At 49.0% G+C, this 57,671-nt stretch carries 51 protein-coding genes and 1 tRNA gene (1 of these 52 running past the window's edge); 25 read left to right on the top strand and 27 right to left on the bottom strand.

Annotated elements, in window-relative coordinates:
• From lsrF to L0156_30820, 3 genes are all read left to right on the top strand, one after another.
• Positions 1–675 carry the 3' portion of a 3-hydroxy-5-phosphonooxypentane-2,4-dione thiolase gene (lsrF, locus tag L0156_30830; GenBank protein ID MCI0607396.1) on the top strand. 207 nt of this gene lie to the left of the window's left edge, so the window shows 675 of its 882 coding nt (coding positions 208–882); its start codon lies off the left edge, out of view; its stop codon occupies positions 673–675.
• 88 nt (positions 676–763) lie between these two features.
• The gene (locus tag L0156_30825; protein ID MCI0607395.1) at positions 764–1,465 is read left to right on the top strand and encodes a ribulose-phosphate 3-epimerase; all 702 of its coding nucleotides are present in this window, start codon (positions 764–766) and stop codon (positions 1,463–1,465) included.
• Positions 1,458–3,563 (top strand): bifunctional aldolase/short-chain dehydrogenase, encoded by a 2,106-nt coding sequence (locus L0156_30820; GenBank protein ID MCI0607394.1) that lies wholly within the window; start codon positions 1,458–1,460, stop codon positions 3,561–3,563. Before L0156_30825 ends, L0156_30820 begins: the two co-directional genes overlap by 8 nt.
• On the opposite strand, the gene L0156_30815 is transcribed toward L0156_30820, so the two are convergent.
• Together L0156_30815 and L0156_30810 are read right to left on the bottom strand one after the other, a co-directional pair.
• Positions 3,517–4,194: a hypothetical protein gene (locus tag L0156_30815; protein MCI0607393.1), complete on the bottom strand. Its 678-nt coding sequence runs from the start codon at positions 4,192–4,194 to the stop codon at positions 3,517–3,519. The two genes, L0156_30820 and L0156_30815, sit on opposite strands and share 47 nt — an antisense overlap.
• Positions 4,195–4,257: 63 nt before the next feature.
• Positions 4,258–5,532, bottom strand: coding sequence for an NAD(P)/FAD-dependent oxidoreductase (locus L0156_30810; protein ID MCI0607392.1), 1,275 nt, complete (start codon positions 5,530–5,532; stop codon positions 4,258–4,260).
• Between the two features lie 611 nt (positions 5,533–6,143).
• Between L0156_30810 and L0156_30805 the strand changes: the two genes are divergently transcribed.
• From L0156_30805 to L0156_30790, 4 genes are all read left to right on the top strand, one after another.
• The gene (locus L0156_30805; protein MCI0607391.1) at positions 6,144–6,635 is read left to right on the top strand and encodes a hypothetical protein; all 492 of its coding nucleotides are present in this window, start codon (positions 6,144–6,146) and stop codon (positions 6,633–6,635) included.
• 45 nt (positions 6,636–6,680) lie between these two features.
• Positions 6,681–8,102, top strand: coding sequence for an NAD(P)/FAD-dependent oxidoreductase (locus tag L0156_30800; protein MCI0607390.1), 1,422 nt, complete (start codon positions 6,681–6,683; stop codon positions 8,100–8,102).
• Between the two features lie 17 nt (positions 8,103–8,119).
• On the top strand, positions 8,120–8,653 hold the full coding sequence (locus L0156_30795; GenBank protein ID MCI0607389.1) for a serine/threonine protein kinase: 534 nt from the start codon (positions 8,120–8,122) through the stop codon (positions 8,651–8,653).
• Between the two features lie 69 nt (positions 8,654–8,722).
• Positions 8,723–10,249, top strand: coding sequence for a hypothetical protein (locus L0156_30790; GenBank protein ID MCI0607388.1), 1,527 nt, complete (start codon positions 8,723–8,725; stop codon positions 10,247–10,249).
• On the opposite strand, the gene L0156_30785 is transcribed toward L0156_30790, so the two are convergent.
• A complete protein-coding gene (locus L0156_30785) occupies positions 10,142–10,570 on the bottom strand; it encodes a BON domain-containing protein (GenBank protein ID MCI0607387.1) in 429 nt (142 codons plus the stop codon). The genes L0156_30790 and L0156_30785 overlap by 108 nt on opposite strands.
• 152 nt (positions 10,571–10,722) lie before the next feature.
• Here L0156_30785 and L0156_30780 point away from each other — a divergent pair, with 152 nt between their 5' ends.
• The gene (locus L0156_30780) at positions 10,723–10,911 is read left to right on the top strand and encodes a hypothetical protein (GenBank protein MCI0607386.1); all 189 of its coding nucleotides are present in this window, start codon (positions 10,723–10,725) and stop codon (positions 10,909–10,911) included.
• An 11-nt stretch (positions 10,912–10,922) separates the two neighbouring features.
• Here the strand turns inward: L0156_30780 and L0156_30775 are convergent, their stop codons facing one another.
• From L0156_30775 to L0156_30760, 4 genes are all read right to left on the bottom strand, one after another.
• On the bottom strand, positions 10,923–14,042 hold the full coding sequence (locus L0156_30775) for an efflux RND transporter permease subunit (protein ID MCI0607385.1): 3,120 nt from the start codon (positions 14,040–14,042) through the stop codon (positions 10,923–10,925).
• A gap of 79 nt (positions 14,043–14,121) precedes the next feature.
• On the bottom strand, positions 14,122–15,234 hold the full coding sequence (locus L0156_30770) for an efflux RND transporter periplasmic adaptor subunit (GenBank protein ID MCI0607384.1): 1,113 nt from the start codon (positions 15,232–15,234) through the stop codon (positions 14,122–14,124).
• A complete protein-coding gene (locus tag L0156_30765) occupies positions 15,231–16,700 on the bottom strand; it encodes a TolC family protein (protein ID MCI0607383.1) in 1,470 nt (489 codons plus the stop codon). Before L0156_30765 ends, L0156_30770 begins: the two co-directional genes overlap by 4 nt.
• A gap of 340 nt (positions 16,701–17,040) precedes the next feature.
• Complete coding sequence (locus L0156_30760) at positions 17,041–17,511, bottom strand: DinB family protein (protein ID MCI0607382.1); 471 nt, start codon at positions 17,509–17,511, stop codon at positions 17,041–17,043.
• A gap of 72 nt (positions 17,512–17,583) precedes the next feature.
• Here L0156_30760 and L0156_30755 point away from each other — a divergent pair, with 72 nt between their 5' ends.
• Complete coding sequence (locus L0156_30755) at positions 17,584–18,414, top strand: methyltransferase domain-containing protein (GenBank protein MCI0607381.1); 831 nt, start codon at positions 17,584–17,586, stop codon at positions 18,412–18,414.
• Here the strand turns inward: L0156_30755 and L0156_30750 are convergent.
• Together L0156_30750 and L0156_30745 are read right to left on the bottom strand one after the other, a co-directional pair.
• Positions 18,392–19,129 (bottom strand): hypothetical protein, encoded by a 738-nt coding sequence (locus L0156_30750; GenBank protein MCI0607380.1) that lies wholly within the window; start codon positions 19,127–19,129, stop codon positions 18,392–18,394. The two genes, L0156_30755 and L0156_30750, sit on opposite strands and share 23 nt — an antisense overlap.
• Before the next feature lie 48 nt (positions 19,130–19,177).
• The gene (locus L0156_30745; protein MCI0607379.1) at positions 19,178–20,188 is read right to left on the bottom strand and encodes an ATP-binding protein; all 1,011 of its coding nucleotides are present in this window, start codon (positions 20,186–20,188) and stop codon (positions 19,178–19,180) included.
• A gap of 299 nt (positions 20,189–20,487) precedes the next feature.
• On the opposite strand from L0156_30745, the gene L0156_30740 reads away from it, so the two are divergent.
• A complete protein-coding gene (locus L0156_30740) occupies positions 20,488–20,799 on the top strand; it encodes a BlaI/MecI/CopY family transcriptional regulator (protein MCI0607378.1) in 312 nt (103 codons plus the stop codon).
• Here the strand turns inward: L0156_30740 and L0156_30735 are convergent.
• On the bottom strand, positions 20,796–21,611 hold the full coding sequence (locus tag L0156_30735) for an MBL fold metallo-hydrolase (protein ID MCI0607377.1): 816 nt from the start codon (positions 21,609–21,611) through the stop codon (positions 20,796–20,798). The genes L0156_30740 and L0156_30735 overlap by 4 nt on opposite strands.
• A 332-nt stretch (positions 21,612–21,943) precedes the next feature.
• On the opposite strand from L0156_30735, the gene L0156_30730 reads away from it, so the two are divergent.
• The 4 genes from L0156_30730 (at position 21,944) to L0156_30715 (ending at position 26,154) form a co-directional block, all read left to right on the top strand.
• Entirely contained in the window at positions 21,944–23,317 is a 1,374-nt protein-coding gene (locus L0156_30730; GenBank protein MCI0607376.1) for an amino acid permease, read from the top strand.
• A 22-nt stretch (positions 23,318–23,339) separates the two neighbouring features.
• On the top strand, positions 23,340–24,254 hold the full coding sequence (ligD, locus tag L0156_30725; protein MCI0607375.1) for a non-homologous end-joining DNA ligase: 915 nt from the start codon (positions 23,340–23,342) through the stop codon (positions 24,252–24,254).
• A gap of 89 nt (positions 24,255–24,343) precedes the next feature.
• Positions 24,344–25,480: an ATP-binding protein gene (locus tag L0156_30720; GenBank protein ID MCI0607374.1), complete on the top strand. Its 1,137-nt coding sequence runs from the start codon at positions 24,344–24,346 to the stop codon at positions 25,478–25,480.
• Between the two features lie 134 nt (positions 25,481–25,614).
• Positions 25,615–26,154 carry a hypothetical protein gene (locus L0156_30715; protein ID MCI0607373.1) on the top strand — a complete coding sequence of 180 codons (540 nt, stop codon included), beginning with the start codon at positions 25,615–25,617 and terminating at the stop codon, positions 26,152–26,154.
• On the opposite strand, the gene L0156_30710 is transcribed toward L0156_30715, so the two are convergent.
• Entirely contained in the window at positions 26,133–26,507 is a 375-nt protein-coding gene (locus L0156_30710) for a sulfurtransferase (protein ID MCI0607372.1), read from the bottom strand. The genes L0156_30715 and L0156_30710 overlap by 22 nt on opposite strands.
• A 165-nt stretch (positions 26,508–26,672) precedes the next feature.
• Here L0156_30710 and mgtE point away from each other — a divergent pair, with 165 nt between their 5' ends.
• From mgtE to L0156_30695, 3 genes are read left to right on the top strand one after another with little or no spacing between them, the layout of a single operon-like run.
• On the top strand, positions 26,673–28,037 hold the full coding sequence (gene mgtE, locus L0156_30705; GenBank protein MCI0607371.1) for a magnesium transporter: 1,365 nt from the start codon (positions 26,673–26,675) through the stop codon (positions 28,035–28,037).
• A gap of 41 nt (positions 28,038–28,078) precedes the next feature.
• Entirely contained in the window at positions 28,079–29,746 is a 1,668-nt protein-coding gene (locus tag L0156_30700; protein ID MCI0607370.1) for a DUF1549 and DUF1553 domain-containing protein, read from the top strand.
• 42 nt (positions 29,747–29,788) lie between these two features.
• Positions 29,789–31,048, top strand: coding sequence for a DUF1501 domain-containing protein (locus L0156_30695; GenBank protein ID MCI0607369.1), 1,260 nt, complete (start codon positions 29,789–29,791; stop codon positions 31,046–31,048).
• Here L0156_30695 and L0156_30690 read toward each other — a convergent pair.
• Positions 31,011–31,298, bottom strand: a complete 288-nt coding sequence (locus L0156_30690; GenBank protein MCI0607368.1) for a hypothetical protein — start codon at positions 31,296–31,298, stop codon at positions 31,011–31,013. The genes L0156_30695 and L0156_30690 overlap by 38 nt on opposite strands.
• Here L0156_30690 and L0156_30685 point away from each other — a divergent pair.
• Entirely contained in the window at positions 31,297–32,439 is a 1,143-nt protein-coding gene (locus tag L0156_30685) for an MFS transporter (GenBank protein MCI0607367.1), read from the top strand. The two genes, L0156_30690 and L0156_30685, sit on opposite strands and share 2 nt — an antisense overlap.
• A gap of 167 nt (positions 32,440–32,606) precedes the next feature.
• On the opposite strand, the gene L0156_30680 is transcribed toward L0156_30685, so the two are convergent.
• The 5 genes from L0156_30680 to L0156_30660 form a co-directional block, all read right to left on the bottom strand.
• The gene (locus L0156_30680) at positions 32,607–32,945 is read right to left on the bottom strand and encodes a 4Fe-4S binding protein (GenBank protein MCI0607366.1); all 339 of its coding nucleotides are present in this window, start codon (positions 32,943–32,945) and stop codon (positions 32,607–32,609) included.
• Positions 32,946–33,065: 120 nt separating this feature from the next.
• Entirely contained in the window at positions 33,066–34,532 is a 1,467-nt protein-coding gene (locus tag L0156_30675; protein MCI0607365.1) for a GAF domain-containing protein, read from the bottom strand.
• Positions 34,533–34,761: 229 nt separating this feature from the next.
• Positions 34,762–35,997, bottom strand: coding sequence for a diaminopimelate decarboxylase (gene lysA / locus L0156_30670; GenBank protein ID MCI0607364.1), 1,236 nt, complete (start codon positions 35,995–35,997; stop codon positions 34,762–34,764).
• Between the two features lie 15 nt (positions 35,998–36,012).
• Complete coding sequence (locus L0156_30665; protein MCI0607363.1) at positions 36,013–36,726, bottom strand: hypothetical protein; 714 nt, start codon at positions 36,724–36,726, stop codon at positions 36,013–36,015.
• 40 nt (positions 36,727–36,766) lie between these two features.
• Positions 36,767–38,251 carry a PilT/PilU family type 4a pilus ATPase gene (locus L0156_30660; protein MCI0607362.1) on the bottom strand — a complete coding sequence of 495 codons (1,485 nt, stop codon included), beginning with the start codon at positions 38,249–38,251 and terminating at the stop codon, positions 36,767–36,769.
• 188 nt (positions 38,252–38,439) lie between these two features.
• Here L0156_30660 and L0156_30655 point away from each other — a divergent pair, with 188 nt between their 5' ends.
• Positions 38,440–38,949 (top strand): peroxiredoxin, encoded by a 510-nt coding sequence (locus L0156_30655; protein MCI0607361.1) that lies wholly within the window; start codon positions 38,440–38,442, stop codon positions 38,947–38,949.
• Positions 38,903–40,147 (top strand): DUF3808 domain-containing protein, encoded by a 1,245-nt coding sequence (locus L0156_30650; GenBank protein MCI0607360.1) that lies wholly within the window; start codon positions 38,903–38,905, stop codon positions 40,145–40,147. The genes L0156_30655 and L0156_30650 overlap by 47 nt, the downstream gene beginning before the upstream one ends.
• Here L0156_30650 and L0156_30645 read toward each other — a convergent pair.
• Positions 40,144–40,644, bottom strand: a complete 501-nt coding sequence (locus tag L0156_30645; GenBank protein MCI0607359.1) for a right-handed parallel beta-helix repeat-containing protein — start codon at positions 40,642–40,644, stop codon at positions 40,144–40,146. The genes L0156_30650 and L0156_30645 overlap by 4 nt on opposite strands.
• Before the next feature lie 262 nt (positions 40,645–40,906).
• Here L0156_30645 and L0156_30640 point away from each other — a divergent pair, with 262 nt between their 5' ends.
• A complete protein-coding gene (locus L0156_30640; GenBank protein ID MCI0607358.1) occupies positions 40,907–41,341 on the top strand; it encodes a CBS domain-containing protein in 435 nt (144 codons plus the stop codon).
• A gap of 305 nt (positions 41,342–41,646) precedes the next feature.
• On the top strand, positions 41,647–41,961 hold the full coding sequence (locus tag L0156_30635) for a hypothetical protein (GenBank protein MCI0607357.1): 315 nt from the start codon (positions 41,647–41,649) through the stop codon (positions 41,959–41,961).
• 92 nt (positions 41,962–42,053) lie between these two features.
• Here L0156_30635 and L0156_30630 read toward each other — a convergent pair whose 3' ends face one another.
• The 8 genes from L0156_30630 to L0156_30595 form a co-directional block, all read right to left on the bottom strand.
• Positions 42,054–42,914 carry an RNA polymerase sigma factor RpoD/SigA gene (locus L0156_30630; protein MCI0607356.1) on the bottom strand — a complete coding sequence of 287 codons (861 nt, stop codon included), beginning with the start codon at positions 42,912–42,914 and terminating at the stop codon, positions 42,054–42,056.
• Between the two features lie 10 nt (positions 42,915–42,924).
• Positions 42,925–44,442: an efflux transporter outer membrane subunit gene (locus L0156_30625; protein MCI0607355.1), complete on the bottom strand. Its 1,518-nt coding sequence runs from the start codon at positions 44,440–44,442 to the stop codon at positions 42,925–42,927.
• A complete protein-coding gene (locus L0156_30620) occupies positions 44,439–47,609 on the bottom strand; it encodes an efflux RND transporter permease subunit (protein MCI0607354.1) in 3,171 nt (1,056 codons plus the stop codon). The genes L0156_30625 and L0156_30620 overlap by 4 nt, the downstream gene beginning before the upstream one ends.
• Positions 47,606–48,757 (bottom strand): efflux RND transporter periplasmic adaptor subunit, encoded by a 1,152-nt coding sequence (locus L0156_30615; protein MCI0607353.1) that lies wholly within the window; start codon positions 48,755–48,757, stop codon positions 47,606–47,608. Before L0156_30615 ends, L0156_30620 begins: the two co-directional genes overlap by 4 nt.
• A 285-nt stretch (positions 48,758–49,042) precedes the next feature.
• Positions 49,043–50,122 (bottom strand): MBL fold metallo-hydrolase, encoded by a 1,080-nt coding sequence (locus L0156_30610; protein MCI0607352.1) that lies wholly within the window; start codon positions 50,120–50,122, stop codon positions 49,043–49,045.
• A 114-nt stretch (positions 50,123–50,236) separates the two neighbouring features.
• Positions 50,237–50,680 carry a MarR family transcriptional regulator gene (locus L0156_30605; GenBank protein MCI0607351.1) on the bottom strand — a complete coding sequence of 148 codons (444 nt, stop codon included), beginning with the start codon at positions 50,678–50,680 and terminating at the stop codon, positions 50,237–50,239.
• Positions 50,681–50,791: 111 nt separating this feature from the next.
• On the bottom strand, positions 50,792–50,989 hold the full coding sequence (locus L0156_30600; protein MCI0607350.1) for a hypothetical protein: 198 nt from the start codon (positions 50,987–50,989) through the stop codon (positions 50,792–50,794).
• A 342-nt stretch (positions 50,990–51,331) separates the two neighbouring features.
• On the bottom strand, positions 51,332–54,388 hold the full coding sequence (locus L0156_30595; GenBank protein MCI0607349.1) for a histidine kinase: 3,057 nt from the start codon (positions 54,386–54,388) through the stop codon (positions 51,332–51,334).
• A gap of 137 nt (positions 54,389–54,525) precedes the next feature.
• Between L0156_30595 and L0156_30590 the strand changes: the two genes are divergently transcribed.
• Positions 54,526–54,816: a hypothetical protein gene (locus L0156_30590; GenBank protein MCI0607348.1), complete on the top strand. Its 291-nt coding sequence runs from the start codon at positions 54,526–54,528 to the stop codon at positions 54,814–54,816.
• 6 nt (positions 54,817–54,822) lie between these two features.
• Here L0156_30590 and L0156_30585 read toward each other — a convergent pair whose 3' ends face one another.
• The gene (locus L0156_30585; GenBank protein MCI0607347.1) at positions 54,823–55,455 is read right to left on the bottom strand and encodes a response regulator transcription factor; all 633 of its coding nucleotides are present in this window, start codon (positions 55,453–55,455) and stop codon (positions 54,823–54,825) included.
• A gap of 133 nt (positions 55,456–55,588) precedes the next feature.
• Here L0156_30585 and L0156_30580 point away from each other — a divergent pair, with 133 nt between their 5' ends.
• Together L0156_30580 and L0156_30575 are read left to right on the top strand one after the other, a co-directional pair.
• The gene (locus L0156_30580; protein MCI0607346.1) at positions 55,589–57,349 is read left to right on the top strand and encodes a hypothetical protein; all 1,761 of its coding nucleotides are present in this window, start codon (positions 55,589–55,591) and stop codon (positions 57,347–57,349) included.
• A 135-nt stretch (positions 57,350–57,484) separates the two neighbouring features.
• Positions 57,485–57,566: transfer RNA gene (locus L0156_30575), tRNA-Leu, on the top strand.
• The last annotated feature ends 105 nt before the right edge of the window (positions 57,567–57,671 follow it).

The following is a 57,671-nucleotide window of genomic DNA, read 5'->3' as shown; positions in this document are numbered from 1 at the left end:
CGGTGCGATGTCACAATTCTTCCACTGGCCGAACATTCTGACGCACTCATGCTCACAAGAGGTATATTGCGGACCACAATACCAGCTGCCACCGGGAGGGCGATTGTGATGAGGGCCAGCGGCGGTCCAAGCATCCTGAAGGAGCTTTCCAACGAACAAATTGCCATCGATATTGAAGATGCCGTTCGGATGAATGTTTCCGCGATGGCGGTGCAGGTATTCATTGGTGGAGAATTTGAAACCCAATCGGTCCACAACATGACCCGTCTTGTCGATCAAGGACTTCGTTATGGCATTCCAGTTCTTGGTGTTACCGCAGTGGGCAAGGAGATCACAAGAGATGCGCGCTACATTGGCCTTGCAACGAGGATCTGCGCCGAGCTGGGAGCAACATTTGTAAAAACTTATTTTGTCCCCGGATTTGAAACTGTAACCTCCGGATGTCCTGTTCCCATTGTTATTGCAGGTGGCAAAAAACTACCGGAACGGGACGCATTGAAAATGGCGTATGATGCGCTCCAGCAGGGCGCCTCAGGAGTCGATATGGGACGAAATATTTTTCAATCCGCGTCCCCTGTCGCGATGATTCAGGCAGTAAGAAAAGTGGTTCATGAAGGATTCAACCCGGATCACGCTTACGAATACTTTCAAGATCTGAAACAAACAACAAAGTAGCGCGGGCGTCTCGCCTGCGATGATTATGAAATTACACCGCAATGATTGAAGCTGTAAATTCCACCCTTGTTCCTTTCAAGGAGGGGAGTTGACGCGACTGCTCGAGTCCATCAAGGAATCAGCGCCTACAATCAGCGCGGGAATCATTTCCGCAGATCTGCTGCAACTGGGTTCACAAATTTCGGCTCTGGAAAAAGCTGGAATCCGGATGCTTCACATCGATGTCATGGATGGATGCTTCGTGCCTCAAATGACTGTGGGGCCACCATTCATCAAGGCGCTGAAGACGCCATTATGGAAAGATGCGCACCTGATGATCCAGGATCCGCTGACAAAGGTGGCCGATTATGTCGCAGCCGGAGCGGATTTGATTACAGTGCATCTCGAATCGGACACACACATTCATCGGGTCCTGCAGCAAATTCGGCTTGCTGCCGCTTCCGCATCGCGTGAAGTGATTCGTGGAATCGCGTTGAATCCCGGAACTCCGCTGGAAACGCTCGAACCGCTTTTCGATGAGCTGGAGATAGTGCTCCTGCTCGCGATCAATCCTGGTTGGGGCGGTCAAAAACTTCAACCTACTAGCCAAAGACGCCTGGTCCGGTTAAAGGAAATGATCGCGGCTCACGGAAGTTTAATTCTGACAGCGATCGATGGTGGAATCACACGCGAAAACATCCAGGAAGTAGGCCGCTGGCGCGCAGACCTGGTGATCAGCGGCAGCGCGATTTTTGAACGCGGCGCGATTGCCGAAAACGCGTCCTCCATGTTGAACACTCTTCATGCATAACAAGTGGCAAGCCTCCGAAGAGAAACGCGTTATCGCGGAGTTTGCTCCTGCTACAGGATCTGATCTTGCGAGCTGCATCTACGTGTCCCGCCTTTTAGGGAATGAACCGGATCTCGTTCTGCATGGAGGCGGCAACACGTCCGTTAAAACAACAACGCTCGATGTTATGGGAGCGCCGCAAACAACACTCTTTGTAAAAGGCTCGGGATTCGATCTATCCGGTATCACATCGGAAGGTTTTTCGGGAATTCTGCTGGATCCATTAAAAAGGATGCGTTCGCTGGAGAAGCTTCCCGATAACGAAATGATCCGTGAGCTGCGGAGACATTTATTCAATCCCGATTCGCCTGTACCATCCGTCGAAGCTTTCCTTCACGCATTTATTCCTTCTAAATTCATAGTACACACGCACCCTGCTTCGATTCTTGGCCTGACGAACCAGGAAAATGCGGCCGCAAAGGTTCAAGAAGCCCTTGGGAGCAATGTTTCCACGGTTCCCTACGTTCGCGCGGGTTTCGGATTGGCAAAGCTGGCTGCGGAAGCATTTGACCGGCAATCGAAGGCGGCCGGTATGGTGCTGCTTCAACATGGTCTGGTTACATGGGGAGATTCGGCCGAAGAAGCATATGCGGCAACGATTGAGCTTGTTAGTAAAGCAGAGAACTGGTGGAACGGGCGGATGCCCGCAGCAAAAGATGTGAAGTCGACTTCTCTGGAAAGCGCATGGCAGCGCTATGTTCAGATCGCGCCAATGCTGCGCGGTATTCTGGCGGAACCAACCGGGGAGCAAGATCATCCGTTCCGGCGTTTCGTTTTGATTCCGTGGATCACGGCAGAAGCATTGGAGATGGTGGATGATCCGGGAGTAAAACAACTTGCCCTATCTCCGCCACTTACGCCGGATCATCTCATTCGCACAAAATCAATACCCGTTTTTATCGCTGATCCCAACTATGAAGATCACGCGAAACTGAAAGAACAGTTTCGTTCGGCAATTCAGGCTTACGCGCAAGACTATCAAGCTTATTTTGAACGACACGCGCATCGCATCGAATCAGGGGCGCGTCGCCTGGATCCTCTGCCTCGTGTCATTCTGCTTCCCGGAATCGGTGTCATCTGCGGTGGCGAAACCGAAAAGGCGGCGCTGATTGCGCGAGATATCATGGCTCAGTCCATCCATGTAAAAAGATGGTTTGCTTTGAGTGGAATTAAATACCGTGGCCTGGAAGAAGATCATTTGTTCGACATGGAATATTTCTTGATGCAGCAAGCAAAACTAAAAATTCACGATGTGCCATTACAGCGCCAGGTCGCAATCGTGACCGGCGCTGCCGGTGCGATTGGAATGGGTATAACGGAAGCGCTTCTTCAAAACGGCTGTCATGTGGCACTTACTGATCTACCGGGAGAGCATTTGGACCAGAGCGCGTCAAAATTGAAGAAGCGCTTTCCGAATCAAGTCTTTTCCGCTGGCATGGACGTCACTGATCCGCAATCGGTTCAGCGTGGCTTCAACGAAGTGATTCGGCAGTGGGGCGGTGTAGATCTCGTGATTGTGAATGCAGGTGTCGCGATGGTTTCTTCGTTGGCCGAAATGGATCTTGACGGGTTCCGGCGTTTGGAGAAAGTGAATGTCGAAGGAACACTGCTGGTGCTTCGCGAAGCGGCGCGCCTGTTTCAACTTCAGGGCACCGGTGGTGATGTGATTCTCATTTCCACAAGAAACGTTTTTGCTCCCGGCGCAAAATTCGGAGCCTACAGCGCGACCAAAGCGGCAGCACATCAACTTGCGCGCATAGCGAGTCTGGAGCTTGCCGATCTTGGCGTGCGCGTAAACATGGTTGCTCCCGATGCTGTTTTTTCGCACGGCCAGGTGAACTCAGGATTGTGGGCTGAAGTCGGTCCGGACCGGATGAAATCACGCGGGCTCGATCAGGCAGGACTCGAAGACTACTACAGAAACCGGAATCTGCTGAAAGCAAGAATTACTGCGGAGCATGTCGCGCGTGCTGTACTTTTCTTTGCAACACGCAAGACCCCAACCACGGGAGCTACGCTTCCGGTGGACGGCGGTCTCCCCGATTCAACACCACGTTAGTCCAGCGCCTCGGCTCCAGTTTAGGCGGGCGTTTCCCGTGTCGGATCGCTCCGTCAACCGGACTATATTGCAGCTCGGTATTCGATTCGACGCACCGCAACATGAGTCCCCCTCGGCTCATATCACCTCGCCCCACAAATTCCACAGGAAATTTTAGACGGTCACCGAAAATTTCCAGGAGCAACTCCACATATTTTTTTGAACTGATGCTCCCCAAAAGGACAACTTCCGAATCTGACGGCAATTTCGCGGCTACTTCGATCGCTGATTTTCGAAGTGCTTCAGCGTATCGCGCGCTCGCAGGATCAATCGGTACTTCGCTGAAGGATTGCAAATCTTCTTTGGTAACCAGCGTTTCAACGTTCAAAAGACCGCGATCTGATGTGATGACAAGGACGCCTGGGATCTTTTCGGGACTTTTGCAAAATTGATTTGCGTATGCCAGCTTGCCACGAAAGTAGAGGCCGCTGACAAAGCTGAAAACTTCACCGATTGGCGCTCCCGCGTCTTTGAATCGCACGGCCAGTTCAAAACTTGCGCGCGGGCTGTAAAGCATCTCAGCTCGCCTGCCCGTTGCGTTGGCGGGAGAAAGAATAAAGATCCGATATCCAGTGCCAAAGTCATGAGTCATGAGTAATGAGGCCTGTTAAGCCGGTCTCATTGCTCATCACTCATTGCTCATTACTTTCCAATATTAGCGAACCTTGGTTTCTGTTTCCACCGTGCCTTCATAATAGGTGATCAGGCGGGCACTTGTTCGAAGTCCGATGTAGGACCACGCCCACTGCAGAAGCACGAATAGACGGTTCCGGAAGCCAATCAGGAAGAAAATGTGAATGAGTAGCCAGCCCAGCCAGGCAATGAAACCGGAGAATTCCATTTTCCCGCGACTGCCGATCGCGGCCGCTCTACCAATCGTGGCAAGACTCCCTTTGTCTTTGTAAACGAACGCCGATTGTTTAGGACGATTTTTACTGATCGCGAGAATTTGTTTTGCCGCGTAACGTCCCATTTGAATTGCTGCAGGAGCAACGCCAGGGACCTGTTTGCCTTCACCATCGGTCAATGAAGCCAAATCACCCACCACAAAAATTTCGGGATGGTCCTTCACCGTAAGGTCCGGAGTGACTCTCACCCGCCCTGTCCTGTCAAGCTCAGTTCCCAGAGTACGGCCAAGAGGCGATGCAGCCACCCCTGCTGCCCAAAAAATACGATGCGTTTCGATCCGTTTTTCACCGATGTAAACAGCATCCGGTTCCAGTCGAGTCACGAGTGAATTTGTCCAAACCTCCACTCCCAGTTTTTCAAGTTGTTTCTGCGCGCTCGCAGAAAGTCGTTCTGAATACGCCGGAAGAACACGCGGTCCGCCTTCCAGCAACAAAATTTTTGCGGATGCCGGATTGATGTGGCGAAATTCTCGCGACAAAACTCGTCTGGACATTTCACTCATTGTTCCGGCCAGCTCCACTCCGGTGGGTCCCGCTCCTACGATCACGAAATTCAAGAGAGCAGTTGCTTTCTTGGGATCACGTGCTTTTTCAGCCTCTTCAAACGCCGTGAGAAACATTCGTCGGATCTGCACCGCATCTTCCAGCGTCTTCAAACCAGGAGCAATTTGCGCCCAATCTTCATGCCCAAAATAAGCGTGCGTTGCGCCAGTTGCGACAATTAGAAAATCGTACAAGATTTCGCCGCCACGGTAGTGGACGGTTCGTGCCGGAACATCAACGCGTTCCACTCCTGCCAACAACACCTCGATGTTTCTGCATTTCCGGAAAACGTGGCGGATCGGCTGCGCAATATCACCTGGTGACAAACCGGTGGTTGCTACCTGGTATAGCAACGGCTGAAACAGATGATGGTTGCTCCGATCGAGAATTGTCACGCGAACAGCCTCATTGCACAATTCCCTCGCTGCATACAGTCCCGCAAATCCTGCTCCGATGATCACAACGCGGGGTTTCTCCATTCGAATCTCTCTTTCAATATATCGCAGTGTAACCAAAGAGATAGTAGCAAGGCTGGAAGCCGAGGTTGTTGATGAAGGCTGGAAGCCTGCGCTCCATTGGCATAGACATTGCTCTCGCCACGTTGCATGGAAATGCTTTGCACGCTATTTGGCCATGATCTAAACGGTTGTGACGATCTCGTTCTATCCAACAGGAGGACTCGAATTCGTCACATTCTTGGCTGTTTCTTCGGTGGCCATACCTATACATTTCTGGGCTCGCGCAACAACCACGATGAATACATGTGTACGCGTTGTGGTCATCCTCTCCTGTTTCACAAAGAAGAAAACACTTTTTCAAGCAGGCAAACCTTCAAAAAGAAAGTCCGATACCTTTGCAATCTCTTCGGACACAAAGTTCATCCCGTTACGCAACGCCAATCCTTCTGGGAATATGCCTGCTTTTGCGGACATTCGTTTTTAAAAAAGGAACGCGAAGTGAGGAAGATCACTCATCCTCTAGCCTGCCTTTTTGCGGGACACTTTATCGAAAAAATTGAAGACCGCAGGAATTGTTCGGAGTTTTCGTGCACCGTCTGCGGCCACACCTTTCTTCTTGGGCAAACTCATGTGTGATAACTTCGCGCTGTTTGCTCTCCTTGCAGTTCTTTACGAATACTGCACTCCCTTTTCCATTTGAACCTGTTTTACTATTCCACATTGACAAATATCCTGCCATTGTTCTGGTCCTTACGGGAAGCATTTGCGCTGCCGCCGGTGGAAATATCGATCAGCTCTTAGCGAATAGAATTCGCAAGCGGTTAATGAACAAGTTTACAGAAGCTCGCTCCTATTTTTATGTTGCCACGTTCCTTTTTGCGCTCCTTCCACTTCCCTTTTCAGTCATTCGTGTCAGCTTGCTGAAGATCAAACCGAAAAGCGCCTATTACGGATCGGCCATTTTTGCCGGACGGTTTATCCGCTATTCGTTGATAACCAGAATATTGGAGACGAATTATAACGTTGGGATACTTATTGTCCTTTTACTGATTTCCAGCGGCTGGCTTCTGGGTAGAGTCCTGCGGCGACACATCGAAATTCGAACAAGCCCTAGCAACGTCTGACTAAGACGTAGCGCAACAGTTCCAGAATGCGGTATTTTAAGCTAGATGAGCTACGACGTTGTCGTTATTGGATCGGGCCCTAATGGATTGAGCGCAGCCATTGAAGTGGCTCAGGCAGGATTAACGGTATGCGTGCTCGAAGCGAATGACAGAATTGGGGGAGGCGTAAGAGCGGAAGAGTTAACGCTTCCCGGCTATTTGCATGATGTATGCTCCGCAATTCATCCGATGGCAATCCTTTCTCCCTTTTTTCAAAAACTGCAATTAAAACAATTCGGGCTTCAGTGGATTTTTTCTCCTGCAGCAGTCGCTCATCCGCTGCCGGATGGTTCTGCGGCGATTTTGTACAAAGACATCAACCGGACAATCGAGAATTTGGGAAATGATGCGAACAGGTGGCATGACCTGTTCGCTCCATTCACTCGATCCCCTTTTGCGCTTTTTTCTGAGATTCTGCGGCCGATCAGAATTCCACAAAGACCATTTTTGATGGCGAAGTTCGGACAACTTGCGCTGCGATCCTGTGTGGATCTCGTCCATCACAATTTTTCGAATCAGCATGCGCGCGCGCTTTTTGCCGGATGTGCCGGACATTCATCTTTGCAGCTGGAAGCAAAAGGAAGCGCTTCCTTTGGTCTGGCTCTGGCAATTGCAGGCCATGCTGTCGGTTGGCCTTTACCTGCCGGCGGTTCGCAGAAAATTGCAGACGCGCTTGCGGCCTGTTTGTGGAAATCAGGGAGTGAAATCAAGACCGGGCACAAAGTGAACTCCCTGCGAGATCTACCTCAAGCCCGCTGCTACATATTTGATGTGACACCGAGGCAACTTCTGAGCATTACTGAGAACGCTCTCCCCTCTCGTTATCGCCACAAATTATCGGTATTCAAATACGGCCCTGGAGTTTTCAAAATGGATTGGGCGCTGAGCGCTCCCATTCCCTGGAAAAATCCGGATTGCCTGCAAGCTGCTACTGTTCATGTGGGCGGGACTTTGGAAGAGATTGCGCAGGCAGAAGCGGAAGTATGGCAAAACAAACATCCGGAGCATCCCTTTGTTTTAGTCGCACAACAAAGTTTGTTCGACAGCAGCAGGGCTCCCGCCGGCAAACACACAGCATGGGGATACTGCCATGTTCCGAATGGATCGAATTTCGACATGGCAGAAAAGATAGAGCGGCAGATCGAAAGATTTGCGCCTGGTTTTCGGGATGTGATTCTCAATCGCCATACGATGTCTACAGCGCAGCTCGAAGCGCACAACGCGAATCTTGTCGGTGGAGACATTGCCGGTGGTGCAAACAGTCTCCGGCAATTTCTAGCAAGGCCAACACTACGATGGAATCCCTACGCGACTCCAAATTCCAAAATCTTTATTTGCTCTTCTTCTACACCCCCCGGTGGAGGCGTTCATGGAATGTGCGGCTACCTGGCAGCTCGCACAGCGCTTAGAAGAGTTTTCCGGAAGTAATATAATCAAGAAAATCAATGGGTTTATCTTCAGGTTCGCAGCTCGGTCCATACGTAATTCTGGAAACAATCGGAACAGGTGGAATGGGCGAAGTCTACCGCACTCACGATCCCAGAATTGGCCGTGACGTCGCCGTTAAGTTACTCTCTCCTTCCTTTGTAGAAGACAAAGTGCACCAGCGAAGATTTGAACAGGAAGCGCGAGCAGCAGGAGCGCTCAATCATCCTAATATTGTAGTACTTCACGATGTGGGCACGAATGATGGTTGTCCGTATCTTGTGAATGAACTGCTTGAAGGAGAAACTCTTCGGGACCGTTTGAGAAATTCGCCACTTTCGGTAAAGAAAGCGCTGGAATACTCGGTTCAGATCACGCAGGGATTGGCTGCTGCTCATGAGAAAGGAATCGTTCATCGCGATTTGAAGCCAGAAAATATTTTCATTACAAAAGATGGCAGGCTGAAGATTCTGGATTTCGGGCTTGCCAAGCTGATGCGGCCGCATGGATCCGTATCAAAAACCAGTTTGCTGAGTTCCACACAGTTCCCTTGACCTCCGGCAGAGATCAATTTCCGCGCTTTTCTCCAGATGGCGCTTCCATCCTTTTTGTGCGACAGGAAAATGAGATGCGTTCGCTGTATAAGGGTTTCGTTTCTCGGTGGCGAACCATTAAAAGTTTTGCCCGATGTTTATGATGCGGATTGGGCGCCCGATGGAAAACGAATCGTTTTCGTGCGCCAGATCAGCAAGAACCAGCAATATTTTTCCTCAATTGGCATCGCAGAAATTCAAGGAGGCAAGACTCAGCAAATCGCGCGCATCGAAAATCGCATGTTTCAACCGCGATGGTCTCCCGATGGAGGAAACATAGCTGTCGTTAATGGCGATTCACCCGGCTCCATTTTGATGATCGACGTCGCAACTTCAAAACAGAGGTGGTTGAAGCTTCCCGCGCCGGAAGGAAGTATTTCCACGGCTGCATGGACTGATTCCGATCATCTGGTCTATCTGAAATCAGACAGCGTTACTCCCGGTGTTATCGCATCTCCGGGAATCCTGTTGCGCCACAACATTCACTCAGATCAAGCGGATGCATTATTTTCCGTTCCCAATTGGGGACAGAGTTTGGACCGGATTGGAACGAACGGAATCGTTTTTACTGCCAGCGCTGCGCGTCAGAGTTTATGGGAAGTGCCGCTGGATTCGAAGGAAGAATCGCCCCGTTGGCTCACGCACGGGAATAGCATAGATAGACAGCCCGCTTATTCGCCGGATGGTGAATGGGTGATCTTCTCCTCCAGCAGAAGTGGAAATCTTGATCTCTGGAAAATTCATACATCAACGGGGGCACTCAAAAGAGTGACAGATCATCCTGCGGTCGATTGGGATCCAGCTTTTACGCGCGATGGGAAAAAGATTATCTGGAGTTCTTCACGAAGCGGTCATTTTGAAATCTGGACCGGAGATGCGGATGGGGCCGGAATCCGGCAACTAACATCCGATGGAATTGACGCGCAAAATCCGACTTCCACGCCGGACGGCGAGTGGATTGTGTACGCAAGCAGTAATCCAGCAAAGAGCGGTATCTGGAAGATTCGATCAGACGGCTCAGGGTCCACGAGGTTATGGACAGGAAATAGCGCGCTTCCTGAGGTCTCCTGGGATGCTCAATATGTTGCTTTCGCGGAAGATTTGAACATCACGAAAATCAGCGTTGTTCGAATATCCGACGGGACCAGATTTCCCTTTGTCGGCGCGGCTGGAAGTCAACTTGTGACAAGCGCGATCACGCCTGGAAGACTGAGGTGGATGCCTCAAAAGAATGCGATCGCATTTGTTTCGCAAAATGAAGGAGGACTTCCAGGTATTTTCGAACAGATGTTCATTCCGAATCGTGACACAAAGAACACACGGAAACCAATTACAGGTTTTGATTCACATCTGTTTACCGAATCCTTTGGGATTTCTCCGGATGGTTCCCGGATCACCATTTCCCGGCTGGACCTTCTTCAAAGCTTGATGGTTGCGGAAAACCTGCCACTACTGCTTGATCGTCAGATTCGATTTCACGCTCTTTACACCGCTCACGGTCTTCGCAATTTCAACCGCACGGTCCGCCTCCGCCTGACTGGAAACAGCGCCATTTAACGTCACGTGACCGTGGCTCGTATCTACGTCAATGGCAGATGCAGACACCTGTTCATCGTTTGCGAATTTCATCTTGATAGCGGAGGTAATACTTCCGTCTTCAATTTCCTCGCCAACATCTTCCGCCTTATCACCGACTTCTTCGGCAGCTTCGGTTGTTCCTTCCTTAATGGCTGTGCCGGTATTTTTCGCCGTGGTGCACGCAAAGAACAACCCCAGCGCGAGAATAAAGATCAATATCCACTGCAAGTTTCGCATGATCTGGTTCCTCCATAAGTGATTACCTTTTACATAAAATAGTCTCGACGTGATCTTTACCATTGCTTTTCCTCCGTCCTTTTGTAGTGAAACGAGCGACAGGACTTCATTTTTTACTACAGAGCAAACACCTCTCTTTTCTACAACCCTTTTACAGGAAATGCGGTTATCGCTTCTCGAGAGAAGATCTACTTTCTGTTTATAGGAGAGAAAAAATGAATCAACAAATTGATCTACTCTACGATCTCAAGCAGAAGTTCCAATTTCTCACCTTTATGACGGATAGAGAAATCGAGAATTTTCTATCCATCGTTGCAGCAGTCGCCGTCGGCACTTCGATCAGTCCGGACGAAATTCTCCGGGAAATTGAAAAAGAATCCTGTAAGAATCTGGCATTTTGCTAGGAAAGACTGAACTACTTTGCCTCGGCAGTTTCCATCAAAATCCGCGCTGGATCTTTTTTCCGCTTCAAGAATGTCTGGAAGTGATCCAGGTACACAAAAAACACAGGTGTAACGTAAAGCGTCAGAATTTGTGAAAACAGCAATCCACCCACAACCGCCAAACCAAGTGGTTGGCGAGCTTCTGCTCCCGCTCCGATCCCCATTGCAATGGGAAGAGTGCCAAGCAATGCGGCCATGGTTGTCATCATGATCGGTCGGAAGCGAACCATGCAAGCTTCATGAATCGCGCTCTTCGCATCTTTGTGTTCGTTTCTCTGAGCTTCCAGCGCGAAATCAACCATCATGATCCCGTTCTTCTTTACAATTCCGACCAGCATGATGATGCCTATGAACGCGTAAAGGCTTAACTCACTTCCAAAGATAAATAGCGTGAACAATGCGCCAAATCCAGCAGAAGGCAACGCTGTGAGGATCGTGATGGGGTGGATGAAACTTTCGTACAAGATTCCCAACACCATGTAGATCACAAGAATCGCCATGATCAGCAATAGACCGAGGCCCGCGAAAGAAGATTGGAATGCTTGAGCTTGACCCTGAAAACTGGTGGTAATTGTTTCAGGAAGCATGTTTCGCGCAAGCTTGTTGATTTCAGCAACGGCATCTCCAATCGCAACGCCCGGTTTCAAATTAAAGGAGATGGTGACCGCAGGAAGTTGTCCGGAGTGACTGACAGACAACGGACCCAAACCTGGCTCGAGTTTGGCCAGTGCATCCAACGGGACCAGCTCATTTCGCGAGGAACGGATGTAGAGCATCGACAAAGCTGCTGGATCTCTTTGATATTTCGGATCCAATTCCAGAATGACCTGATAGCTGTTGTTTGGCGCGAATATTGTAGAAATCTGGCGCGAGCCGTATGCGTAATAGAGAGCATCTTCCACCTGCTCTGCGGTTACGCCAAGAGACGAAGCCTTGTCCCGGCCAATGTCAACACTCACTTGAGGATTCTTGATTAACAGGTCGCTGGTGACGTCCTGCAGTCCGGGAATTTGCCGAATCTTGGCTTCCAACTTTGGCCCGTGTTCATACAACTCGCCGAAATCGGGACTTTTGAGCGTGAACTGGTAAAGACTCTTGCTCAGTTGACCTCCGATACGAATCGGCGGTGGATTCTGCAAAAAGACAATCATGCCGGGGATCTTTGCCAATTCCGGCCGCAATTCTTGAATCACTTCATCGACCGATGATTCCCGTTCATCGCGCGGTTTCAAACGCAAGAAAACAATACCCTGATTGCTTCCTGTAAAACCACGCGAACCGATTGTAGAAAAGAAACGGTCTACATTCGGATTTTGCTGAATCGTTTGCATGACTTTTGTCTGGTGTTCTTTCATCGATTGAAAGGAAATCCCCTGGGCTCCTTCTGTGAAACCGAAGATCTGTCCCGTATCGGAGCTTGGCAAGAAGCCGGCAGGTATGATCCGAAACAGGAAAACGGTTGCAATAAGCATCAGCACAGACACTGCCACGGCAGTCAGGCCATGATTCAGTACCCAGCCCAAGGTCTTCCCGTACCAATTCACGGAGTAATCGAACACTCTTTCTGAAGCCCGGTAGAAGCGTCCGTGCTGATCGGCAGGAGTATGTTTGAGAAACCGGCTGCAGAGCATCGGGGTTAAGGTTAATGAAACAAATCCACTGATCAGAATTGCAACACCGATTGTCACAGCAAATTCATTGAAGAGTCGACCCGGGATGCCACCCATAAACAAAATCGGGATGAAGACTGCTGCAAGCGAAAGGGTCATGGATAATATCGTGAAACCCACTTCTTTAGATCCTTCCAAAGCAGCCTGCAATTTGCTCTTTCCCATCTCCATATGCCGAACGATGTTCTCCAGCATGACAATAGCGTCATCCACAACGAAACCAACCGAGAGGGTTAGCGCCATCAACGAAAGATTATCCAGACTGTAATCAAGCAAATACATTACCGAAAAGGTACCGATAATCGACATCGGCAATGCAAGACTGGGGATCACGGTTGCGGAGAGGTTGCGCAGGAAAAGGAAAATGACCAATATGACCAGACAGAGGGTTAAGTAAAGTGTGAATTGAACATCTTCAACCGATTCCTTAATGGACTGCGAACGGTCGAACAAAATGTGCAATTGCGCCGAAGCAGGAATCTGTTGTTGGAAAAGCGGAAGCAAACGCGTGACGTTGCCCGCAACTTCTACGGTATTCGTACCAGGCTGTCTTTGAATCGCGAGCACCAGGGAACGAGTGAGTTGTTTCCTGTCCCCAAACCATGCTGCGGTTTTATTGTTTTCAACACTGTCACTGATCAATGCAATGTCATCCAGACGAACCGGCGAACCGTTTCTGTAAGTCACAACAAGCGGGCGGTAAGCGGAGGCTTGCATCAGTTGTCCGGAAGTTTCCACAGTGAAGGCTTTGTGTGGACCGTAGAGGATGCCGGTTGGCATGTTCACATTGCCTCTTTGAATAGAGGAAGCAACTTCATCGATCCCAATTCCGCGCGATACGAGAGCTTTCGGATCAACCTGAATGCGAACCGCATATTTCTGCGCGCCATAGACTTGAACCTGGGCAACTCCACTGACTGTGGAGATCCGTTGCGCCATGATCGTCTGTCCATATTCATCCAGCGTGGACATAGGAAGCGTTGGCGATGTAAGGGCGATGTACATAATCGGCTGATCGGCTGGATTCACTTTCTGATAAGTGGGCGGACTCGGCATATCCGGGGGCAACTGATTCACAGACCGTGAAATCGCCGTCTGAACATCCTGGGAAGCAGCATCAATATCGCGGCTCAAATTGAACTGCAGGGTAATCGTGCTGACTCCTTGCGCGCTGTTGGAATTCATGGAATCCAAACCCGCGATCGTCGAAAATTGCCGCTCCAGCGGTGTCGCAACCGCGGATGCCATTGTCTCCGGACTTGCTCCCGGCAAAACCGCTGAAACCTGGACGGTCGGAAAGTCCACGTTCGGCAGATCGCTTACAGGAAGCAAGCGATACGACATGACTCCAAAAAGCAAAATAGCAATCATAGCCAGTGTGGTCATGATCGGACGCTTAATGAATACTTCTGAGATGCTCATAATGATGCCTCCTTGATCGTAAGGGCGACCCTTGTGGTCACCCTGAACGGGCAGGGACAAGCCCTGCCCCTACGGGATTTCATAATGACGCCGCCTCCCGATATTTGAATTCAACTTTTGCGCCCGGTAGTAGTCTGAGCTGACCGTCCGTCACGACAGTTTCGCCAGGTTGAACTCCTTGTTCAATAATCGTTTCCTGCGCCACCGTTGCGCCAACGGTAACCGGCCGCACCTCTGCAGTCATATCTCCTTTTACCACGTAAACGTATTGCCCATCCTGGCCGGTCTCGACCGCCTGCGCGGGAACCACGATCGCATTCGTCCGCGTTGTCAATGTCAAAGAGACGTTCGCAAATTCGCCAGGCCACAAAACGTTTTGAGTGTTGTTGAAAGTGCCTTTCAGTACGATTGTTCCCGTATCCTGATTTACTTCATTGTTAATAAAGGTTAGCGAACCGGCGACGGGATTGCTTCCGGACTTATCGGTCACCACAATCTGCAAATTTCCTTTTGCGTAGTGGCTTCGAATTTCAGCAAGATGTTCCTCCGGCACGGAAAAAGTAACGTTAACAGGGTCCGTCTGATGGATCTGCACCATTTCAGTATCATTTTGTTTCACGACATTTCCTGCGTGTACTTGCACATTTCCGGTCCGTCCAAAGATGGGGGACCGGATTGAACAATAATTCAACTGCAGTTTTGCATTTGTGACAGCAGCACGGTCTGCTTCCACAGAAGCTTCCAGAGATTCCGCATTGGTGCGCACTTGCTCGTACTGCTCCTTCGTTACGTAATCCTTCTTCACGAGATTTTCATATCGGGTGGCGAGTTCTCTTGCAGTTTTGGCCTGAGCCAAGTTCTTTGTGAGATTCGCCTGCGCTTTTGCGAGCTCCGCCTGAAACGGACGTGGATCGATTGTAAAAAGTAGATCCCCTTTCTTGACGTTTTGCCCTTCTTTAAAATGAACCGTAAGAAGTAAGCCGTCCACTTGAGGTTTCACCCTCACACTGGACAGAGCTTCCACAGCACCCACAGCTTGAATTTGAACAGGCATATCTTTCTGGACAACTTTTTCTACGACAACCGGAACAGTCATTTGCTGCGGCTTCATCGATGCCTGCTTCTCTTCTTTGGAGCAAGCCGGCAGCATGCTGATCACTATGCAAACGATCGTAAACTTGATTGAATTCATTGCTTCACTTCCTGGTTACCCTTGGCGGCATTCGAAGGAATAGAAAACTCATTTTCCTGTCCCAATACGCCCATATCATGATAGAGCTGCGAGAGAGCCAGCAGCCATTCCGTGCGAGTCCGGACATCCTGCGACCTTGCATTTTCCAAAGCATTTTGAGCTGCCAGCACATCAAGAATGCTTCCGACTCCTTCCTTGTAACGGCCTGATGCGACCTCATACGATTCCTGCGCGCTTTCCAGAAGTTTTCGCGTAGCCTTGATCCGTTCGGCAGATGTGTTCAATTGAAAAAAACTGGTCCATACTTGTAAACCCACTTCTTGCTGAAAACTGGCGACTCGCGCTTTCGCAGCATCTGCTTCTGCCTTCGCTTGTAAATAATCGTTCCTTCGCGAAAAACCATCAAACAGGGGAAAAGAAATCGTCAATGCGGCGCTGTAATTGTTGCTGGATCCCGAAGGTTCCAGATAGTAGAGTCGCTGGACACTTGCATTCGTTTCAATCACCGGAAACTGTTCGGCTCGAACAGAACGCGCGTGCGCTTCAGCTCCCAGCGCTTCAGCCCGGAGCGCGGCGAGTTCCGGTCTTCTTTTGATGCCCTCTTGAATCATTGCGACAACTTCCTTCGACACCTCGTCCAGAGGCAGATCCTGCGGAAGCTCATCAACAACTTCCAGTTGCGGATTTAGTGGTGGAATGCCGATCGCAATCGCAAGTGTCCCACGCAGAATTTGAATCTGTCCACGGGTGGTTGCCGCCGCAAAATCCGCTTCAGCCAGCTGCGTCTGTGCCTGCAATACATCGGCAATCGTAGCAAGACCCGCATCATGTCGTTGTCTGGCCGCATCCAGATCTGCTTTTGCACGATCCACGCTGGACTCCTGAGCCTGCAAAAGCGCTTTCGAACCTATGTATCCATAATACGCGCGCTGCACATCCAGAATCAGGTTTTGCACCTCGGCATTGTGCGTAAAATTCGCGGCAAGCAACAGTTTCCGCGCTTCATCGACGTCAGCGCCTTTTCGCCCGAAATCAAAAAGAACCCATCGCACCGTAGCGGCCGGTTCAACAGTATCCTGCTTGAACGTAAATTGCCCTCCGATTGCGGACGCGCGGATCCGCCCCAGTTCGGCCCCCAAGGTCACGTCCGGAAAGTACTCTCCTTTTAAGCTCCTGTATTCCGCTTGTGCCGCCTTTGCTTCATTCCAGGAAATCCTGGTTCTGTACGCTGTGCTCAAAGCAAAATCGATCAACTCCGCCAATCGCCAATCCGATTTGTTCTGGATTTCAGGCGATGCTTGCAGTGGTGAAGCATCTCTCAATTTCGGAGGATCCCCAGCAGGAACTTTCCAGAATTCGCCCGGTTTGGGAGGAATGCCGGGAGAATTCCATGTATTTTCTCTGTCTTCTGCAAAACTATGAATAGAAATAAGACAACAAATCAACACTGCATAGAGTCGGTTCATACACCCCTCTGAATTCCGTTGAGAAAAACATGAGTTTTTGATCAGGCGGCAAAGTCTAATGAGCATCGGATTCAGCAGTCAAGCAGGCAGGGACGAACGGTTGTTGGACTGTGGCAAAGGGCTAATATGAGGTGGTAGTGGCAGAGCATTTGCCATGGAGTTTGAATGAGCTTGTTACCCCACAAATGATTGCCATAGCACAAACATTCTTGCTGCAAACAAATGCTCTGCTTTGTCTCCAATGATAGCAGAGCATTTTCACGCCGAACCAGCTTCGAGTACGATTGGAGTTTAGCTACCCGGAGATACGCATACACGCCGTTTGGAAAATGCTCTGCCACTACAGCTTCCTGTAAACGGTTCCGATGTAATCCACGAATTCCGGTTCAAGACCCTGTTCCCTGATCAACGACTGAATCTGCGCCCGATGGTGTATGTTGTGGTAATTCAACTGCAGCGCAATGTCTTGAAGTTTTGCAGAAAACTTTCCACCGTCATATCCAATGAAAATCACATCCTGATTAAGATCTTCTTCTTTCTTTTCCTCCAGATACCGAAGCCACGCCTGCAAGCTGTTGCTCCATTCCACTTCCAGGTTTTCTAACGGATATGCCGGTTCCCACCAGCTCATTTTGGGATTATTCGGATACTCAATAATTCTCGCCAGCCACTTTTTCTGTGAATTAATCAAGTGACTGAAGAACTTGATGGCCTGGTCTTTTTGAGGCAGTTTCTCGATCGACTGAAGGATTTGCCTGTTTGCCCGATCGTTGTATTTGAATGTATCTATGAGATATTGCTTCATTTCCATATCTAATTCTCCTCCTTTCTTTATACAATAGTTTCAGGTTTCAAGTAGCCTTTAGAGTATTATCAAGAGAATATGCCTGACAATCCATCAGAAGCCGGAAGTCCAAACTTCGACCGCGTGGCTGCCGCATGGGAGAAGTGGGAGGACTGGTTAGAGCCCTCCTACCGTTCGTTCAACGAAATATTTATAAAGACCGCCGGTGTGCGCGCGGGACATCAAGTTTTGGACATTGGATGCGGCTCCGGTTATCCGTCAATTCAAGAAGCGCAACAGGTGGGTATCCAGGGTTCAGTAACCGGATTGGATATTTCCGAACCAATGTTGGAAGTCGCAATGAGACGCGCGAAACTCCTTGGGCTCACAAATATACAATTTAAGAAATGTGACGTAGATATTTTGCCATTTCCGGAAAATCATTTTGACGCCGCAACCGCCCGCTTTTGCCTGATGTTTGTGAGTGCTCCGTGTAATACTCTTCGTGAAGTCCTGCGCGTCCTCAAAGCGGGAGCGTGGTTTTCGGCATCCGTATGGGCAAGACAGGAAAAGAATCCACTTCCACGAACAATTCTGGAGCGCTACTATGATCTGCCGCCAGGGAATACAGAAACACCCGGCCCTTACCGTTTCGCGAGAAGCGGTGCTTTAGCTCAAATGCTGGAAGAGACAGGATTTCAGGAACCCACTGAAAAAGAAGTATTGGTAAACGAAGTTTTCCTGACTGGCCGGCAGTATGTCGAACATCTGCTGGAGGCCTCCGCACTGTGGGGTTCTCTTCTGCTAAAACTCGATGCAGGAAAATTAAAGGAAGCAACAGAAGCGCTGGTTAGCGCTGCGGAAGAATTTCGAGCTGGTACCGAGATACACATTCCACGATGTGCTTTCATTGTTTCCGCTCGGAAGTAGGTTTTAGAAAAACAGAGTCTTCAAAAACGGGATTCACCTTGACTTCCTTGAGGGTAGTCGTTTGAACGGTCTCCCCTGTTTTTAGGTTCTTTCGGACTCCTTTAAAGGAAAACAGCACACCATTGACCTTGCGAAAATCAGAATTTGCTGACTCGGTCAACTTTTTTGTGGAGTCGATATCAGGATGCAAAGCTTTCACATCGCGGGTTCGCTCTATCCTCCCGGTTTCCGGATGAACAAACAGGAAGGTTTCCATTCCACTATCGAGCGTCAGTTTCAAAACATAGTAGGAAGTTTTATCAATCTCCTGGCGCCCTTCATGATCGATCCGGTGACCGAGCGCAGTCAGCTCATGAAGTCCAAAAAGCTTTCCCGGCAAAAAGATGCCGTTGCGGAGCGCCGCGCTGCCATCCACGCTTGCATCTTTCGCAACTCCATCCTCTCCCATCTGCCATCCATTTTCCCCATCAAAACCTTCAGTAAAAACGCGTTTCCCGCCCGCATAGATGTCAATCCGCATCCGCATATTGCGATCCGCTTTATAGATTCCATCCACGGTAAACTCAGGCTCTTGAATAGTAAGATGCATTTCAACAGTACGTACTTTTTCAATCGCTTCTCTCCCTCCGGCCGCTTGAGTATATAGATCCAGAACATCCTGAAGAGTGGATTGCGGGGACATTAAAAGAAACAAAATGAACAAACAAAATGTCATGAAATGTACTCCTTCCTCAACCTTAGACGTTATCCAGAGACGGAAGGTTTATTTCGCAGCAGACTTGGGGAGGATAAGGCTGAAAGTGCAACCATGCCCGCGGCGATTCTCTACATAGATGGCTCCGCCGTTCGCTTCCACCAGTTGTTTACACGTAAGAAGTCCAAGTCCCATTCCCTTTTTCTTCGTCGTAACCAGGGGCTGAAAGAGTTTTTTGAAAACAGCATCGCTCATTCCCGGTCCTGAGTCTGAGAAGTGAATTCGCGCGGACTGTTGCTCTTCCTGGATCTGTATATCCAGCGTCCCCTGTTTATCGCCGATTGCTTCAACCGCATTGTGGACAAGATTCAGAAAGGTTTGACGAATTTGCGCCGGATCAATCCACAACAAGATCGATTCTGCGCTGCCACATTCCAATTGAACGTGCGAGGGAATATTTGCGAGGGAAAGGACCTGATCAAGAAGTTCCTGCAATGGGACTTGCTGTTTTTGCGGTTTGCCGGTAACTGTGGATTCCAGCAGGTTGGTGATGATCGAATCACAAAGAGCCAGCTGTTTCTTCATCATCGGCAAATGTTTTGCGTCCAATCTGTGTTCGAGCAAGTATGCGATGTTATTCAGCGCTGCAAGAGGATTTCTTAATTCATGGGCCAGCGTGAGCGCGATCTGGGGCTGGTTCGACAGAGTCTCCAGGGCTTTTTTGCGACGCACATCAACCGGATCGCGAACGATATGAATCACCGCGACAAGCGGCTCCGTCTCACGCTTTACCGGGAAAAAGGATTCGATTACTTCGATCGACCTTCCATCTTTTGTGAGTCGCGTTGTTTCAACATCCAAAAGCGATCTTCCCGTAAAAACCTGTTTCAGACATTTTGCAAAGTCCCCTTTGGCCTCCTCCGGAAGCAATACTTCGATGTAGTTTAAACACGCTTCTTCCTTGTTGTATCCAAAAACACGCTCCGACGCCTGATTCCAATAACAGATCCGCCCGGTGCTGTCTTCCACAACAACGGCATCTTCCATGCAGTCCATCACAGCTTCTGTTAAACGTTTCATGTTTTGATTCTAACATTTCGTAATTTGTAGTGGCAGAGCATTTTTGATACACATTGCACCCGCCATTTAACGCAACGATCTTTGACGTCGCTCAAAACCATCATTGGTTGTAAAAAATGCTCTGCTAGTATTTTTCGCGAGCAGAGCAATTGCTCGCAGTCATACCGTTCGTGCTATTGAGAACACTGTGCGCAAGAAGTCTGCTCAGCGATTACTGGCAATTGCTCTGCCACGTACGCTTGCTTTTCTTCTACCCCTGTAGTATGTTTTTTGTAGAATTCATAGACGGAGTAGGAATCATGCCAAGAAGACCTCGCAAATCAAATCTTTTGTTGACCGATGTTGAACTCACAATCTTCCGCCCCTTTTGGGAGAACGGCAAGCAAAGTCTTTCAGCGAGTGATGTGCAGTTATATCTGATGAATCATGGAAAAAACAACGCGTACACCACCGTGAAAACCATGATTGATCGTATGGTCAAACGCGGTATCTTTACAGCGAAAGAGGCCCAGGGCAGATTCTATTACACTCCAAAGGTTAGCCGCGAACAGGTAGAAAAAGCCTGGGCCGATCATATTCGAACTCTCCTTTACGGCGGAAGACGCCGCTAGATTGACACATTCGGCTTCTGTTTCAGGAATGCTTGAATCAGATTGATTGTGCTGAATTCACCGTGACTGACCCAGCGAAAGAAGTGATCGTGGCGGAACTTTTTGCTTAAGAAATCTTCCACAGGAACACCCTCCTCGTTCGCGCGCAGGATTTGATCGCGAAGCTCCTCCAGAAAGGAGAGCTTTTTCGCGAGTTGTTTTTCTCCCTCTGCAATGAAGCCCCGGTGATTGCAGAAAACAACGGAAGGATGCAGATCAATTAATTTTCGCAGCGAGTTCATGATTTCGTATATGTTTTCGTCATCACGCAGATACCGAAGATAGCTGGCGAGATAGAGATCGCCGGTAAACAACCAACCCTTTTCTCGCGCGAACAAGCAGATGTGATCCTCGGAATGGCCTGGTGTGAGGATAACTTCAAAATTGTAACGCGACATTTCGGCCTGTTGAGCAATCGGAGTTATGGATGCAGGCTCCGGACGTCCCCAGATCAACCTCCTCCAAAACGGGATCTCTATGCAGGTCTGCCGCAAAAGGGATTCAGATCGCGCGTGGGCAAAACACTGTATCCCTCTTCTCTGCAAAAGCCCGTGAAGATTGCCGGTGTGATCCTCATGATGATGCGTCACTATGATTTTTGTCGCGTTCAATCCGGAAAACAGCTTGTCCAGAGGCCGCGCCATGTTGATGGGTCCGCAGTCAATCAAGGCGGAATCCAGGTAAAAAAATCCGGTGGCATAAAGGTACTTCCCTGCATAGGCACGGGCCACCTGCCAGTAATGAACTTCCTCGTAAACGTGATGCTGAATCATCGCATCCGAAAGTCTATCACCAATGGCATACCGGCGGAATCCGGGGTACTCAGAACTATTGACATCGTACTACAAGTATTGTAGTATGGTCGTACTATGACGATGATGGCACTATTGGAGCGGGAAACCATGCGGGGGAAATTTCTGTACATTGTTTACGTCGTTTGTATTTACGTGGCGCTCGGAATGCTATTGCGACTATTTTAGGAATCACCTGTTGTCCGTTCATTTCGCTAGGTAAGGCAGCACTGTTTTCGCTGCCTTTTTTTATTGCTGCTTCCGGGACGCCTGGCGCCCCGTTGAAGCCGTGATAGACTCATTAAGCGAAAAAGATGGAAGAAAAGGAGCCACAACTTGTTCGAGGGCTGGGAGCATGGGACGCGGGACTACTCACCATCGGTTCGGTGCTTGGCACCGGCATCTTCATCACCACGGGTGACATTGCGCGTGTGCTGCCGCATCCGGGACTGATCCTGTTTGTCTGGGTCCTTGGCGGCGTGTTCACACTCGCCGGCGCTCTTACGTATGCTGAGCTTGGAGGAATGTTCCCCCGCGCAGGTGGACAGTATCAATATTTAAAGGAAGCATACGGCATATTCTGGGGATTCCTGTTCGGATGGGGCGCTTTCTGGGTAATCATGACCGGTGGAATCGCGGCACTGGCGGTAGGGTTTGGCCAATATTTCGGGGCTTTCATCCCATTCTTTTCCACGGACAATGTTTTGTTTTCCCTTCCTCTGGGATTTACGACCTGGAATCTAAACGGTGGACAGCTTGCTGGCGCGATTGCGATTTTATTTTTGACTTTCATCAACTATCTTGGATTGAAAGAAGGAGCTGGTGTTCAGAATATCGTTACTTTGATCAAGATCGCCTCAATCCTGGGTCTGGCATTTCTTGGATTGCTCGTGGAGGCGAAAGTCAAACCGGCATTGACCTCGGGAGTTCCCGGCGGAAGTCTTATAGGCGCAATTGGTGTCGCTTTGATCGCTGTGCTTTGGAGTTATGACGGCTGGTATGGGGCAACGAATGTCGCAGGCGAGATGCGGCGTCCCGAACGAGATCTACCTCTCGGTTTGATCGGCGGAACGATTGCTGTAACGATCCTCTACACGTTGATGAATTTTGTTTATGTGCGCGCACTTTCGGTTGAAGAAATGGCGGCAACAGGGCGCGTTGGTGAAACGGCAGCATCAGCTTTATTTGGACCGATTGGGGGTAGAATCATCACCGCGGCAGTGCTGATCTCCGCCTTTGGCTGCATCTCTTCAACCATTTTGTATGCCGCGCGCATTTATTTCCCGATGGCTCAGGACGGCGTCTTTTTTCCCGCCCTTGCGCGGATCCATCCTCGCTACCGAACGCCCTCAACCAGCATTATCGCTCAGGGAATCTGGGCGTGCCTGCTCACATTCTCCGGAACTTATGAGCAACTGTACACTTTTGTCGTTTTTGTTGTGATCGTTTTTCATCTTGCGACCGGCATCGCGGTCTTCGTTCTGCGGCGCAAGCGTCCCGATGCTCACAGACCTTATCGAACATGGGGATATCCCGTCGTTCCCGTGATTTTTATTCTTTCGTCCTTCCTGTTGGTCGCCAATACTTTACTGGAAAAACCGGTGCAATCGCTCATCGGAGTGTTCATTCTTGCGCTGGGAATCCCCGCGTATTACTGGTGGAAAAAAACTTCCCAAAAAACAACCTGAACGTACTTCCATGATCGCCCCGATGCTGTCCAAATCGACGGAAATTCTTCCGGGCGGCAAAGATTTCATTTTTGAAATAAAACTGGATGGCCAGAGGACCATCGCTGAAATCGGCAAGAAAAATTTGGTTCTGTACACGCGAAATTTTCAAAATGTAACGGACAAATATCCCGAGCTCGAAGTGCTTAAGAGCTGCATCAGGAAAAAATCAATAATCCTGGATGGAGAAATCGTTGCGCTCCGGAATGGCCTTCCCTCTTTCGAGTTGTTGCAGCAGCGCATGAATCTACGCGATATGAGAGCCGTTCGACGCGCTGTTGAAGAGATACCGGTTGTGTATTACGCGTTTGACATACTGGATTTGGATGGAAAATCACTTCTAAAAATTCCACTTCAGGAACGAAAAAAACTCCTTCATGCTGCGATAAAACCCTGTGACGCCGTGAAAGTTCTGCCTTTTTTTGAGTCGCGTGATTTTGTGTTGCAGCAAGCAAGCGCTTTTGGATACGAAGGTGTCGTTGCAAAGAAAAGCAACAGTTTTTACTATCCCGGACAGCGGACAGAGCTGTGGCAAAAACTAAAGTTCCAGCTTACCGATAGTTTTGTAATCGGAGGTTGGGTCGAGGGTGGACGCTCCTACCATTTTGGTTCGATCCTGATCGGAAAATATGATGGAAAGAACCTTGTCCACTGCGGGCGCGCCGGGACCGGTTTCGATGAAGCGGGAGTAAAAATGCTGATGGCACAATTTCAAAAGCTCGCCTCGTCTAAGAACCCATTTATTCACGTTCCTTCCACGCGGGAACGAATCCACTGGCTGAAACCGAAACTGGTAGCGGAAGTTAAGTTTAAAGAATGGACGAAAGCTCACATTGTCCGCGCCCCGGTTTTCCTTTCCCTCCGTGATGATATCTCGCCCCATCAGTGCAAAATCTAACGAAGCGCTCCACATTTTGTGTTCTGCGAATTTCCAGTTAATATAGAGATGGGAATCCAGTCGTTTTATCACTAGCGGGAGTGTTGCCTATGAACTCGGGTTCCCAGAAGTCTCTACGAATCCTTCACATCGAAGATAATCTCGCCGATGCTGAGCTTATTGATGCAACACTTCGGTCTAACGGCCTCCAAATTGAAACCACAAGAGTCGAGAAGGAATCCGAGCTAATTCAAGTCCTTCAGCAGCAAACCTTCGATGTAGCCCTTGCCGATTACAGTCTCCCTTCTCTCGATGGACTTACAGTGCTCCGAATTATTCAGCAACTGGCGCCTGACCTTCCATTCATTCTCGTAACCGGTTCGCTGGGAGAGGAATTGGCTGTGGACATGTTGAAACAGGGCGCCAAAGACTTTGTTTTAAAAGGAAGCCTGGGCCGACTTGCTTCTGCGGTCCGGAGAGCAATCGATCTGAAAAACGCCGAAGCCGCAAAAGCTGGGCTCGAAAAAGAGCTTCGGCAGATTCAGAAACTCGATGCGATAGGACAGCTTGCCGGTGGTGTGGCTCACGATTTCAACAACATCTTGATGGTGATTTCGAGCTATTGCGAAATATTGCAGATGAAAACTGATCCCCAGGACTCAAACTACAAAATCATCACTGAAATTCGAGCAGCCTCGGACAAAGGCGCCATTTTGACACGTCAATTGCTGGCTTTCAGCCGCAAACAACACCTTGAGCCTAGAATCGTAAATCTGAATCAGGTTCTAACTGAAATGAAGGGAATTCTTCGCCATCTAATTAGAGAAGACATCGACTTGACCATGCAGTTGCAGGAGAACTTGAGGAAAGTGAAAGTAGATCCTGGAGAGATTGAAAGGATTATCATCAATCTTGTTGCAAATGCGAGGGATGCCATGCCAAAAGGGGGGAAATTACTGATTGAGACGCAGGATGTGGATATCCAGGAAAACCACAGGCAACCGGTGGAACCGGGCTCAGGATTGTACGCATCCATAAGGGTTTCTGACACCGGTATCGGTATGGATCAGGAGACACTCAACCACATTTTTGAACCATTTTTCACAACGAAGGAAGAGGGTAAAGGAACAGGTTTGGGGCTCTCAACAGTCTACGGAATTATCAAGCAGAGCGGCGGACACATTGAGGTAACTACTGAACTCGGGAAGGGAACAACATTCATTGTCTTGTTTCCCGCGGAACCTTAATTTATGAGTGGGAGGGTTATATGCTCGAAATGATTCGTGGTAGAACCACTTGATGACTGGATCAAAGTGATTTTTATCAACTGATCGATCCCTACCGTCCCAATATCGCCGTCGATATCGGAGCCGGTGATGGTTTGTTCGTCTATCATTCTGCACTTCGCGATCACTCCACATTCTTTATCGGACTCGAACCGAATACTAGGACGCTGCAAAAGATTTCCGAAAAGATTCACCGCAAGCTGAAGAATGGCGGTATACGCAACGCCCTCTATCTACGCTCGTCAATCGAGAATCTCCCGGAGGAGTTAAGCGGAATTGCAAAGGAGGTTTTTGTTTTTTTCCCTTGGGGATCCCTTCTCGCAGCCGTACTGGGGAAGGAGAAAACGCTGAGTCAAATCCATCGAATCTGCGCTCCGGATGCGCGGTTGGAAGTTGTATTCAGTCTGGAATTCACTAAAGATCGGTCCGAAATGGAACGTCTCGGCATCGTATCGTTTTCTATCGAAGCGCTGGAAAGCATATTGCTAGAGGCCTACCATGCGACCGGTTTCGAAGCGCAAATACATCCTCTTGCAAATCTATCCGAAGTGCCGACAACATGGGCCCGTCGTCTGGCGCAAAACAAAGAAAGAAGCTTCCTGAAATTGACCGCTCATCCTTTTGCTAAGCCATAGCCCGCGTTGCGCCAGCCGCTGTAACCACCATCCATCGATATCACATTTGTGTAGCCCATTTTTTGCAGGGCGTCGGCTGCCAGCGCAGAACGAAAACCGCCGCCGCAATACAGAACAATCTCAGCAGTAGAATCGGGTATTTTTGTTTCTATATCTCTTTCGATGATTCCCTTTCCCAAATGAATCGCGCCAGGCAAATGATCCTGATTCCATTCGTTATCTTCACGCACATCGACTAGATAAAATTTTTCGCTACGATCCATTTTCTGTTTCACGTCTTCTACCGTCGTTTGACGGACACGCTTCTTTGCGTCATTGACAGTTTCAAGAAATCTGGGTGAATGACTTTTCATTTCTCCTCCTGACACTTCAATATGAATCAGATTTGATGCAGGAACAACCATGATAAGCTGAAACCTCAATACTGAGTAATGAGTCATGAGTAATGAGCAATGACTTCGGACGCACGGTCTCATTACTCATCACTCATTACTTTGGCACTTGTTTCGAGGTGAAGTATGGAAACGATGACAGAGCTCGGAACCTGGAGGTTCCTTCTTCCGGAAGTAATCGAATTGTTGCAGGAAGATCCGCAGGAAATTCCGGAAGCACTCAGTGATTTACATCCTGCGGATGTCGGCGAGATCATTAACCATCTACCTGTCGAGTTAGTTCCCCTGTTCTTGTCGGTTTTTCCCATTGAGCAAGCAGCGGACTTTTTTGAATACACGTCCGAGCCGGTGCGGCTGCAAGTTATCCCCTTGATGGATCTGGCAACGGCGGGAGCATTGCTCGACGCAATGGAGCCGGACGAACAGGCCGATATCGTTTCGAAACTGCCTGACGACCTACAGCAGAGTCTCTTACAACGCCTCACGCCGGCCAACCAGCAAGAAGCGCTGCAGATACTACAGTATCCTGAAAATACTGCCGGCCGCATCATGACCACGGAGTACATCTCCGTTTCACCCAAAGCCACCGTTCGAGAAGCGCTCGCGGCAGTGAAAAAGGGCCTTCCGACGCGCGAAAGTTATCATCATGTCTATGTTCTCGAAGGAAATCGCTTAAAAGGAGTTTTATCGATTCGTGAATTGCTTCTGGCAGATGAGAATCTGTCCGTGGCCGAGGTTATGAACCCTCAGGTCATCACAGTTCTTCCAGAAGCAGATCAGGAACAAGCCGCGCGTCTGTTGTCGCGATACGATCTACTTTCCGTTCCGGTTGTCACCGAAGATGGAAGAATGCTCGGGGTTGTCACTGTGGATGACATCATCGATGTTCTTGTAGAAGAACAAACAGAAGATGTGCAACGGTTAGGAGCGGTAGAACCTTTCGAGTATCCATATTTTCAAACCAGTTTTTGGGAAATCATACGCAAACGTGCCGTTTGGCTCGTGTTATTGTTCATTGCCGAATTCTTGACCGGGTATGCGTTGCGTCATTACGAATCGGCTCTGGAACATGCCATCAGCCTTGTATTTTTTATTCCTCTAATCGTTAGTTCCGGTGGAAATTCAGGGTCACAATCTTCAACAATTATCACTCGCTCCCTCGCTACAGGAGACATTCAATTCTCCAACATTCTGTCGGTGTTATGGCGCGAGAGTCTATCAGGAATCGTAATGGGCTTGCTTCTGGGAGCAATCGGTTTTGTAAGAGCTTATTTCTGGGATACTGGTTTGGCGGTATCGATGATTGTCGGTTTTACTCTTCTTGGAGTCGTAATGCTTGGGACAGTACTAGGCGCCATTCTGCCCTTGCTTCTCAAACGTGTCGGCTTTGACCCTGCCGTAAGTTCTGCGCCGGCGATCGCATCTTTGGTGGACGTATGCGGGATCTTGATTTATTTTAATATCGCACGAATGCTGCTGGATTTGAATTAAAGGACACGTAACCTTTCAGTACCGGGTGGGTTCATAAAAACATGAGAGTAACACAGGGCATAGTTTCGTTTCTGCTCGCGGTTATTCTGATTAGCGTAACTACCGGCTCAGCCCCAAGCAGGGATGAAGTCGCATCGAATCGAATCGACTCCAGTTACACAAAACTCTGGTCTGAAAAAAAAGTTCAGCCGGCTCCACTCAGCTCCGATGAAGAATTTCTTCGAAGAGCCTATCTTGACATCGCCGGACGTGTACCGACCGGTGAACAAACGCTTTCCTTTTTGAACTCGAAGGATTCCGACAAAAGACAGAAACTTTTGGGGCAACTGGTCGACAGTCCTGAATTTGCGGAATATTTTGCCTCTCTCTGGACTGAACTTTTTCTGGGATTCAAGAATGATCCGTACGTACAACGATCCGTGTTTCGCGAATGGCTGCAATCGAAAATTGAGAGCAACACCGGATGGGACAAGATCGCAACGGAGATGATTGTGGCGTCCGGGACACTCGCCGACTCACCGGAGCTAAACTGGTATGCCAGGCACAAACTGGATGCCCCGGATCTTGCAGATGATACGTCTCGTTTGTTTCTCGGCATTCAGCTTGGCTGCGCTCGTTGTCATAATCATCCTCATGAAAAATGGAAGCTTGAAGACTTCTACGGGCTCGCTGCCTTTTATTCCGGTTTAAAGAAAGATGAGCTGAGCCGCATGGAAAGACGACAGGTCCGCCAGCTAAAACAGAAACGGCAAGAAATGATGGAGAAACATAAAACCGCTGATGTTGCGAAGAAAAACCGGCCCGAGATGGTGAAGCAGATGCGGGAGGAATTTCGCGATCTTTTGCGCATGGTGCAGGAACCGACCGGATCTATCACGACTGAGATTCAAGGCAAGAGCGTCGTGTACAATGCGAAATTCCTGCTGGAGCCAAAGCCCTCGCATGCCACAAGTGATCAGCGCAAACAACTCGCTGCCTGGATCACTTCTCCTTCCAATCCATATTTCGCACATGCATTTGTAAATCGTATCTGGGGACTCATCATGGGAAAAGGTTTCGTGCATCCGGTTGATGATATGGGCGGTTCCAATCTTCCTTCGAACCCACAGTTGTTGAATGATCTTGCTGCTGATTTCAAACAGCGTGGGTTTGATGTGAAACATCTCGTTTTTCAAATCGCGAACAGTCAAACCTACCAGCTGACTTCAAAATCGACGTCCCGGGAACCGCCACTCTACTACGAACGGGGGAAAGTTCAGATGTTGAACCCGAATCAGCTGGTAAATTCCTTCTTAACGGCCACCTCCATCGAAAGGGCCCTGCGAATGAAATCGCACCGGGAGTTTGAAGAACGTAAGGAAATGATCTACTTGCATCATGTTTTTCTGTTCGATAACGATGATACGAAATCGAGTGTCGAGTTCGAAGGGACGATTCCTCAGGCGTTATTCCTGTTGAACGGCAGAATCACAAACGAAGCTGTTCAACCGATGTATGCGAATACAATCGAAAAAATCGTGCGGCTCAGTAATGTCGATACTGAGGAAAAGATTGATCAATTGTTTATCCATGTTTTAAGCCGTCACGCTACGAAGGCGGAAACAGGTTCACTTCTCAAGCATGTTCAAGAAAAGGGCGGGAACGTTTCTGCGTATGAAGATATTTTCTGGGCGCTGCTAAACAGCAATGAATTCTTATTTAATCATTGAACAAAGTAGCGTGGACGTCCCGTCCGCGTTCTGGAGTGATGCATGAACCATGACACTTGCAAATGCACCAGGAGAGATTTACTCCGCTGGGGCGCACAGGCCGGCGCTGCTCTGACTTTTGGTCAGGTGCTGGGACTTACGTCATTATTTGCGCAGCCTGCGAAACATCCGAAAGCATGCATTCTGTTGTGGATGGCGGGCGGGCCGAGCCAGCTGGATACATTTGATCCGAAACCGGGTAGTTCCAATGGCGGTGAATTTCGCGCAATTCCAACTGCTGTTCCGGGGATTCAGATTTCCGAACATCTTCCTCTTCTTGCGCGTGAAATGAAGGATCTTGCCATCATCCGTTCGATGAATTCCCGTGAAGGAAGTCATGAACGCGCACGATATTTTGTGCATACAGGTTATGTGCAGTCAGGTGTGACGCAACATCCATCGTTTGGCTCGATTGTTGCAAAAGAGCTGATGGATAAATCGAAACAGCTTCCGGCGTACATAACAATCAACGGTCCGGGAATCTCCTCCGGTTTGCTCGGTGTCGATTTTGCTCCCTTTGTGGTTCGGGATGCACTGCGTCCGCTCGACAACTTAAAGTATGCGGATTCGGTTACATCAAAAAGATTTCGGGATCGATTGTCACTTGTTAACTCTCTGGATCGTGAATTCAGCGCAGAGCGCGGCCAAAAAGAGTTTGCTGAAAAGGCAACCATTTATGAGCGCGCAGTGGACCTTATGCATTCTCCTGATCTCTCTGCTTTTGATGTTCAAAATGAAAAAAACTCCACGCGACAACGCTACGGCTCAGGCAAATTCGCAACGGGATGTTTAATAGCAAGACGTCTCATTGAAAAAGGCGTTCGATTCGTTGAAGTAGAGTTTGATGGGTGGGATACTCACGTGGAAAATTTCACGCGCACGAAAGAACTCTCGCAACAACTCGATCCTGCATTCGCATCACTGATCCAGGACTTGCGTGCGACAGGGCTGCTGGATTCCACTCTGGTTGTCTGGATGGGAGAGTTTGGACGAACTCCGGAGATTAATGGAAAAGGAGGCCGGAATCACTGGCCGCAAGCGTGGTCGGCGGTTCTTGCTGGAGCGGGAATCAAAGGTGGTCAGGTGATCGGGGCAACAGACAAAGATGGCATGGAAGTGAAAGAGAATCCTGTGTCTGTGCCGGATCTTTACGCGACCCTTTGCAAATGCATGGGTATTGATGATTCCCAGTACAATTCTTCTCCTCTCGGTCGACCGTTGCGCATCACGGATCACGGCAAAGCTGTAACTGCGTTATTGTAGGTCTTTCGCCAATCACGCCGTAGAGGACGACAGCAAACAGATAGATCACCGGAATCGAAAGGGTCAGGGCCTTGTAACCCACAGCCATCGCCGCGTACTCCAGGCAACCACCGACCATTGCTCCAAGAAGGTTGCTTCCGAGAGCTTCATCAACCGCGGGGGCCTGAGTCATTGTCGTAAAAGTCTGCATCATTCTATAGTCGCGGTTGAGCACAATCAAGGCGTGATAAGATGCTCGCGCAATCGTCATGATCAGCGCGCTATTCTATTTTCTGTATTTTGCCGCATTCGGTATCTACATCCCTTACTGGACTCTCTATTTGAAATACTTGCAGCTCTCCCCCATTCAGATTGCTTCGATTTATTCGATTCCTTCCCTCGGTAGAATTTTTTTGCCACCCATCTATGGGTATCTCGCAGACCGCTTTCATGCAAGAAAGCAAATCCTCGTAATTGCTTCCGCCGGTCAGGTTCTTCCACTCCTGCTCATGCTTTATTTTCGATCTTATCCGGCGCTGCTGATCCTGATTTCTATCTTCAGTGTTTTTAACGCGGCCGTTCTCCCATTTACAGAAGCAACCGTTCAAGAAGAGCAAGAAAAGGGAAATCTCGATTATGGACGAACGCGTTTGTGGGGCACGTTGAGTTTCATATTGCTGGCCGCAGTGTTTGGAAAATTCATCGAACGTTTCGATCAGGTATGGGTGCTTTACGGCCTCACGTTCTTCCTGGCTCTGTTATCTGTGCTATCGGTTTTTCAGCCTGCGGGAAAAATCACTATTGATTTTGCTCATGAAAGCATTAAACGCATTCTACTCCAGAAAAATACCTGGATTTTTCTACTCTGTGTTCTACTGATGCATATCAGCCAGGGCGCTTATTATGGATTTTTTTCGATCCATCTTGCAGATCTTGGATTTCAGGATTCCAACATCGGCATACAGTGGGCTGCGGCTGCAGCCAGTGAGCTGGCAATCTTCTTTTTTGCTTCCTCCATTCTGAGTCGCTTTTCCCTTCCCTACCTGTTTCGAATCTGTTTGCTGCTTGCCGCGTTGCGCTGGTTTTGGATTTATGAAGCCAGGTCCTACTTATGGCTAACGCTATCACAAGGAATGCATGCGTTCAGTTTTGGTCTCTTTCACATCACGAGCTTAAAATTGATTCATGCGATCTTTCCTGAGAGATTTCGTTCCATCGGCCAAGCCTTATTCAGCAGCATGGGATGGGGACTGGGCACCGTGCTTGGAGTAATGGTCAGCGGCTATCTATGGGAAGAATATGGCGCGGCCACGTATCTATTTAGCAGTGCGATCGCTCTGACAGGTCTACTTGTTTCCTTTTTTGTAGTGGCAGAGCATTTTCCATCCGATGTGCATAAACATATTCGATAATGGAAAGTTTTCACCTTTAGTCGGAATTACTATCGGCGTGAAAATGCTTTGCTGGCACCCCAGATGGAAGCAGAGCATTTGCGCGCAGAAGGTAAATCAGTGTTGTTGCTGATTTTGTACGAAAACAGTTTATTCAAGAACCATGGCAAATGCTCTGCCACTACTGGCTACTGGCTTGGGGGTGGTGGATCGCCGATTCTCTTTTCAGGATCATTGAGAAAAAGCGAACGAAGCGTCAAATCAGGTGCCTTCTGATAAGCGAGGTCATGATCGGTCATATAGATGGTTTCCCATGGACAGTACTGAGCGCAGAGTGTGCAACCAATGCATCGATCCAAATCCACTTCGACAAGAGGACGAAGCACCGCATGTTCCGGGCCCGGAACGATTTCAATGCAGTCAACAGGGCACACAACGATACACATCTCACAGCCGGTGCAGCCATTTTGATCAATTAACGCCAGTTGCTTTGGCTGTTTCTTACGTGGTGGTTTATGTGGATTCATCGTCGCAACAAATTATAGGAGCACCCGCGATTTATTGCAAACTGCATATTGCATCATGCAAAATGAAGAACCGGTCCGTGTCGCAATTTGCAATATACAGTGTGCAATCTGCAATAACTCTCAGGCTTGTTTTTCAGTAAGGCGGCGATAGCGTTCGCGGGCGTCTTCCAGCAGCTCTTCAATTTGCTTCCGTCCGATGAATTGGCCGATTTGCATTCCGAGAGAAGTCAACATCGAAAGTAGCTCCCTATCCGGTTCCTGAATCTGTTTACTGAAGAATTCAATCACTCCGATTACTTCATTTTGAAAGCGGACGGGAAAGGCAAAAGCGGCATGAAGACCATCTTTGAGAGCAGCGGGTGTTCGTGGAAAATTAGGATCTTCCACAATATTGGGAATCCAGGCAGGTTCACCTGTGGTCCAAACCCTCCCGGGAAGTCCGATTCCAGGTGACATACCAAGTTTCCGGCTGAGCCCTTCAAAAAAGGGAAATTGCTGGCCGGGCTGATGCCAGAACTCGACACAACGCAGCAGTCCGCCAATTACATCGACTCTCCATAAAGCGCCGACCGCCCAGTTCATGCTTTCGCAAACGGCCTGCAAGATCTTGGGAACGGCCTCAGCCTGTGTCCGGGCTTCCGAAAGAACGAGAGTTACACCATGCTGCGTTGCAAGTCTTTTCTCGCTTCTCTTCCTGCTCGTGATGTCCTGAAAAGCGGCAATCGCATGCGTAATCTCGCCATGCGGGTTGTAAATCGGAGTGGCCCAGACCTGGACGGACATGGTTCCATCAGGGCGATGGATTTCCATATCTTCTGCTTCAGTACTCAGGCCTTGCAACGCTCGCACGATCGGCATCTTGTGAGCCGGATACTCATGATCGGTTCCCTCAATAAAAACATGGTATTGATCAGCAAGATTTTCGGGACCCGACTCGGAGTTGACGCCTTGTCCCAAAATTTGCTCTGCGGTCCGGTTCGCGTAGAAAGGTTTTCCTTGAGCATCCAGAACAAAAACGCCTACGGGTAGGCCATTGAGGAATTTGAAGAATACTTCTTCGGTTTCTTTTAATTGAATTCTGGTTGTGGCCACTTCATCCCGCAACAGGTGGAGCGCAGTGATCTCAGCATGAGCCCACGAACCCAGGTCCCTGAGAAGCTGCTTGTCCCCTTCAGTCAACTCGCGGGGATAACGATCCATGATGCATAGCGTGCCAATCATATATTCCCCGGGTCCTGCGAGAGGAATGCCTGCATAAAAACGAATGTTCTGCTCCGTTACGATGGGGCTTTCCGCAAAACGTGGATCGCTTTGTGTGTCCGGAACATAAAAAATATCGTTGCCGAGAATGGCATGCGCACAAAAAGAAATGTCGCGTGGTGTTTCCGGAATGTCTAAACCCTGACAGGATTTAAACCATTGCCTGTTGGAGTCGACCAGTGAGATTACAGCGATGGGAACACCGAAGAGTTCCGCGGTCACGCGCGTAATGCGGTCAAATCGTTCCTCAGGAGGAGTGTCCAGAATCTCCAGTGACTTTAACGAAGCAATCCGGTTTTCTTCATCGGGCGGATACGGAGCAGGCATATTGTCACCTGTTAACAGAATTCATTGTACTACAAGCAGAACAGGCTGGAAGCCGAGGTTGTTGAATAATCAGTTGGAGCGCGGAGTTCCAGTCCGCAAAAACCTGATCGCTCGACAAGTTTTTGCGGGCAGAGATGCCCGCGCTCCCACTAGAAGAACCAAATCCTGAATTATTCAACAAGCTCAGCCTGCGCTCCGTAATGCAGGCAAGATGTTACGCTCCGTTCAGTTACAATTCTTGTCTGACCAAATCCTGATACGACTCTCTTCTGCGAATAATGTAGAACCTGGAACCATCCACAAGAACTTCCGGAGGTCTCCTGCGACTGTTGTAGTTGGAGCTCATTGAAAATCCATAGGCGCCGGCGTGAAGAATAGCCAGCAATTCTCCCGGAACACTCTCCTGCAAAATGCGGTCTTTCGCAAAAAAGTCCCCGCTTTCACAAACAGGCCCAACCACATCGAAGGAAGAACTCTCGCGTTTTGCTCGAATCGCTGGAAGAATGGTGTGATATGCATCGTAAAGCGTGGGACGGATGAAATCGTTCATGCCGGCATCGACAATCAAAAAACGTTTTCGATCGTTTTCCTTGGTGTACAATACTTTTGTTAACAGCAGACCCGCCGGCGCAACGATCGATCTTCCAGGTTCAAGAATCAATTGGATTTTCCTTCCTGTCAGCAGAGGCCTGAGCACGGAAGCCAGTTTGGATGGATCCCCTTCCGATTCGGCTTTTTCGTAGGCGACTCCTAATCCTCCTCCGATATCAAGATGATTCATTTGAATTCCCTGATTTTGCAATTGATCGATCAGGTCGAGCGATTTCCGCGCTGCATCCTCAAAGGGCTTCACCTCGCTGATTTGTGATCCGAGATGAATGTGCATTCCTTCTATTCTAAGATTGCCCATTTGTCGAGCGCGGGAATAGAGAGCAAAGGCGTCTCTAATCGGAATTCCGAATTTATGCTTTCTCAGACCCGTGGATATGTAAGGATGCGTCCGCGGATCGATGTCGGGATTAATTCGTAAACTTATAGGAGCCATACGCCCGAGCCTGCCCGCTATCGAATCAATCAGATAGAGTTCCTGCTTGGACTCAACATGAATGGCGAGGATCTTCTTGCGCAAAGCTGCTTCAATTTCTTCTGTAGTTTTTCCGACACCTGCAAAAACAATCCTTTCCGGTGGAAATCCGGCTTTTAATGCGCGGTACAGTTCTCCGCCGGAAACAATATCCGCACCACTCCCCTGCCGCGCTAAAAGCTTTAAGAAAGCTAAATTCGAATTTGCTTTCAGCGCGTAACAGATCAGGTGAGGAATCCCGCGAAAGGCTTTACGATAGGCGCCATAACCGGCGAGCAACTGTTTTTTGCTGTAAACGTACGCCGGAGTTCCGACGGACTCTGCGATACGTTCGACCGCGAGGTCTTCAACAAACAGTTTTCTATTCCGGTAACGGACCACGGCCTCTTATTGTACTCATTCCAGCGTCTGCCAGGAAACACCTGCGCGCCTGGCCTCTTCACGCTCTTGTTCGAGTCTTGTCTCAGCTTCGCGCAACTGGCTTACAATTTCTGCGAACTTCCGGCACTGAGAACTCTCTCTATACGTAGACATCAGATCGACCGGTTTCCGGCCGGGAGTCGTGCGCAACGCGAACTGTTTTTCCTTTGATTGTTCGCAGTTAGATTCAGCGGAGATTTGTTTCTCCCTCAAGCGGTTCACTTCCCTTTTCAATGCCAGCAGGCGGCGTTCCCAATCCCTTTCTGACGGACCGGGAACTTTTGTTTTTGCAGTTCGAGAGTTTTCCTGAACTTCCAGTCCCAGGATGGAAATTTCCGGAGCATTTTCAATATCCGAAGCTGTAACCGTTTTGCTTTTACCGGTTCTTTTGCTTTTTGTTTCTAAAGCGATCTCCACTATCGAAGGTTGTATTCTTTTTGATTCTCGCTCCGGCGAAATCACCGGGGCTGCTTTCTGCTGATTCGCTGCGGAGGTGGCTTTCAGATCAACCAGGCTCTTCTTCAAGCTGATCAGTACACCCTGCGAATCCTTCATAACGAGTGTAGACTCTTGCTCGCTGATGAGTGTTCCTTCAACCTTTTTACCGGAATTCAGAACGACAGTATAGGCGCATGAAACCTGCGCGATGAAAAGGAACAAAATTAAAATGAGGTAGGAAGGGGTCGACATTCTTGTCTCCTTCCCGCCTGAATTGGCTACGGAGTGGAGTTTATTTTCGGAAGAATCCGCTCGTTTTGCCTTTTTCTGCCGCTTGAACAGCCGGAGCTGCCGTCAGCTGCTGGATTCTTTCCTGTAGACGCGCAATTTTCCCTTCGAGTTCGTTTTTCGTAAAAGCAACCTGCTGCTTGAGTTTTTCCCGATCCTGATTGACGGATTGAACTTGATTCGAAAGATTTGCAATTTCGTCACTCTTGATTTTCAAATCCTCTTCCAGATGCTGAATGGTTTCATCTTTTTCAGCGAGTTCTCTGCCATGACGATCGCGAGCTTCATCATATAATTTCTTGATTTCCTGCAATTCTACAATTTTCGAAAAGTCTGATAGGGGTTCTGCCATATCTCCTCCCTGTTTTTCGCCCGTAAGCGTCCAGTCTTCCATGCCTTCTTCTTGAGTGCCGTGTTCCACCTGATAGAGAAATTTTCGGAGCTCCATGTCCAGCTCTCCGGGGTTGGTGGAAGCGGCCAACGCCGTTTCTTTTCGGATGGCATTGTTCAGGACAAGAGAAATCAGAGATTGATTCATGGATTGCATCTTGTAATAAGCAACCGATTTCTCTACTTCTTCATCAATTTCAGGAATCGTCCCTTCCAGGATGCACTTCTGGACTTTCGGGTTCTCGCGAAGAATTTCCACCGCAGCGATCAAACCTGTCTGATCGCAACGAGGGACCAGTTTTAACGAAATGGTCGCCTTCAAAACCTGCGACAGCTGAATGCGAATCTGCCGGTGCTGCCCTTCCGGGAAGCTATCGATAATTCGATCGATTGTCTGCGCGGCGCTGTTGGTGTGCAGCGTGCTGAGCACAAGGTGTCCGGTCTCAGCCGCAGTCATTGCTGTCATGATTGTTTCCGGATCGCGCATTTCACCGATCATGATGACATCCGGATCCTGGCGCAACGTGTTCTTCAGCGCCTGAGCAAACGAGTGTGCATCTTCACCAACTTCCCGCTGAGTAATCGCAGCCATGCCATCTCTGAATAAGAACTCAATTGGATCCTCAATTGTCACAACGTGTACCGGTCGATGATTGCTGATTTCAAGAATCATTGCGGCCAGAGTCGAAGATTTTCCGGAACCGGTCGGCCCGGTTACCAGAATCAGACCCTGGGGCAAATAACAGAACTGGTACAGAACATGAGGCAACCCCCAATCATCCAGGGAGGGAAAATCAAATGGAATTCGGCGGAAAACGGCGCTAATCGTGCCGCGTTGATAAAATACCGTCGCGCGGAACCGGGAAATACCCGCAAGGCTATACCCGAAATCTACATAAAGCCTTTTATCGAGATGAGCCTTTTGTTTGGGGGTTAAAGTCGCCAGTATCAGTTTTTCAATGTCTTGAGGAGACAAAGGCGCCGACTTAACAGGAAGGAGACGTTCTTCCAAACGCAGCAATGGCGGCCTCATTGGTTTCAGGTGCAGATCGGAGGCCTTCTGCGTGACCATGAACTTCAGCAAGTCATCGAGCGTCAAGAGTCACCACGACAGAACATTATACAAGAGTTTTCCAAACTGCGAACATTTTTGTAGCGAATCATAACAGTGGTGGCTGTTTCTCCCCCTTATGAAGGGGAGGTAAGATGGGGGTTGGATTTCAAAAGACAACCCTCCCCTACCCCTCCCTTTATGAGGGAGGGGAATCAACGGATATAATATCGGGCATGCGAATACTGAGGATAGGGGCAGGCTTCTTGATCCATAAACTACGGGCATTCTTCCACCCAAAAGCCTCTCTTCTCAGAGAGAAAGAGGCTGCCCCCGACTTTGATTTATCCGATGACCAAGGCAAGCGGCACCGGTTGAAAGATTACCTGGGTAAAAAAGTTGTGCTCTGGTTCTTTCTTAGGGCCAACACACCCGGCTGAACAGTGGAAGCGACAAGATTCCGGGATGGGATCGAAGATTTCACGGCTAGAAACGCGGTTTTATTCGGGATCAGCACGGACACACCTCAGGACAACAAGCGATTTAAGGAGGAAATGAATCTGCCTTATCCTTTACTGTCGGATTTGAACCGGACCGTCTGCATGGCGTACGGCGCCTGCGCGTTTCAAAACGCGTATTATGCCAATCGCATTACCTATATAATTGATGAAGAGGGGATGATTATAAAAGTTTATCCGCATGTTGATCCCGATTCGCACGCCGCTGAAATTCTTTCTTCTCTTTAGTTTTGTTTTCCTTTTTGCACGCATCTCTGCTGCCGAGACCGCGTTACTTTCTCCCGAACTCGAGGCTCAAGGCATGCAAGGGTTCGCCGCCATTTATCAGATGGATTACCAGAAAGGAAAGGAACAATTTGAGAGGATGATCCAGTTGGATCCAAAACATCCGGCCGGATATGTCTATCTTGCATCGGCGATTTGGCTGGAGCACCTTTCGGGGTTGCGGCGTTTACAAACGCAACTTTACAATCGCGGGAATGCTTTTTTTCGTCAGAAAGAAGACAAGACGGATGTTGCTGTTGAAAAGTTGTTTTATCGCACAATCGAGAAAGGAATGGTTCGTGCTGAAATGCGTATTCGTTCCGATAAAAACGATCTTGCAGGACTGTATTATGCCGGCACGGCGCACGGAGCGATCGCCGGATATGAAAGCACGGTGAAGCGCGCTTTCCTTTCTTCTTTGATGCATGGAAAAGAAGCCGTTGCGGTGCACAAGAGCCTTTTGAAGACTCATCCGAATTTTGCAGATGCTTACATGAGCATTGGCCTGTACAACTACGTTGTGGGGAAACTTCCTCGTGCCATGAAAATTTTGCTGATTCTTGGCGGAGTGCGGGGTTCTAAGGAAGAGGGACTAAAACAGCTCGAAAAAACGTTGGATCACGGAAAACTTGCCCGGGATGAAGCGGCAATCGTTCTTGCTGTGCTCTACGATCGCGAGAAACGGCCCGAGGATTCGCTCAAACTCCTGCGAAAACTTTCGGAAAAATACCCCACGAATCCGGTCTTCCGCTTTGAATCTGCAACTATGCTGACAAAGCTTGGAAAGTTCCACGATAGCATCGCGATTCACGAGTCTCTTTTGAAAGAGGAAAAAGCGCGCGACTACATGCTCGATTTCATTCAGTTCGATTATGCCGAAATTCTATTTTCCATGGGTTCGTGGCAAAAGGCTTATGAACGGTACCAGGCGGCGCGAAGAGTCATGGAAAACACACCCATTGGATTGATCACGATAAGTCATCTTCGATCCGGGCAATGTTTGAATGCCATGGGAAAGAACTCGGACGCATCCATTGAGTATCAATATGTCCTCAAACAGCCGAATATTCAGGGTTCGCGCGATCTGGCAAATCAATATCTCAAGCGGCCGTTTCGCGCGGAGTCGCGACTTCAGTCGGCATCGGAAAAAAGCAGGCTTTAGCCTGCGCCGGCGCTCATCAGCATTCGGAAACCTTCCTCACCACTCAACTCGATTCCATTTCCTATGAAAGAATTGGAATGTGATTTATTCAACCGGAATCCCGCTCCGTTCGGACCTACTTCATTTTCAATAATGGAGCTGAATTGGACCTGGTTCAGATCGAAAGCATCACCACTGGCGCTGCCGACAATATTTTGCGATAACACGAGGTTACGCGAAGAATCAATATCGAAGCCATCCGCTACATTGAAAACAAAACATTCCGTGACGATCACTCCTGTGTGATTCTGGATCACCACTCCAGGTTCTGTACCATCACCATCGAGAACATTACCATTGCAATCAAGTGTGATATTGTTCGCCGCAATTACAACGGGTAGATCCGTCACACTGCCGCTCAAAGACGTATCTGAAGTGATCACAGTATCGGCTGTTGAAGAACCGAGCAGCACAGACAACAAGAAAACAAAATAGAAAGAGATCAGTGATTTACGCATTCCATCCTCCATTCGTCACTAACCTTATGGCAATATCTGTGCCTTTGAAGAATTGAATGCAAAGAAGCCGTTTTCTCGACGAACACACGAGTCGCGAGTCAGAAGCGATACAAGTGACCGTCTGTGAAGCGGCCATACAATATTGTGCGGATTCTGCAACGTGAACTAGGTGCTTCTTCAGTTCAGATATACCAGTTGGAAACTTTAGTAAAAGCTCATTAGAATTCAAGAGAGCTTACGTTTCGCGTTAAAGGAGGTACGTATGAGCGAACCAGTAAGACACATAATGACAAAAAATCCGACATGCTGCACACCACAAACACCATTACAGGAAGTTGCGAAAATGATGGTTCAACACGACTGCGGCTGTATCCCTGTCCTTGATGGCAGTGGCTCGGGAACACCGGTCGGTACAATAACGGACCGCGACATTACATGCAGAACACTGGCCCAGGGGAAAAATCCGCTAGAGCTGGCTGTTCAGGATTGTATGACTTCGGATTGCGTGACGATCCATGAAGACGCAGGTCTTAACGAATGCGTGGAGTTAATGGAAAAAAAGAAAATTCGCAGGATTGTGGTTGTTGATTCTTTCGGCAAATGTTGTGGAATCGTCTCACAAGCTGACATTGCCCTGACAGGAGACAAGAAAAAAACTGGTGAGGTTGTTCAAAAAGTTTCCGAACCCGCGGGTTAAAAGCTTTCGGAGTCATGCTGGGTTTGTAGTAGCCACTTTAGTCGCTATTAACCTATAGCGAATGAATTCGCTACTACCAACTTAGCCTAACGGCGCTTTCTGGATAATCACAGATTGACGCATGGCGTCTCGGGTTCCATCCTTGCGACACTGACACGCGAGTCGGCCGAAACCATTTGAAATTCGCCCCAGGTGAGGCCAAGCGGAGTGCTACTGAGATTAAACAAAGACGCGCTCGGAGATGTCTCACCTGAAGGGCAAGGTTCAACCGTGCGGATAAAGCGGAGAAGCTGCCGCCCAGGGATATGCTGGTTTTTCTTGGAATTGCACAGGTGCACCGCTGGAAGGCCGAATGGAATTTGCTGCGAGGAGTCAGTCCCGAAAAGGAAATTTTGAAGGGGCTCGAGCCTGCAAAGAAAGCTCTTTCGATGGATCCTCAAGCGGCCGAAGCTATCGCCACAGAAGCAGCTCTGCATTTGTTGCAATCAAGAAGCGAACGCGATCCTGAAAAGCGCGATGCAGCAAAGGCTCTTGCGCGCGCAAAGATTGAAAAAGCGATCCAAATCAATCGACTTCTGCCGAAGGAGTATCATTCTCTCAGTAAATCGGTTGAATTCTGAAAGTAAAGGAATTCAAAAATGTGTTGCAGTCCGCACAGAAGTCGCTCTCCATCAGTCCGGCCCCAAATGATCCGATTTTCTATTTTCTTTCCTTAGTTGATATAACTCGACATGGAGCTATCGCGAAGAGATTCACGTAGTTTTTTGAGCGCCTGTGCCTCGATCTGGCGAATCCGTTCTCTGGAAAGATTAAACTTTTCACCGATTTCTTTTAATGTCTGCGGATCATCGTCATCTAGACCAAAACGATATCTCACGACCTCTCTTTCCATTCCATTCAAAATATCAAGAGACTGATCCAAACGTTCCCTCAACAGAACAGCCATAGCATCTTCTTCCGCGGAAGAAATAGTCGTTTGCTCCATGGCCTCTCCAAGAATAAGATCTCCCGCAGGGTCGATCGGTTGATCCAGAGAGTACGTTCCCGCATCGGCTTCCAGAGACGCATTCAACTCAGCTAACGATACGCCAACCTCACGAGCAAGAGTTTCACGATCGGGCAATTCCAATTGATCCGCTTTGTTCTTGGACAAAACTTTTGCAACACGATACAAAACATTTGCCGCTTTGGGTGAAACGCGAAACGCGCGAGTCGCACGCGAAAGATAATGAAGAATCGCCTGCCGGATCCACCAGACCGCATAGGAGGTAAAACGCACTCCGCGGTCCGGATCAAACCGCCGCGCGGCCTCGATCAATCCGACGTTGCCCTCATTGACTAAATCGAGCAAAGAGAGTCCGGAAGGCCGGTACTTCTTTGCAATCTTGATTACAAAACGAAGATTAGACTCAATCAGCTTCTGCAGGGCATCCTTATCACCTGCCTGGGCGCGATAACCAAGCTCCTTCTCCTCTTCAACAGAGAGCAAAGGAATCTTTGAGATTTCTTTCAAATAAAGACGCATCGCTCTATCCAGTGATTTATCTCTCGTTGCAAAATTTGTTTTCCTCATCTTCTCTCCTTTATTTATGCAGGCTGGAAGCCTGCACTCCCTGGCGTGACGTTACATCTAGTGTGCGTTCGCCGGACTTGCCCTTCACAGGAACAGGCTGAACGGCAGATTCGATTTCCCAGCCGCCACCAAGGGCCTTATAAATTGCGACATAATCCGACGTCACGTTCCGATTGCTCTGGACAAGCGCATCTTCTGACGCGAACAAATCACGCTGAGCTTGTAAGACGCTCAGGAAGTCGGTCAGGCCTTGTTTGTACAGCTGATTCGCCAAATCGACAGCTCGCCGGTTTGCATCCACAGCACCGGACAAAGTCTGGTGGCGGTTCTGATCCTCTGAAAAAGCAACCAGAGCATCTTCCACTTCTCGCAAGCTTGTAAGGACTGTTTGCTCATAAATTACAAACGCCTGTTCTTCGCGGGCGTTTTGCACAGCGATGTTGCTGCGGATCCTGCCAAAGTTAAAGATCGGCAAACTGACTCCAGGAATAATCGACCAGAATCTGCTGCCTGAGCTTCCAAGACTGCTGAACTTCGAGCTGCCGAATCCGAGTGCGCCGGTAAGCGAGAACTTTGGAAACAAATCTGCTGTGGCTACACCGATTCGCGCTGTTGAGGCGGCAACTTGCCGTTCCGCGCGGCGAATGTCGGGCCGTCTCCTCAGAAGTTCCGATGGCAGTCCGACAGGCACATCCGAAGGTGAAGCCGGAATTGCTGTTTCCGGTGTGAGCTCTTGAATGAGCGCATTTGGTTCCTGACCCAAAAGCACGCTGAGCAAGTGGATCGACTGCCGGGCCGAAATCTCAAGCACCGGAATTTGCGATGCAGTAGTCTGGACTTGCGCTTCCGCCCGCGCCACATCCAGATCGCTGACCAGTCCGGCGTTGAACCTGACCCTGGTGAGTTCCAGAGTCTCCTGCTGAGCTTTCAAATTTGCCTGAGCAATTGTGACTTGTCGTTGCGATGTTCGGAGCTCAACGTAGTTCCGCGCAACTTCTGCGAGAAGCGTCACGAGAACGTTCCGCCTGTTCTCGATTTCAGCGGCCAGATCCGCATCTGCCGCTTCGATTTCGCGGCGGATACCACCGAAAACATCGATCTCCCAGGAAGCATCAAAACCCGCTTGATACAGATCGCCTTCTACAGCATTAGTAGACTGGGATGAGCCCTGCTGTGTGCCGATGTTTTTGCTTGCGCGACTTCTCTGGTAAGAGCCGGATACATTCACTGTTGGAAGCAGATCTGCTTTTACGACTCCACGTTGAGCACGCGCCTCGCGTAAACGCGCCTCTGCAAAGCGGAGATCCGGATTGCTGTGAACGGCGCGTTCAACAAGTGAATCCAGCGTTGGGTCCTGCAATGTGGTCCACCACTTTGCGAACTCACCTGGATGAGCCGGTGATTTGGAATTTGCGAAATTTTCAGGAACCTTCGTCTTTACAGATTTATAATTTGGACCGACCGTGCATCCTACTAGAATCAAAGCGAGGAGGCCCGCGCCACAAATATTCAGTATTCTTCTGTTCATACCGGTTCCTTTTCCAGTTCGAGTTCGCCGATTTCATCAGGAGCAGTTGGTTTCGCGTGACCTGACCGGAAGAAAGAGAAACGATCCAACACCTTCTCTTGAAAATCTTCGAGATAGAGATAAATCGCAGGAGTAATGTAGAGGGTGATGAACTGCGATACGATCAGTCCGCCCACAATGACTAGCCCGAGGGGCTGTCGCGAAGCTCCATCAGCGCCGTAACCTAACGCGATGGGAACTGCTCCTATGATTGCTGCAAGAGTTGTCATGATGATCGGCCGAAAGCGGTCGATACTCGCATCATGGATCGCTTGATCGGCTGCCTGACCGCCCGCCACACGATGGCGCGCGAAATCAACGATCATGATTCCGTTCTTTTTGACAATGCCCATCAGCATGAACATGCCAACATACGCGTAGAGAGTGGCCTGCTCTCCAAAGAGAACGAGTGTTAATAAGCCTCCCACCAGCGCAACAGGCAAACTGGATAGAACTGTGATCGGGTGCAGATAGCTTTCATAAAGAATCGCCAGAATCACGTACATGACGAAAACCGCAAGGATCATCAGGATCGTGAGGTTTCGCACGGTGTCCTGGAAAGTCAGCGCTTCACCCTGCAAACTTGCTCTCACTCCGGGCGGCACGGTTTCCGCTACGGCTTTGTTGATGAATTCAGTTGCTTCGCCAAGCGCAACTCCCGGTTTGAGATTAAAAAACATTGTCACGCTTGTGAACTGGTTCAGGTGATTTACCGATTGCGGACCCAGCGAACTCTTCCAGGTAACAAGCGTGTTGAGCGGGACCTGATTCTGTCCGTCATCTGATTTGATATAAAGAAGTGATAGATCTTCCGCATGGGAGCGCGCGGAATCTTTGACTTCCAGAATGACTTGATATTGATCGTCCGGTTTCTTTATCAAGTAGAGATAATTCTGGGAGTACGCATTCCGGAGCAATTCAAGAATTCGCGCTTCCGATACCCCGTACATTTTGGCCTGGTCCCGTCTGATGTCGATGTCGAGATTCGGCGTGTTGTGAAAATAGTCAGAGGAAAGCGTGAGGAATCCAGGATACGAGCCGAGTTTTCCCATGAGTTTGTTTGCGACATCGTAAACCTGATCCGTGTTCACGCCGGATACGGAAAAAGCGTACTGGCCCTGATTCTGATTCACAGCGCCCGTGCTGATCTCCAGAACCGGGAAGGGTCGAAGAAATGCAAACACACCCGGAATGCCGCTCATTTTTCCCATCATCTCAGCAGCCGCAACTTGAATCGGCGCGCGCTGATCCGGTGGTTTGAGAAAAGTGAACGTGATCCCTTGATTCGATGCAAGGAAGCCGGTCGCTCCGGTCATTGTGAAGTCCATTAATACATTCGGATCGTTGTGTAAAACCTGATCGACTTTGTCCTGGATTTCCTGCATCTGTTTGGGTGAGGATCCTTCTCGTCCCATGAAAACGCCGAATACAACGTTGCTGTCACCCACCGGTAGAAATGCTTTTGGTACGAGCATGAAAAGCCAGATGGTGCCGGCAAGACAAACAACCCAGATAAGGGCAGAAACCCAGCGCTGGCGAAGGAAGAACCAGAGCGTTCTGCTGTAAACCGCTAACCATCGCTTTTCCAATCCGCCGATGACCCGTTCCATCCAGGTTTGTTTGAAACCGTGACCGCGCTGCTTGAGTAATCTTGCGCACATGAGCGGAGTTAGAGTCAGCGAAACAAGACCTGAGGCAAAAATTGCAATCACGATGGTGACTGCAAACTCCCGAAAAATTCGGCCGACCAGTCCCGACATGAATACGAGCGGGAAGAACACGGCCGCGAGCGAGATCGTCATCGCCACAATCGTGAAGCTGATTTCGCGCGCGCTGTTCAGCGTTGCCTGCATGACGCCTTCGCCACGCTCCATTCGACGCACAGTGTTTTCCAGAAAGACGATTGCATCATCCACAAGAAATCCAATTGCCAGTGTCAGAGCCATCAGTGAGAGATTGTCCAGGCTGTAATCCAGCAACCTCATTGCAATAAAAGTGATCAGCAAGGAAAGCGGAAGCGCCACAGCAGGAATCAAAGTATCCGTAGCGCGGCCAAGGAACAGAAAAATGACAATCACAACGAGAACGAATGCGATTAACAGAGTTTCTTCAACGTCACTGACCGAATTTACAATCGTGCGCGATCGGTCATAAATCGGCGTGATTCGAACGGAACCGGGAAGTTCGGCACCGATCATTGGGAGCATTTCCTTCACGCTATTCGCAACTTCAACAGCGTTTGAACCGGCCTGCCTGAAAACTGCGATGACAACTGTCGCTGAAGGCACAGGATAACCGCGCACCCAGAATCGCATGTTGACCCGCTCATCCTGGACCGAGTCTTCCACTGTCGCTACATCGCGCAAATAGACCGGCGCGCCATTTTTATTGCTGATAATCAAGTCGCGATAGGCGTTCGCTTCTTCCAATTGCCCTTTGGGACGGAGCAAAGCGGTGCCTGTACTGCCATCAAACTGCCCGGCGCCCGTGTAGCTTGTGCTGTTTCGAATGGCATTGGAGAGATCATCAATCGAAATACCGCGGGCCCACATTGCCGATGGATCCGCTTTAATGCGAATCGCCGACTTTGTGCCGAAAACATTTACCTGGCTCACGCCACTCACGATGCTGATTCGTTGGCCAACCTGCGTGCTTGCGTAATCATAAAGCTGACCGGAAGTGACAGAATCGCTGGTGAGCGCTATATAAAGGATGGGCTGATCATTCGGATTCGACTTTGAGAACGTTGGCGGAGAGGGCAAATCTACCGGAAGATTTCCGCTAGCCTGTGAAATCGCCGTTTGCACATCGGTCGCGGCCGCATCAATGCTTTTATCCAGCTTGAACTGAAGCGTCATGCTCACGCTTCCCTGAGTGCTTCGCGATGTCACCATCTCCAATCCGTTGATTTGCATGAACTGCCGTTCCAGCGGCGTTGCAATATTATTTGCAACGGTGTCCGGACTCGCGCCCGGATAAAATGCCTGCACTTCGATGACCGGATAATCCACCGCCGGCAGATCGTTTACCGGTAACCGCAGGAAGCTTAGTATTCCGAAAAGTATTATGGATGCGGTCAAAACGACCGTCATTACAGGTCTGCGGATAAAAGGTTCTGAGAAGTTCATGACTCGGCTCCTGACTTGCGAACCTCCGCCATTGGAGCCGGCGACTGATCGATTCGCACTTTTCCGCCTGGGGTGACTCCCAGTTGTCCGCTGACGACCACGCGCTCTCCTGATTGGAGGCCTTCTGCGATCACCACCTGGTCATCCTGTCTTTGACCAAGCGTGACGGGGCGAAGTTCTGCGGTTGAATCCTGTTTTATGACGTAAACGAAAGTGCCCTTGGCGGACATTTGCGGCGCAGTTGCCGGAATGACGACTGCGTCCTGCTTCGTGCTCAGTATGAGCCTGACATTCACGAATCGTCCCGGCCAGAAACGATGATCAGTGTTGGGAATCGTTGCACGCAGTTTCACTGTCCCGGTTCCGTTCTGCACGGCATTGTCAAGAAAAGTAAGCGAGCCTTCCCTTGCGTTTTCTGTTGATTCCGGTAAGCGTGCTTCAACCTTCAACGTTCCGCTCTTCATGTTGTTCTGTACGGCGCTAAGGTCGTTTTCCGGAATCGTGAAATCAGCGTAGATCGGATCCATTCGCTGAATCGTCAGCAGCGGTTGTTCCTCATTTGCATCCACGATATTTCCAAGATCCACCAGCCGCTGCCCCGCGCGTCCTTCAATGGGGGAACGGATGAAACAGTAATCGAGGTTGATGCGCGCTGTCTCCAGCTGCGCGCGGCTATGTTTGAGCTGAGCTTCCGCTACTTGAACCGCATTCTTTCTTGTGTCGTAGTCCTGCTGCGAAATGGCTTTCGTTTCGATCAGATTCGCCACGCGCTCGAATTCAATTTTCGCGAATTCCAGAGCGGCCTCCTTTTCAGCAATCATTGCCTCGGCGACATGCACTTCCGCCTGATACGGTCGGGGATCAATCGTGAAAAGCGGCGCTCCCCGTCTTACATAAGCGCCATCCACAAAATGGATTTGTGTGATCCGCCCGGAAACCTGAGGCTGAATTGACACCATTTCGCGCGCAACGCTGGTTCCCACAGCATCGAGATAAACCGGCACATCCTTCGATACCGCTTCATCAACAGTTACAGGGGCTGGCGGCCGTTCGAACGATTGAGCCTGCTTATCGCCGCAACCCAGCAGATCAACCGCCAGGGCAAGAGCCGCAAGAGGGATTAAAATCCGATAAAATTTCGATGTCATTGCCATTACTCCTTCGAGTCTCCAAAAACTCGTTCCGCTAATAATTCCCCTCCTTATGAAGGAGGGGTCAGGGGAGGTTGGAAATCCGAACCAACCCCCTCTTAGTCTCCCCCTTCATAAGGGGGAGAAAATCTGCTCGTTCCACACATATAAGTCGAAGGGGACAGCCCAAAATCGACAGAATGTATAACTATTTTGCTTTTCATATATTTCACTCGTGAAATATTTCTGTTACCGAAGTATTAACAAATAAAAAAAGCCCCGCAATCTGTGGAGCTCAAAATCCTATGCTACTGTTACTATTCCTTCAGTTTCGACCTTTCTTGCTATCTCGTAAGACGATCCTTCCTTTAAGATCAGAAACTCATCCTGCCCAATGTCATAGCGTCTCATCGACTGCTTTAGATCATTCACGGGTTCGTTCTGGCCATCATCACCCAGCGGAAAAGTTCCATAATGCATGGCGATGCTGATTTCCGACTTCAAATCTAAATGGACATTCACTGCTTCTTCCGGTGAAATGTGAACCGGCGACATGAACCACAGGGGCTTATAAGCTCCGATCGGAAGTAACGCCGCTCGCAAAGGAGCATAACGTTTTCCGATTTCTTGAAAAATGTTCTGGTCATATCCCGTATCTCCGGCGAAATAAAGATTGCCGGTCTTCGTTTTCAAGATGTATCCGCCCCACAGTGTCGCGTTCCGGTCGAAAAGCCCACGCCCTGAAAAATGTTGAGCCGGAACTATCGCCAGTGTGACATTACTATTCAATGGCATTTCATCCCACCAGTCTGCTTCACTCGCACTCGGAATGCCCTTCTCCTCTAAAAATGCATTTATACCTAGCGGGGCAATTATTACCGGCTCAAATTCTTGAAATAATTTCTTTAAAGTCGGAAGATCGAGATGGTCATAATGATTGTGACTTAATAGAACTGTATCAATTTCAGGGAGATCTTCGAAACGAATGCCCGGTTGCCGCACGCGTTTCGGCCCTGCCCAGGAAAATGGACTCGAACGCTCGGACCAGATCGGATCCGTAAGAATATTCAACCCATCTGCCTGTATTAAGAAGGTCGAGTGATTGACAAATGTGATCCGGATTCCTTCGTGCACCCGCGCCGCTGGCTTTTCTCCAACCGGCGCATTCGCTGTATTGCTCCATTCTCCTTGCTCGCGTTGCAGCATCCATTTTCCAAAGCCTTTTTGCTCTTTCCCTCTCATGTTGAAAAATCTCTTTCCGTTAAAATGATCTGATTTTGCGCCGGAATAGCGTGGAGTTGAAAGTGAATACCCGACAACCAGCGAAACAGCCACAAACAGGAAGAGAGCACTAAAAATAAAAGTGATCATTGCCTTAAACACCGTTGATCCTCATCTCATTAACTACGACGTCGATATATTTTAGTTCCAGAATATTTTGTGTTTCGAAGTATTTGTACATAGAAAAAGCTCCGCCTTGTAGCGGAGCAAGAAGATTTATGCGACGGTTGCTTTTCTTTCCCTCTGGATCCTGTCAGCGATCTTTCGGAATAAGCTGACCAAGAGTTCCTGTTCGTCTTTATTCAGCGCGCCAAGCATACCTCGAACCATTCCCAGACGAACCTCTAGAGCCTGACCGTAATTCTCTCGTCCGGTGGCTGTTAATTCAACGCGCACAATACGGCGATCTTCCTCCGAACGTTCCCTTTTTACAAGCCCTTTCGCCACCAGGGCGTCAATGAGCCCGGTAGCGGTGCTCAAAGAAAGACGCGCGTGATCGGCAAGCTCACTCATGATCATCGATCCGTATCTGCCAAGAGTTTCAATCAACGTGATCTCCGGTTTCCTGCACAAATCCATTCCCGGATGTTGCTGCGTGAATACGTAACGGTGGACGATCGATTCAAGATGGTCCATCATCTCCTTTTCTTTTTTCCCCATGGGCGCCATATACTTATTCTCCAATATTTCGGAATCCGAACAATTGGATATTAGAACTATTTGAGCGCCCTGTCAAGTACGGACCGCAGGCGAAGGCTTCCAGCCTGCTTTTTACGCCGCTGCTGCGCTTTTGCCCAGTCTCAACGCGACGGTTCTCGCATCTTCTTCAGAAATACCGAGATCCTGCAATCCGAGTCGAACCAGATCAAGCTCTTCCCTCTCGCAACACCGGGAAGGAACTTTCATGAACAGGAGATTGCACCCTTTCTCCATGCAGGTGGTTAGATTTTTGTTCCCAAGCTGTAGCATTTGCGGTCTCGAAAAATCATCCCAGAAGATCGTACTTCCGCAACGCGTACAGTACGTAATTCTGTTTATCCAATCGTTTGTTGGATTTCTGTTAACCATTTGCGATATTCAAAGGCTTCTTTCCTTTGCCTCCTATATATATGTTACGTTCTGATATGAAAATTAGTTTCTTATGGGAACTGACCGCTGAGGGTCGGCGCGGATCGACTTTGAGAATAACAATTAACTGGAGGAAGCAATGAAATCAATTCTTTTCGCTTTGGTCTTTTTTTGGGCATTCGATTGCTTGAGGCGGAGGATTGCGACAGCATTCCAAATATCGGAACGGACGCAGGAAAATAATCAGTAAATCTTATCAACTGTAAAAAGCACTTCCGTGCCGTGGCCGGGACGTGAATGAATCTGAATCCTGCCTCCGCATTGCGCCGCCCGTTCCTGCATACTGTTGAAGCCATAGTGTTGCCAATCGACCTGTGATTGCGAATCGACATCGAAACCTCGACCATCATCGATTATTTTAACTTGCACAACAGGAGACTCCAGCAAAGCATGAACCTCAATGCAATGAGCGCCAGAATGTTTAATCGCATTATTGACAGCTTCCCGAGTAATTTTCAAAATCTGTTCCAACACAACAGGAGAAATCCCGGAGGTGGAGCCTTTGACCGAAAGATCCGTTTGAATCGGCAACCCGGCGGTTAATTGTTGCAACAGCTGTTGCATGGAATTCCCGAAATTAGAATCCGGCGGTTCTGGTCGGAGATTCTGCAGAAAACGACGGGCCTCACTTTGACTGTCTCGCGCGATGTTTCGAGCAATATCTACATGCTTCTTTGCGATTTCCGGATCCATCGGAATGGTCTCGGATACCGTCTTTAAATGCAGGGAAATCGCGGTGAGGTCTTGCGCCACGGTATCATGAAAGTCGCGCGAGATCCTTCCACGTTCTTCCAGAACGGCAAATAGTTTTGATCGAATATGCCGGATGCGCAAACGATGTATCGCAATGAACAGAGCCACAGCGGACATAAAGCAAAGAAAATAGAACCAGATAGTTTCATAAAAATGTGGCTGCAAATAGAAGGAAATAGAAGCCCCACTTATGTTCCACAATCCGTCGTTATTGCTTGCCGTTACACGAAAAGTGTATTGACCGGGCGGGATGTTTGTGTAATAAGCCGTCCGTCTGGTTCCTGCCTCTATCCATGCGTTGTCAAAACCTTCTAAAATATAGCGGAACTTGTTCTTTTCTGGTGCTACCAGGCTTAGCGCGGTGTAGTGGAATTCAAACTTATCCTTGCCTGAAGGGATCGATAGATTTTGATTGATTCGAGTTGATACCGAATCGACAATCAATTGCTCAATGATAACCGTTGGAGGGGTTTTGTTGAACTGAATTGTTTCCGGTTGGATCATGACCAGACCCCCTGTGGTGGAGAACCACAATTTGCCGTCGCGGGTTTTGATTGCGGAGGGAAAAACCGACGCCATCGATTCCGTGCTGCGCATCCCTTCCGCCTTTGCATACAGGGTAGAATGAATATCTTCGAAGCTGCCCTTGAACCGGCTTTCGAATTCCTTTTTCGGGGCCGAGAAAATTCCCTTGTTGCAGCTCATCCAGAAGTTTCCACGGATATCCTCCAGGACCTGAAAAACAGTATCGTCAAACAGTCCTTCTTTGACTGTGAAAGCAGTAAAACGCCCTTCCTTCAAAACATTGACACCTCCACCAATGGTTCCCATCCACAAAGATCCTTGAGCATCTTCATAGATTCCCCGCAAAACGGGATTCGACAGTGCGTGTTGTAACGTAAATTTGCCATTCTGAAAGAGATGGAGCCCGCCATCGGTTCCGATCCAAAGCTTTTTGGTGCGATCTTCATGGATGAAACGCACGACCGGGTTCGCCAGAGCATCGGTATATGTGGTGATTCTGTCATCCTTAAAAGAAGCGATGCCCGCCCCTGTGCCAATCCAAATGTTTCCGGTACTATCTTGTGTTACAGCACGAATCACATCACCCGGAAGACCATTCTGTACTGTAAAGGTCTGAACTCGCGATTGAGTCAAGCGAATCAGGCCACTGTCTGTGCCGATCCACAAATTGTTTTGCCTATCTTTATATATGCAATGATGACTCTTCTGCTTTAGTTCCTTCACCCAGGCATATGCCGGCTGAAAAACTCCATTTCTTGAAACAGTCAAACCTCCACGGTTACTGCCAATCCACAGATTACCTTGCTGATCTTCAAAAAGTGCGCCGACAGCATCGCTGGGAAGTCCTTCGGCTGTTGTGTAGGTGATCACCTTACCGTCTTTAAGCCTGTAGAGGCCAAGACCGGTTCCGATCCAAAGGTTCCCTTCGCGATCCTCCATCATCGAATGAATTGCATTTCGGGAAAGGATGTGATCCGAAGGCAAAGCACTCAATCCTCGTTCATTGAAGCGGTGAAGGCCACCGTTTGTAGCAACCCAAATATTTCCCTGTCGATCCACATGCAGGAGATCAGCAGCCGGTCCTGAAAGACCGTTGGCTTCCGTGTAAGTCTTGATCTTACCGTTGGAAAAACTGTTCAATCCGCTTTTGGTCGTGATCCAAATTTTCCCCTGAGGATCTTCAGAGATCCATTCTACGAAATTATTAGTAAGTCCATTTTCCGTCGAATACGTGTGAAAGGATCCATTGGAAAGAATGGCTACACCGCCGCCGTCGGTTCCAATCCAGATTCTTCCGGCTCTGTCTTCCAACAAGGCCACGACTGTGTTGTGCGGGAGGCCGTCCTTTGTTGTATAAATTTTGATTCTGCCTTGCGTCAACCGGCATAAGCCTCGATCGGTGCCGAACCACAAATGATCGTTTCGGTCCAAAATGATGTCGTCCACCGTAGAATGGGGCAACCCTGCTTTCATAGTGTAGGAGGTGAACCTGCCGTTGCGGAAGAGGTTTAATCCGCCATCTCTTGTACCGATCCAAATATTTTTATGACGGTCCTCATAGAGTGCGATGATGATGTTGTCCGATAATCCGTCTTCTGCGCCGAAGTGCTGAAATATTCCGTCCTTATAACGTGTTACTCCTCCGCCAAAAGTACCGATCCAGAGGCTTCCGTCGCTTGCAGCAAGCAGTTCCCAGATCAGATTATGCTTGATCTGTAGAGTATTTCGCTTCTCAAAAATCGTAAAACGTATTCCGTCAAATCTGGCGAGACCTTCGAGTGTTCCAATCCAAAGGTAACCATCCTTAGTTTGGACAATCCTGGTTATATGATTTTGCGGCAGCCCATCCTCCTGATGCCAGCTTTCAACGATGTATTGAGTGATGGATCTGTGCGGGTCCAGCGCCAGCGCGCAGTTGCTCAAAAGTAATCCAAGACATAGGGCGGAGAACACGCGGGACATCAACCCTATTTTACAAAAAATGGAGAAAAGCCGACTTTTTATCCTCCTATCCATTCTATCCGTTTACACCAATATATCTATTTCGAAACAGATCTTTCGTTCGATGTCCGGTTGTTTTCCAGAAGGTATTTTTACAGATGAGAGGAACACCAGTGGAAATGAAGAAAGAAGTCATTCGGCGCAAAGCAGTTCGAATTACGAAAAAAGTAGATCTGGAGATGATTGCCAGATTATACAAAACAACTACCGAGGCTCTGTTGAAAGCAAATCCTCACCTCCAGAATGGAAGCAAAGAGAGCGATGTCATTTTCGTTACATTGGGTCCGGAAGAGCCGCCGCAAGAAAAGGAGGCCACCCTGGATACCGGCGTATGGCCGAAGGTAGCGGTCAGAGAGATTCACTCATCAACGAATGAAGAAAACGAATGACATGATTCATTCCAGATAAACGATGCCTCGTTGCAGTGCCATTGTTGCTGCTTCCGTTCGATCCGATACACCCAGCTTGCCCAGAATACTGTTTACGTGAACCTTCACGGTACTTTCGCTGATGTCGAGGACCGAGGCAATCTCTTTGTTCGTTTTACCTTTAACAATCAATTCAAGAATTTCATGTTCACGGTGGGTGAGCTCGGAGTGATAGATTCTTTCTGCCAGTTTTTCGGACACAGCAGCCGGGATGTATTTTCTGCCCAATTGAACCTGTCTGATAGCCTGTAACACCTCTTCACTGAGCATCTCCTTCAAAATGTAGCCTCGCGCTCCGGCCTGCAGTGCGCGGTAGATGTCTTCATCTCCGCTGTAATTGGAAAAAACAATGATTTTCGCATGGGGAAAATCGCGGCAGATACCGTTCGCAGCCTCCGTTCCGGTCATTCCTTTCATGCGCAAATCCATCAGCGTCACATCGGGTCTATGTTTTCGAAACATTTCAATGGCCTCTGTCCCACTGGAGGCTTCCGCAATCACTTTCATATCAGGTTGTCTGTCGACTATAGACCTTAACCCCAGGCGTACCACCTGATGGTCGTCTACTATCATGACCTGAATGCGGAAGCTTCTGTCCATAAGCGTTATTCTATTAAATTCCTGTTATGAAAACATAGATCAAAAGATCTATGCGGCGATAAAACTTTTTAGCGATCCTCAAAATGATAAAGACGATTATCTTCCAATTGATTATTTGGATTGGAGGTGTTTCATGCGCAATCTGGGAAACGTAACAGGTCCCGCGGTGCCGCAAACAATTCCGCAAGAGCAAGCTTACACGCAGGCGATTGAGAAAAACCTATCGTTACGGCTTAGCGCTAACGATAAAGAGGGGCTTCAGACACGGCGCGAGAATTTGAGACACGCTTTTGAATTGCTATCGCCACGGGAGGCAAGGGAGCTTTTGGCACGATTGGAAACAAACAAAGGGAATGATCCGCTTTCGCGATTATTCCATGACAAACTTTCAGGGGCTTCGCAAAAAGAATTGTTGGGAATTCTCCGAACGAGAACTGATTCTGTTAGATCACAAAACGTCACGGCGGTGATTTCCAATCAAGCCTCTCCTAATGCGGGTGCTGCCTCAAAAGCTGCCGAGGTAAAACTGGAAGGGCAAGCTCGTATGGCTCAGTTTTCCAGTGATGCGCCTCCACAAACGAAAGCTGTTGCTCCTCAAAACCGCTACGAATTCATCAAAAAGAACGTCTTGCTTGACGCGGTTGGATTTCCCGGACAAGACAGATTCAGCAAAATTCATATCGTGTTAGAAGGATTATCTCCGCAAGAGTACCGTGCGACCCTGGATAAAATGCAGAAGGACGGTCTGTTAAACAAGTTCATAGGTTCCCTGAGCAGCGCTGAGCGCGACCAGTTTCTCGCTCAGGCTTCTCGCAAAGGCTACATTCAACCAGGTGTGCAGCGGGAGGTCAACGCCGGCCCATTAAATCCACCTTCTTCTCCCGCTCTTTATAAGAATGATCCCAGCTTACCCGCTGCAGTTCGGGGCGCCATACACGGTCACACAATGGATTCGTTGAAAAAATACGATCGTCAATACAACGATTATATCGATCGCTATACGAAGGCTGTGAAGGATGCGCCGACCATCGCGGATGTTCGCGCGATGGGACCGCCGGCTAAGAAGATACAAGTCAGCGAACTGGATACAGGTGTAGGCGCAGGGCATCCTGACTATCACAAGTTCAATAAGGATTGGAATTCCAGATTAGGCGACCGAAGCAATCGCGCATATGAAGCCATCGCTCATCGAATTCAAGATGAGACAGGCATTCAACGACCGGGGACAACGTGGCTCAAAGGAACTCTAACGGTCGAAAAAGAAAGTAAAGGTGGTAAGAAAGAATCCCTGGAAGCCAGCGCAAAAGTGACGGATTACGGGAAAGTAACCACTGAAGGAAAAGGCTCTGTATCCGCGGGACCGGTCACTGTTGAAGCCGGCAAGGATGAGAAAGGTGAACTCAAAACGAAAGTCAAAGTGAAAGCGGGGCCAATAACCGCGGAAGGGGGTGATAAAGATGCAAAAGTCGGTGTCAGCGCCCAAACAAAAGATGGCAAATCAGGAATCAAAATGGATTCCGAAGGCGGTGAAATCAAGATAAAAGAAAAAGAGATTAAAGTAGATGATGACGGGGTGAAAGTTTCAGTTCCTGTGGGTTCCAATACGTCGGCCGGCGCTTCCGCTGATCCCAAAAAAGGCACAATGTCCGGCTCAGTGAAAGGTGGGGTGAAAATAGGGGGTGCAAAAGTCGAGGTTGAGCTTGAAGTCGGCTTGAAGACGGGAAATAAAGAGCAAGTTGAACGCGCTTTGAGTCCTGATAATCCTGGATTTTTCGGGCGACCTCCCGAATTGGAGCAAGGTAAAGGCTGGAAAGAGTTATCAAAGGAACGCAGAGAACTCTTTGAGTCTCTCGGCTGGACAGAAAAGGAGTGGGAGAGCAAGAGAAAGAAGTGATGTGAGCGCTTTTTTGTTACATCGAATGCACCCGTTTTGAATCTTGAACTTTGAACCTCGACCTTGTATATTAACTTTGCTTGGCAGCAGCCCGACGCGCAAACGCATCGACGCGTCCACGCGAAGACGACTTTCGCCGAAGTGGTGGAATTGGTAGACACACCATCTTGAGGGGGTGGCGCCGCGAGGCATGGGAGTTCGAGTCTCCCCTTCGGCATTTCTTCGCACTCCCAGGCGTAAGTGATTAGTAGGGCTGGGTTTCTTTTTCTCACCTGCGCCATTTGTGCCAAATTTGTGCCATCCGCTTTCACTTCTAAACGCG

It is taken from the genome of bacterium (assembly GCA_022616075.1).
Taxonomy (GTDB): domain Bacteria; phylum Acidobacteriota; class HRBIN11; order JAKEFK01; family JAKEFK01; genus JAKEFK01.
Note: the sequence above shows the minus strand (reverse complement) of the source record. Positions and strands in the feature narration are given on the sequence as shown.

Excerpts from the sequence above, each read along its gene's own strand:
- L0156_30615 (MCI0607353.1), bottom strand. The coding sequence starts at position 48,757 with ATGACATCGAAATTTTATCGGATTTTAATCCCTCTTGCGGCTCTTGCC.
- L0156_30775 (MCI0607385.1), bottom strand. The coding sequence starts at position 14,042 with ATGAGCATCTCAGAAGTATTCATTAAGCGTCCGATCATGACCACACTG.
- L0156_30675 (MCI0607365.1), bottom strand. The coding sequence starts at position 34,532 with ATGCCTGCTCCGTATCCGCCCGATGAAGAAAACCGGATTGCTTCGTTA.
- L0156_30790 (MCI0607388.1), top strand. The coding sequence starts at position 8,723 with ATGAGATGCGTTCGCTGTATAAGGGTTTCGTTTCTCGGTGGCGAACCA.
- L0156_30690 (MCI0607368.1), bottom strand. The coding sequence starts at position 31,298 with ATGACGATTGCGCGAGCATCTTATCACGCCTTGATTGTGCTCAACCGC.
- L0156_30820 (MCI0607394.1), top strand. The coding sequence starts at position 1,458 with ATGCATAACAAGTGGCAAGCCTCCGAAGAGAAACGCGTTATCGCGGAG.
- L0156_30770 (MCI0607384.1), bottom strand. The coding sequence starts at position 15,234 with ATGAATTCAATCAAGTTTACGATCGTTTGCATAGTGATCAGCATGCTG.
- L0156_30665 (MCI0607363.1), bottom strand. The coding sequence starts at position 36,726 with ATGTCGACCCCTTCCTACCTCATTTTAATTTTGTTCCTTTTCATCGCG.
- L0156_30760 (MCI0607382.1), bottom strand. The coding sequence starts at position 17,511 with ATGGAAATGAAGCAATATCTCATAGATACATTCAAATACAACGATCGG.
- L0156_30585 (MCI0607347.1), bottom strand. The coding sequence starts at position 55,455 with ATGGACAGAAGCTTCCGCATTCAGGTCATGATAGTAGACGACCATCAG.
- mgtE (MCI0607371.1), top strand. The coding sequence starts at position 26,673 with ATGGAAACGATGACAGAGCTCGGAACCTGGAGGTTCCTTCTTCCGGAA.
- L0156_30720 (MCI0607374.1), top strand. The coding sequence starts at position 24,344 with ATGAACTCGGGTTCCCAGAAGTCTCTACGAATCCTTCACATCGAAGAT.
- L0156_30625 (MCI0607355.1), bottom strand. The coding sequence starts at position 44,442 with ATGAACAGAAGAATACTGAATATTTGTGGCGCGGGCCTCCTCGCTTTG.
- ligD (MCI0607375.1), top strand. The coding sequence starts at position 23,340 with ATGCTGTCCAAATCGACGGAAATTCTTCCGGGCGGCAAAGATTTCATT.
- L0156_30580 (MCI0607346.1), top strand. The coding sequence starts at position 55,589 with ATGCGCAATCTGGGAAACGTAACAGGTCCCGCGGTGCCGCAAACAATT.
- L0156_30800 (MCI0607390.1), top strand. The coding sequence starts at position 6,681 with ATGAGCTACGACGTTGTCGTTATTGGATCGGGCCCTAATGGATTGAGC.
- L0156_30605 (MCI0607351.1), bottom strand. The coding sequence starts at position 50,680 with ATGGGGAAAAAAGAAAAGGAGATGATGGACCATCTTGAATCGATCGTC.
- L0156_30815 (MCI0607393.1), bottom strand. The coding sequence starts at position 4,194 with ATGACTCATGACTTTGGCACTGGATATCGGATCTTTATTCTTTCTCCC.
- L0156_30765 (MCI0607383.1), bottom strand. The coding sequence starts at position 16,700 with ATGAACCGACTCTATGCAGTGTTGATTTGTTGTCTTATTTCTATTCAT.
- L0156_30640 (MCI0607358.1), top strand. The coding sequence starts at position 40,907 with ATGAGCGAACCAGTAAGACACATAATGACAAAAAATCCGACATGCTGC.
- L0156_30620 (MCI0607354.1), bottom strand. The coding sequence starts at position 47,609 with ATGAACTTCTCAGAACCTTTTATCCGCAGACCTGTAATGACGGTCGTT.
- L0156_30750 (MCI0607380.1), bottom strand. The coding sequence starts at position 19,129 with ATGACATTTTGTTTGTTCATTTTGTTTCTTTTAATGTCCCCGCAATCC.
- L0156_30710 (MCI0607372.1), bottom strand. The coding sequence starts at position 26,507 with ATGAAAAGTCATTCACCCAGATTTCTTGAAACTGTCAATGACGCAAAG.
- L0156_30680 (MCI0607366.1), bottom strand. The coding sequence starts at position 32,945 with ATGAATCCACATAAACCACCACGTAAGAAACAGCCAAAGCAACTGGCG.
- L0156_30735 (MCI0607377.1), bottom strand. The coding sequence starts at position 21,611 with ATGATTCAGCATCACGTTTACGAGGAAGTTCATTACTGGCAGGTGGCC.
- L0156_30700 (MCI0607370.1), top strand. The coding sequence starts at position 28,079 with ATGAGAGTAACACAGGGCATAGTTTCGTTTCTGCTCGCGGTTATTCTG.
- L0156_30785 (MCI0607387.1), bottom strand. The coding sequence starts at position 10,570 with ATGGTAAAGATCACGTCGAGACTATTTTATGTAAAAGGTAATCACTTA.
- L0156_30780 (MCI0607386.1), top strand. The coding sequence starts at position 10,723 with ATGAATCAACAAATTGATCTACTCTACGATCTCAAGCAGAAGTTCCAA.
- L0156_30600 (MCI0607350.1), bottom strand. The coding sequence starts at position 50,989 with ATGCTACAGCTTGGGAACAAAAATCTAACCACCTGCATGGAGAAAGGG.
- L0156_30645 (MCI0607359.1), bottom strand. The coding sequence starts at position 40,644 with ATGCGTAAATCACTGATCTCTTTCTATTTTGTTTTCTTGTTGTCTGTG.
- L0156_30590 (MCI0607348.1), top strand. The coding sequence starts at position 54,526 with ATGAGAGGAACACCAGTGGAAATGAAGAAAGAAGTCATTCGGCGCAAA.
- L0156_30740 (MCI0607378.1), top strand. The coding sequence starts at position 20,488 with ATGCCAAGAAGACCTCGCAAATCAAATCTTTTGTTGACCGATGTTGAA.
- L0156_30595 (MCI0607349.1), bottom strand. The coding sequence starts at position 54,388 with ATGTCCCGCGTGTTCTCCGCCCTATGTCTTGGATTACTTTTGAGCAAC.
- L0156_30730 (MCI0607376.1), top strand. The coding sequence starts at position 21,944 with ATGGAAGAAAAGGAGCCACAACTTGTTCGAGGGCTGGGAGCATGGGAC.
- L0156_30795 (MCI0607389.1), top strand. The coding sequence starts at position 8,120 with ATGGGTTTATCTTCAGGTTCGCAGCTCGGTCCATACGTAATTCTGGAA.
- L0156_30755 (MCI0607381.1), top strand. The coding sequence starts at position 17,584 with ATGCCTGACAATCCATCAGAAGCCGGAAGTCCAAACTTCGACCGCGTG.
- L0156_30745 (MCI0607379.1), bottom strand. The coding sequence starts at position 20,188 with ATGAAACGTTTAACAGAAGCTGTGATGGACTGCATGGAAGATGCCGTT.
- L0156_30635 (MCI0607357.1), top strand. The coding sequence starts at position 41,647 with ATGCTGGTTTTTCTTGGAATTGCACAGGTGCACCGCTGGAAGGCCGAA.
- L0156_30650 (MCI0607360.1), top strand. The coding sequence starts at position 38,903 with ATGTTGATCCCGATTCGCACGCCGCTGAAATTCTTTCTTCTCTTTAGT.
- L0156_30685 (MCI0607367.1), top strand. The coding sequence starts at position 31,297 with ATGATCAGCGCGCTATTCTATTTTCTGTATTTTGCCGCATTCGGTATC.
- L0156_30630 (MCI0607356.1), bottom strand. The coding sequence starts at position 42,914 with ATGAGGAAAACAAATTTTGCAACGAGAGATAAATCACTGGATAGAGCG.
- L0156_30695 (MCI0607369.1), top strand. The coding sequence starts at position 29,789 with ATGAACCATGACACTTGCAAATGCACCAGGAGAGATTTACTCCGCTGG.
- L0156_30810 (MCI0607392.1), bottom strand. The coding sequence starts at position 5,532 with ATGGAGAAACCCCGCGTTGTGATCATCGGAGCAGGATTTGCGGGACTG.